The 42,836-nt window shown below is 44.4% G+C and carries 47 protein-coding genes and 1 riboswitch; of the genes, 29 read left to right on the forward strand and 18 right to left on the reverse strand.

Going from position 1 to position 42,836, the window contains the following annotated elements; translation table 11 throughout:
• Positions 1-270: 270 nt before the first annotated feature.
• From BACCOPRO_RS06810 to BACCOPRO_RS06855, 10 genes are all read right to left on the reverse strand, one after another.
• Complete coding sequence (locus BACCOPRO_RS06810; RefSeq protein ID WP_022276673.1) at positions 271-1,209, reverse strand: ribose-phosphate pyrophosphokinase; 939 nt, start codon at positions 1,207-1,209, stop codon at positions 271-273.
• 91 nt (positions 1,210-1,300) lie between these two features.
• Positions 1,301-1,909 (reverse strand): thiamine phosphate synthase, encoded by a 609-nt coding sequence (locus BACCOPRO_RS06815; RefSeq protein ID WP_008142149.1) that lies wholly within the window; start codon positions 1,907-1,909, stop codon positions 1,301-1,303.
• Positions 1,910-1,952: 43 nt separating this feature from the next.
• Positions 1,953-2,645, reverse strand: a complete 693-nt coding sequence (locus tag BACCOPRO_RS06820) for a HesA/MoeB/ThiF family protein (protein ID WP_040311290.1) — start codon at positions 2,643-2,645, stop codon at positions 1,953-1,955.
• A gap of 11 nt (positions 2,646-2,656) precedes the next feature.
• Positions 2,657-3,790 carry a 2-iminoacetate synthase ThiH gene (thiH, locus tag BACCOPRO_RS06825; RefSeq protein WP_008142151.1) on the reverse strand — a complete coding sequence of 378 codons (1,134 nt, stop codon included), beginning with the start codon at positions 3,788-3,790 and terminating at the stop codon, positions 2,657-2,659.
• 13 nt (positions 3,791-3,803) lie between these two features.
• Positions 3,804-5,498, reverse strand: a complete 1,695-nt coding sequence (gene thiC, locus BACCOPRO_RS06830) for a phosphomethylpyrimidine synthase ThiC (RefSeq protein WP_008142152.1) — start codon at positions 5,496-5,498, stop codon at positions 3,804-3,806.
• 39 nt (positions 5,499-5,537) lie between these two features.
• Positions 5,538-6,314, reverse strand: a complete 777-nt coding sequence (locus BACCOPRO_RS06835; RefSeq protein WP_008142153.1) for a thiazole synthase — start codon at positions 6,312-6,314, stop codon at positions 5,538-5,540.
• A gap of 16 nt (positions 6,315-6,330) precedes the next feature.
• Positions 6,331-6,981, reverse strand: a complete 651-nt coding sequence (locus BACCOPRO_RS06840; protein WP_008142154.1) for a thiamine phosphate synthase — start codon at positions 6,979-6,981, stop codon at positions 6,331-6,333.
• Positions 6,971-7,171 (reverse strand): sulfur carrier protein ThiS, encoded by a 201-nt coding sequence (gene thiS, locus BACCOPRO_RS06845; RefSeq protein ID WP_008142155.1) that lies wholly within the window; start codon positions 7,169-7,171, stop codon positions 6,971-6,973. Before thiS ends, BACCOPRO_RS06840 begins: the two co-directional genes overlap by 11 nt.
• Before the next feature lie 68 nt (positions 7,172-7,239).
• A riboswitch (TPP riboswitch) is annotated at positions 7,240-7,335 on the reverse strand.
• Positions 7,336-7,666: 331 nt separating this feature from the next.
• The gene (locus BACCOPRO_RS06850) at positions 7,667-8,341 is read right to left on the reverse strand and encodes a hypothetical protein (RefSeq protein WP_008142157.1); all 675 of its coding nucleotides are present in this window, start codon (positions 8,339-8,341) and stop codon (positions 7,667-7,669) included.
• The gene (locus BACCOPRO_RS06855; RefSeq protein WP_008142158.1) at positions 8,322-9,149 is read right to left on the reverse strand and encodes a metallophosphoesterase family protein; all 828 of its coding nucleotides are present in this window, start codon (positions 9,147-9,149) and stop codon (positions 8,322-8,324) included. The genes BACCOPRO_RS06850 and BACCOPRO_RS06855 overlap by 20 nt, the downstream gene beginning before the upstream one ends.
• 173 nt (positions 9,150-9,322) lie before the next feature.
• Here BACCOPRO_RS06855 and fldA point away from each other — a divergent pair, with 173 nt between their 5' ends.
• The 5 genes from fldA (at position 9,323) to BACCOPRO_RS06880 (ending at position 12,243) form a co-directional block, all read left to right on the forward strand.
• The gene (fldA, locus tag BACCOPRO_RS06860) at positions 9,323-9,829 is read left to right on the forward strand and encodes a flavodoxin FldA (protein WP_008142159.1); all 507 of its coding nucleotides are present in this window, start codon (positions 9,323-9,325) and stop codon (positions 9,827-9,829) included.
• On the forward strand, positions 9,826-10,194 hold the full coding sequence (locus tag BACCOPRO_RS06865) for a DUF2023 family protein (protein WP_008142160.1): 369 nt from the start codon (positions 9,826-9,828) through the stop codon (positions 10,192-10,194). Before fldA ends, BACCOPRO_RS06865 begins: the two co-directional genes overlap by 4 nt.
• A 103-nt stretch (positions 10,195-10,297) precedes the next feature.
• The gene (locus BACCOPRO_RS06870; protein WP_008142161.1) at positions 10,298-10,666 is read left to right on the forward strand and encodes a YbaN family protein; all 369 of its coding nucleotides are present in this window, start codon (positions 10,298-10,300) and stop codon (positions 10,664-10,666) included.
• 1 nt (position 10,667) lies between these two features.
• A complete protein-coding gene (locus BACCOPRO_RS06875) occupies positions 10,668-11,654 on the forward strand; it encodes an aminodeoxychorismate synthase component I (RefSeq protein ID WP_040311291.1) in 987 nt (328 codons plus the stop codon).
• Positions 11,638-12,243 carry an aminotransferase class IV family protein gene (locus BACCOPRO_RS06880; RefSeq protein ID WP_008142163.1) on the forward strand — a complete coding sequence of 202 codons (606 nt, stop codon included), beginning with the start codon at positions 11,638-11,640 and terminating at the stop codon, positions 12,241-12,243. The genes BACCOPRO_RS06875 and BACCOPRO_RS06880 overlap by 17 nt, the downstream gene beginning before the upstream one ends.
• Here the strand turns inward: BACCOPRO_RS06880 and BACCOPRO_RS06885 are convergent.
• Positions 12,218-13,213 carry a pyridoxamine kinase gene (locus BACCOPRO_RS06885; RefSeq protein WP_008142164.1) on the reverse strand — a complete coding sequence of 332 codons (996 nt, stop codon included), beginning with the start codon at positions 13,211-13,213 and terminating at the stop codon, positions 12,218-12,220. The two genes, BACCOPRO_RS06880 and BACCOPRO_RS06885, sit on opposite strands and share 26 nt — an antisense overlap.
• Positions 13,214-13,349: 136 nt before the next feature.
• Here BACCOPRO_RS06885 and BACCOPRO_RS06890 point away from each other — a divergent pair, with 136 nt between their 5' ends.
• The 6 genes from BACCOPRO_RS06890 (at position 13,350) to BACCOPRO_RS06915 (ending at position 20,269) form a co-directional block, all read left to right on the forward strand.
• Complete coding sequence (locus BACCOPRO_RS06890; RefSeq protein WP_040311268.1) at positions 13,350-14,666, forward strand: DEAD/DEAH box helicase; 1,317 nt, start codon at positions 13,350-13,352, stop codon at positions 14,664-14,666.
• A gap of 254 nt (positions 14,667-14,920) precedes the next feature.
• Positions 14,921-15,991: a 3-phosphoserine/phosphohydroxythreonine transaminase gene (serC, locus tag BACCOPRO_RS06895; protein ID WP_008142167.1), complete on the forward strand. Its 1,071-nt coding sequence runs from the start codon at positions 14,921-14,923 to the stop codon at positions 15,989-15,991.
• Between the two features lie 106 nt (positions 15,992-16,097).
• Positions 16,098-17,021 carry an NAD(P)-dependent oxidoreductase gene (locus BACCOPRO_RS06900; protein WP_008142168.1) on the forward strand — a complete coding sequence of 308 codons (924 nt, stop codon included), beginning with the start codon at positions 16,098-16,100 and terminating at the stop codon, positions 17,019-17,021.
• A 212-nt stretch (positions 17,022-17,233) separates the two neighbouring features.
• Positions 17,234-18,481: a DUF1015 domain-containing protein gene (locus tag BACCOPRO_RS06905; protein ID WP_008142169.1), complete on the forward strand. Its 1,248-nt coding sequence runs from the start codon at positions 17,234-17,236 to the stop codon at positions 18,479-18,481.
• 100 nt (positions 18,482-18,581) lie between these two features.
• Complete coding sequence (locus BACCOPRO_RS06910) at positions 18,582-19,181, forward strand: IMPACT family protein (protein ID WP_008142170.1); 600 nt, start codon at positions 18,582-18,584, stop codon at positions 19,179-19,181.
• 77 nt (positions 19,182-19,258) lie between these two features.
• Entirely contained in the window at positions 19,259-20,269 is a 1,011-nt protein-coding gene (locus BACCOPRO_RS06915; protein ID WP_008142171.1) for a porin, read from the forward strand.
• 97 nt (positions 20,270-20,366) lie between these two features.
• Here BACCOPRO_RS06915 and BACCOPRO_RS06920 read toward each other — a convergent pair whose 3' ends face one another.
• Positions 20,367-22,244, reverse strand: a complete 1,878-nt coding sequence (locus tag BACCOPRO_RS06920) for an AAA family ATPase (RefSeq protein WP_008142172.1) — start codon at positions 22,242-22,244, stop codon at positions 20,367-20,369.
• A 400-nt stretch (positions 22,245-22,644) separates the two neighbouring features.
• On the opposite strand from BACCOPRO_RS06920, the gene BACCOPRO_RS06925 reads away from it, so the two are divergent.
• Positions 22,645-23,688, forward strand: a complete 1,044-nt coding sequence (locus BACCOPRO_RS06925; protein ID WP_008142175.1) for an alcohol dehydrogenase — start codon at positions 22,645-22,647, stop codon at positions 23,686-23,688.
• 22 nt (positions 23,689-23,710) lie between these two features.
• On the opposite strand, the gene BACCOPRO_RS06930 is transcribed toward BACCOPRO_RS06925, so the two are convergent.
• Together BACCOPRO_RS06930 and BACCOPRO_RS18205 are read right to left on the reverse strand one after the other, a co-directional pair.
• The gene (locus tag BACCOPRO_RS06930; protein ID WP_008142176.1) at positions 23,711-24,436 is read right to left on the reverse strand and encodes a LytR/AlgR family response regulator transcription factor; all 726 of its coding nucleotides are present in this window, start codon (positions 24,434-24,436) and stop codon (positions 23,711-23,713) included.
• The gene (locus tag BACCOPRO_RS18205; RefSeq protein WP_008142177.1) at positions 24,433-25,494 is read right to left on the reverse strand and encodes a sensor histidine kinase; all 1,062 of its coding nucleotides are present in this window, start codon (positions 25,492-25,494) and stop codon (positions 24,433-24,435) included. The genes BACCOPRO_RS06930 and BACCOPRO_RS18205 overlap by 4 nt, the downstream gene beginning before the upstream one ends.
• Before the next feature lie 403 nt (positions 25,495-25,897).
• On the opposite strand from BACCOPRO_RS18205, the gene BACCOPRO_RS06940 reads away from it, so the two are divergent.
• The gene (locus BACCOPRO_RS06940) at positions 25,898-26,368 is read left to right on the forward strand and encodes a hypothetical protein (RefSeq protein ID WP_008142179.1); all 471 of its coding nucleotides are present in this window, start codon (positions 25,898-25,900) and stop codon (positions 26,366-26,368) included.
• A 130-nt stretch (positions 26,369-26,498) separates the two neighbouring features.
• On the opposite strand, the gene BACCOPRO_RS06945 is transcribed toward BACCOPRO_RS06940, so the two are convergent.
• Positions 26,499-27,389 (reverse strand): LysR substrate-binding domain-containing protein, encoded by an 891-nt coding sequence (locus BACCOPRO_RS06945; RefSeq protein ID WP_008142180.1) that lies wholly within the window; start codon positions 27,387-27,389, stop codon positions 26,499-26,501.
• Positions 27,390-27,501: 112 nt separating this feature from the next.
• Between BACCOPRO_RS06945 and BACCOPRO_RS06950 the strand changes: the two genes are divergently transcribed.
• From BACCOPRO_RS06950 to BACCOPRO_RS06990, 8 genes are all read left to right on the forward strand, one after another.
• Complete coding sequence (locus tag BACCOPRO_RS06950; protein ID WP_040311294.1) at positions 27,502-27,924, forward strand: NADPH-dependent FMN reductase family protein; 423 nt, start codon at positions 27,502-27,504, stop codon at positions 27,922-27,924.
• Between the two features lie 29 nt (positions 27,925-27,953).
• Positions 27,954-29,417 (forward strand): catalase, encoded by a 1,464-nt coding sequence (locus tag BACCOPRO_RS06955; protein ID WP_008142182.1) that lies wholly within the window; start codon positions 27,954-27,956, stop codon positions 29,415-29,417.
• Positions 29,418-29,586: 169 nt separating this feature from the next.
• Complete coding sequence (locus tag BACCOPRO_RS06960; protein WP_008142183.1) at positions 29,587-29,829, forward strand: hypothetical protein; 243 nt, start codon at positions 29,587-29,589, stop codon at positions 29,827-29,829.
• A gap of 750 nt (positions 29,830-30,579) precedes the next feature.
• The gene (locus tag BACCOPRO_RS06965; RefSeq protein ID WP_008142185.1) at positions 30,580-30,756 is read left to right on the forward strand and encodes a hypothetical protein; all 177 of its coding nucleotides are present in this window, start codon (positions 30,580-30,582) and stop codon (positions 30,754-30,756) included.
• A gap of 23 nt (positions 30,757-30,779) precedes the next feature.
• The gene (locus BACCOPRO_RS06970) at positions 30,780-31,091 is read left to right on the forward strand and encodes a hypothetical protein (protein ID WP_008142186.1); all 312 of its coding nucleotides are present in this window, start codon (positions 30,780-30,782) and stop codon (positions 31,089-31,091) included.
• Positions 31,092-31,349, forward strand: coding sequence for a DUF8466 domain-containing protein (locus tag BACCOPRO_RS18495; RefSeq protein ID WP_008142187.1), 258 nt, complete (start codon positions 31,092-31,094; stop codon positions 31,347-31,349).
• An 801-nt stretch (positions 31,350-32,150) separates the two neighbouring features.
• On the forward strand, positions 32,151-32,531 hold the full coding sequence (locus BACCOPRO_RS06985; RefSeq protein ID WP_008142190.1) for a single-stranded DNA-binding protein: 381 nt from the start codon (positions 32,151-32,153) through the stop codon (positions 32,529-32,531).
• Positions 32,532-32,894: 363 nt separating this feature from the next.
• Positions 32,895-33,416, forward strand: coding sequence for a hypothetical protein (locus tag BACCOPRO_RS06990; protein ID WP_040311295.1), 522 nt, complete (start codon positions 32,895-32,897; stop codon positions 33,414-33,416).
• Positions 33,417-33,542: 126 nt separating this feature from the next.
• On the opposite strand, the gene BACCOPRO_RS06995 is transcribed toward BACCOPRO_RS06990, so the two are convergent.
• The gene (locus tag BACCOPRO_RS06995) at positions 33,543-34,169 is read right to left on the reverse strand and encodes a hypothetical protein (RefSeq protein WP_234060993.1); all 627 of its coding nucleotides are present in this window, start codon (positions 34,167-34,169) and stop codon (positions 33,543-33,545) included.
• A 706-nt stretch (positions 34,170-34,875) separates the two neighbouring features.
• Here BACCOPRO_RS06995 and BACCOPRO_RS07000 point away from each other — a divergent pair.
• The 3 genes from BACCOPRO_RS07000 to BACCOPRO_RS07010 all read left to right on the forward strand — a co-directional run bounded on the left by BACCOPRO_RS07000 (position 34,876) and on the right by BACCOPRO_RS07010 (position 36,916).
• Complete coding sequence (locus BACCOPRO_RS07000) at positions 34,876-35,562, forward strand: hypothetical protein (RefSeq protein WP_008142195.1); 687 nt, start codon at positions 34,876-34,878, stop codon at positions 35,560-35,562.
• 734 nt (positions 35,563-36,296) lie between these two features.
• On the forward strand, positions 36,297-36,611 hold the full coding sequence (locus BACCOPRO_RS07005) for a hypothetical protein (protein WP_008142198.1): 315 nt from the start codon (positions 36,297-36,299) through the stop codon (positions 36,609-36,611).
• A gap of 11 nt (positions 36,612-36,622) precedes the next feature.
• Positions 36,623-36,916, forward strand: a complete 294-nt coding sequence (locus tag BACCOPRO_RS07010; RefSeq protein WP_008142199.1) for an LPD11 domain-containing protein — start codon at positions 36,623-36,625, stop codon at positions 36,914-36,916.
• Positions 36,917-37,275: 359 nt separating this feature from the next.
• On the opposite strand, the gene BACCOPRO_RS07015 is transcribed toward BACCOPRO_RS07010, so the two are convergent.
• Together BACCOPRO_RS07015 and BACCOPRO_RS07020 are read right to left on the reverse strand one after the other, a co-directional pair.
• Entirely contained in the window at positions 37,276-37,644 is a 369-nt protein-coding gene (locus BACCOPRO_RS07015) for a hypothetical protein (protein WP_008142200.1), read from the reverse strand.
• A gap of 16 nt (positions 37,645-37,660) precedes the next feature.
• On the reverse strand, positions 37,661-38,320 hold the full coding sequence (locus BACCOPRO_RS07020; RefSeq protein WP_040311269.1) for a ParA family protein: 660 nt from the start codon (positions 38,318-38,320) through the stop codon (positions 37,661-37,663).
• A gap of 672 nt (positions 38,321-38,992) precedes the next feature.
• Here BACCOPRO_RS07020 and BACCOPRO_RS07025 point away from each other — a divergent pair.
• The 5 genes from BACCOPRO_RS07025 to BACCOPRO_RS07045 all read left to right on the forward strand — a co-directional run bounded on the left by BACCOPRO_RS07025 (position 38,993) and on the right by BACCOPRO_RS07045 (position 42,508).
• Positions 38,993-39,475, forward strand: coding sequence for a hypothetical protein (locus BACCOPRO_RS07025; RefSeq protein ID WP_008142203.1), 483 nt, complete (start codon positions 38,993-38,995; stop codon positions 39,473-39,475).
• A 45-nt stretch (positions 39,476-39,520) separates the two neighbouring features.
• Entirely contained in the window at positions 39,521-40,354 is an 834-nt protein-coding gene (locus BACCOPRO_RS07030) for a hypothetical protein (protein WP_008142204.1), read from the forward strand.
• 5 nt (positions 40,355-40,359) lie between these two features.
• Positions 40,360-41,046 carry a 4Fe-4S cluster-binding domain-containing protein gene (locus BACCOPRO_RS07035; RefSeq protein ID WP_040311271.1) on the forward strand — a complete coding sequence of 229 codons (687 nt, stop codon included), beginning with the start codon at positions 40,360-40,362 and terminating at the stop codon, positions 41,044-41,046.
• A gap of 9 nt (positions 41,047-41,055) precedes the next feature.
• Positions 41,056-41,904 (forward strand): hypothetical protein, encoded by an 849-nt coding sequence (locus BACCOPRO_RS07040; protein WP_008142207.1) that lies wholly within the window; start codon positions 41,056-41,058, stop codon positions 41,902-41,904.
• 349 nt (positions 41,905-42,253) lie between these two features.
• Positions 42,254-42,508 (forward strand): LPD11 domain-containing protein, encoded by a 255-nt coding sequence (locus BACCOPRO_RS07045; protein ID WP_008142210.1) that lies wholly within the window; start codon positions 42,254-42,256, stop codon positions 42,506-42,508.
• The last annotated feature ends 328 nt before the right edge of the window (positions 42,509-42,836 follow it).

Genomic DNA, 42,836 nt, shown 5'->3' on the forward strand with positions numbered 1-42,836 from the left:
TGACGGTAAACTTCTCCGGCTGTCATGCCGGGATTTTCGTTGATGGTTGCGGAGACGATTTCCCAGGTAACCGAGGGATTGTCTGCAACTTGTGCGTGTAAAGCCGGAAGGGCCAAAGAAGAATGTGCGTATGAACTGTTCAGGTCCAGCCAAAGTATTTTCATGCAGGCAGAGAAGATGGGGAAGGAAAGTCTATCTATAAAAAAGGCCGTATCAAAGAAAAAAGAGAGTTGACCTCATTCTTTGATACAGCCTTAGTAAAAGTATTTTTTAAATCAAGTATTGTGAGCTGATAGATTCGTTAGTCATCACGCGGCGGATGGTCTCAGCAAACATGTCAGCGATAGACAGCTGTTTAACCTTAGCGCAACGGTTAGAGTAAGGAATACTGTCGGTAAATACCATTTCTTCCAGCTGAGAGTTCTGTACACGTTCAGATGCAGGACCTGACATTACTCCGTGAGAAGCAATGGCACGTACAGAAAGAGCTCCGGCTTCTTTCATGATGTCAGCAGCCTTGGTGATGGTACCGGCTGTATCTACCATATCGTCGATCAGAATTACATTCTTGTCTTTTACGTCACCGATGATCTGCATGGAAGCAACAACATTTGCTTTTTCACGAGTCTTGTGACACAGAACCAAAGGTACATCCAGGTATTTAGCGTATGTGCTGGCACGCTTGGAACCACCTACGTCAGGAGTAGCGATAACCAGATTTTCCAGATTCAGTGACTGGATGTAAGGAACGAAGATACCTGAAGCATACAGGTGGTCAACCGGAATATCGAAGAATCCCTGAATCTGATCTGCGTGGAGATCCATTGTGATCAGACGGTCGATACCAGCTACGCTCAGCAGGTCTGCAACCAGTTTGGCACCGATTGAAACACGCGGTTTGTCTTTGCGGTCCTGACGTGCCCAACCGAAATAAGGAACGACAGCGATAATGCTCTTTGCAGAAGCACGTTTTGCTGCATCGATCATCAGCAACAATTCCATCAGATTGTCTGAGTTGGGGAAAGTTGACTGTACGAGGAATACATGTTGTCCACGGATAGACTCTTCGTAAGATACTGCGAATTCGCCGTCGGCAAAATGTGTGATGTTCATGTTACCCAGCGGGCAACCCAGGCTGTTGCAGATTTTTTCTGCGAGGTATCTCGAATTTGTACCCGAGAATACTTTAAAAGGTGATGTTTCGCTCATTGTGTAATTAGATATATTTCCTTAATAATGATGCAAAGTTACGCCATTTCTTCAAGCCGGACAAGTTTTGTCCTGAAAAAATGTATCTGACTTAGTCGGCCAGCCGCTTTAATTTGCGGAAGTGGGCGATCAGTTCCTGATAATTGTAGTCGTAGGCCGGATCAAATTTGTTCCAGAGAGTTCCCATGATGGCAGCACCTCCGAATCCGAAATCCTTGACGCGAAGTAAATTGTTTTCGTCAATGCCTCCCAATGCAATGACCCGGCGGTCGATAATGCCGTTCTTGACTGCAGACCGGATTTCTTCTGCTGTGTATCCCGACTTATAATCTTGTTTGGAAATACTGTCAAAGATCGGACTCAGGAATACGTAATCGCATCCCGGTTTGTATTGTTTCACTTCCTCCAGTGAATGACAGGAACAGCTGATGTGGCCGGAATAACAGGCAGGAGGTTCCGGATTTCTCCGGTTCAGATGGATTCCTTTCAGGTTATATTCTTTTTTCAGATAGAAATGCCCATGAACGACGATTCGTTTGTGATATTTTTCAGGAATGAGCGTAAGCAGACGTTCCGCATAGACCGGCGCAGTGTCGGGCTTACGCAGATGAAGGATATCAAGCCCTTCATCAAACAGAGTGGTCAGAATCTTGTCTTCTTCCACAAAATACGTGGGAGTCGTTATCAGTATTAATTTCATGTAAACACAAATTAAGCCGCAAAGGTAATAATTTGTTTTAAATTTAAAGCATTATTGTGTATGATTCCATGGTGCGGAGATCAATTTGCCATAGTTTCCCGCTTAATACTTCTCCGTAACCCCCGATGATTTTCATGACTTCGTTGGCTTCCATGCAGCCGATTACTCCCGGAGTAACTCCTAATACTCCTTTGAAAGGGGCAGGCATGGCAAGCATTTCTTCTTCATCGGGATATAAGGTACGGTAGTCAGGGCCTCCCTGGTAGTTGAATACGGATACCTGTCCTTCGAAAGCCAGAATTGCACCATATACATAAGGACGTCCCCAGTGGGCACATGCGTCGTTAATTATGTATCGGGTGGTAAAATTATCACAACCGTCCACGACGATGTCATAGTTGGCAATCAGTGATGCGGCATTCTCCTTCGTGAGCCGTGTGGGATAGGCATTGATCCGAATGTCATGATTCAGGGCCTGCAGACGCTTTTGTGCCTGTAAAGCTTTGGAGAGACCGATTTCGTCTTCTGTATAAAGCACCTGACGCTGCAGGTTGCTTTCGCTTACGACATCATCATCAACCAGTCCGATCGTACCAACACCCGCACCTGCCAGATAGAGGGCGATGGGGGAACCAAGTCCCCCAACGCCGACAATCAGTACACGGGCTTTGCTGAGTTTCTCCTGTCCGGTCTTGCCGATTTCCGGAAGGATTATCTGCCGGTTATAGCGCTCCATGTTTTCTGTCTTCATCCTACGGTCTTGAATAAATCGAAGGAAGCATCCCAATCCTTCCATACAGGTTCACGTCCCAGAGCCTTCAGGGCTTTCTCCACTTCCACAGCCTTGCGTTCATCGCTGACATGGAATTGTTCCAGGGCCTGAGGATAGGTGTAATATCCGCCCGGCTCCGTTTTGCTTTCGGCACTCATGGTGGTTACTCCTAATGTTGCCATGTGATCGCGGATGTTGGCCGGTTCACGGGTTGAATAGGAGATGTCCACGTCGTGATCAAATATTCGCATGGCGAATGTAACCTGAGCCAGTTCCCGGTCGCTCATGATGACATTCGGCTGGAAACCTCCGTTTTCGGAAGGACGCATACGGGGGAAGTTGACGCTATACTTGGTCTTCCAGTAATGTTTCTGGAGGTAACGCAGGTGATAGGCCATCATGGTGATATCCGTCCGCCATTCCTTTTCCAGTCCGATCAGGACACCCATACCGATGGAATGTACGCCGGCCTGTCCCATCCGGTCGAAACCATTGACACGCCATTCGAATTTGGATTTCATGCCCCGCGGATGATAAATGTTGTAATGTGCCTTGTTATAAGTTTCCTGGAAGCAGATTACTCCATTCATTCCATGCTTGATCAGTTCCGCATATTCTTCCGTTTTCAGAGGCATGACTTCAATCTTCAGATTGGAAAAATAAGGTTTGGCCAGATCGAGTGCCCGGGCAATGTAAGGAACCCCCGCCTTGGCCGGATTCTCTCCGGTAACAAGCAACAGGTTCTCAAAAGGAGCCAGTTTCTTGATGGCCTTGTATTCGTTTTCGATTTCCTCTTCTGTCAGAATGGTACGCTTCATGGGATTGCTGATGTGGAAACCGCAATAGACACATGAGTTGGTACATGAGTTGGTGATATAAAGCGGAATGAACATGGAGATAGTCCGTCCGAAACGTTCTTCGGTATATTTGCGACTCAGCCGGGCCATTGTTTCCAGATACGGTTCTGCTGCAGGCGAGATCAGTGCCATGAAGTCGTCTATATCGCAATGTTCTTTAGCCAAGGCGCGGCGTACATCAGCGTCTGTCTTCGACAGGATGCGTTCCGTCGTTTCGTCCCAGGATATTTTTTCTAATTCTTCGCTAAACATGTTTTTCTATTCCTTAGTCTTTTTGTTCTTTTTTCTTTAAGTCGTGTGACAAGCGCATGGCGCAGAAGTTCGGGCCGCACATGGTGCAGTATTCCCCATCGAGATGACGTCCGGCACGGAAATAAGTCTGAGCCCGTTCGGAATCAAGTGAAAGATCAAACTGGTCTTTCCAGCGGAATTCATAGCGTGCCTTGCTCAGGGCATTGTCGCGAACCTGTGCGCCGGGATGTCCTTTGGCCAGGTCGGCAGCATGAGCGGCAATCTTATAAGTCACGACACCTACCCGTACGTCTTCCTTGTCCGGCAGGGCGAGATGTTCTTTCGGAGTAACGTAGCAGAGCATGGCTGTACCGAGCCAGCCGATCTGGGCTGCGCCGATGGCTGAGGTAATGTGATCGTAGCCCGGAGCAATATCCGTTACGAGGGGGCCCAGTGTATAGAACGGTGCATTGTGGCATTTTTCAATCTGGCGTTCCATGTTTTCCTTGATTTTGTGCAAGGGTACATGGCCCGGTCCTTCGATGAAGGCCTGTACATTCTTGGCCCAGGCACGGACAACCAGTTCGCCCATTGTATCAAGTTCGGCAAACTGAGCCTCATCGTTGGCATCCTGGATACATCCCGGACGGAGACCGTCGCCCAATGAAATGGCTACGTCGTATTGGGCAAGGATGTCACAGATGTCGTCGAAATGTTCATACAGGAATGATTCGCGGTCGTGAACCAGGCACCATTTGCTCATGATGGAACCGCCTCGTGACACGATTCCGCACAGGCGCTTGTCGGCCAGATGTACGTTGTGACGGCGGATTCCGGCATGGATCGTAAAATAGTCTACTCCCTGTTCACACTGCTCGATCAGCGTATCGCGATAGATTTCCCAGGTCAGGTCTTCCACCTTGCCGTTTACCTTTTCCAGTGCCTGATAGATAGGAACGGTTCCTACGGGTACCGGACAGTTGCGGACGATCCATTCACGAGTTTCATGGATGTTTTCACCCGTAGAAAGGTCCATGAGAGTATCGCCTCCCCATTTGCAGCTCCAGACAGCCTTTTCCACTTCTTCGTCGATGCTTGAAGTCGTGGCAGAGTTTCCGATATTGGTATTGATCTTGACCAGGAAGTTCCGGCCGATGATCATCGGTTCTGCTTCGGGATGATTGATGTTGGCAGGCAGAACGGCACGGCCTTCTGCAATTTCCTGGCGGACAAATTCCGGAGTGATGTAGGTTTCAATACCCAGTTCGCGGCAGTTCATGTTCTCGCGGATAGCCACATATTCCATTTCCGGCGTGATGATGCCCTGTTTGGCATAGTACATTTGCGTACAGCATTTTCCGGCTTTAGCCCGGTAAGGCAAGGCAATGTGTTCGAAACGCAGATGATCCAGTGAATGGTCGTCGCGGCGCATCCGTCCGTATTCGGAGGTGATTTCCGGAAGCTGTTCTACGTCGCCGCGCTTGACTATCCATTCTTCACGCAGACGGGGCAGACCTTTTTTCAGGTCTACTTCAATATTCGGATCACTGAACGGTCCGCTGGTATCATAGATATACACGTCGGGATTGGGAGTAATGACTTTCTCGCCGTTCTCGAAGGTGGTGCTGGGAACTTGTTTCACTTTGCGCATGGCAACACGGATTTCAGGAAATAAAGTTCCCGGCATATATACTTTTTCAGATCGTGAAAATTTGATTCGTTGGTTCATACGGTTATTCTTTTGCGCTGCATGAAAAGATGCAGCGGATTATTCATTCAGAAAACTTGTCAGAGGAGAGCTGGCTTCTGCTACGAAACTGTCAGCCTGGGTTCCCAGTCCGGCTTCATAAGCCCGGCGTCCGGAGATCACAGCTTCCTTGAAGGCCTGGGCCATAGCTACCGGATCGCCGGCAACGGCAATGGCTGTATTGACCAGACAAGCGGACGCTCCCATTTCCATGGCTTCCGCTGCATGGCTGGGTGCACCGATTCCTGCATCGACTACGACGGGAATGTTTGCCTGTTCGATGATGATGCGCAGGAAGTCACGTGTCTGTAATCCTTTGTTTGTTCCGATAGGAGCACCCAGAGGCATTACGGTTGCAGCTCCGGCTTCTTCCAGGTGTTTGCACAAGGTCGGATCGGCCTGGCAGTAGGGAAGTACCACGAATCCCATCTTAACCAGCTTTTCCGTAGCTTTCAGTGTCTCGACAGAATCGGGGAGCAGATAGCGCGGATCCGGATGGATTTCCAGTTTCAGCCAGTTTGTTCCGAAGGCTTCGCGGGCCATCTGGGCTGCAAAGATTGCTTCCTCGGCATTGCGTACGCCGCTGGTGTTTGGCAGCAGCTGGATATGAGGATGAAGAATATGCTTCAACATGTCATCTTCTTTGTTTTCCAGTTCAATGCGTTTCATGGCAACAGTCACCATTTCTGTATCTGAAGCCAGAATTGCTTTTTCCATCAGATCGTTTGAGTTGAACTTTCCGGTTCCTAAAAACAGGCGTGAATGGAATTCACGTCCGGCGATGATAAGTTTTTCCATTTATGTAAGGTTTTAGTTATTTATACGTTCTGTATTTTCGGATTTCTTCCAGAATGCGGTGAGTTTCTTCTGCGGGAGAGTCTGCACGCAGGATCGTTCCGCTCAGGGCGATGCCTGACACGCCGGTTTGCATGATGGCCGGTATGTCATCGCAGGTAATGCCTCCAATTGCAACGATGGGGAGCTCTATGTGCTCCTGTTTCATGGTTGCAACGATGTTCCGGTACCCGTCGAGTCCTAAAATAGGGCTGAGATTCTTTTTGGTCGTCGTGAAACGGAAAGGGCCGCATCCGATGTAATCGGTACCTGCCTGATGAAGGCGGCGTACATCTTCTATGGTATTTGCCGTGCCGCCGATGATGAACTGTTTGCCCAGAATCTTCCGGGCTTCATCTACGGGCATGTCGTTTTTGCCCAGATGTACCCCGTCGGCTCCGGTCTTGCGCACAATTTCCACATGATCATCAATAATGAATGTAGCTCCATGCTCGCGGCAAAGAGGCAGGATGCGCAAGGCTTCCCGGGTGATCTCTGCTTCGGATGCATCTTTCATGCGCAGCTGGATCCAGCGGCAACCGCCTTTGAGAGCCATGCAGGCCGAATCGAAGTAGGAATAGCGGTCAGTGTAATGAGTGATGAATTGTAATTCCATGACTTTATCCTCCACAGGCTGCTTTAATGATGACCAGACTGTCTCCGTCTTTTACGGTCTGTTCAGCCCATTGGGCGCGGGGAATCATTCGGTTGTTCAAGGCGATGGCTACTCCCTGAGCCGGAAGTTCCAGCTGACGGGCCACATCAGCCAGGGTATTTCCTTGTGTCAGTTCGGTCTCTTTGTTGTTTACCAGTATCTTCATAATTTAATTGCTTTAAAAGTATGAAGTAAATCCAAAGAGTGCTCTAGCAGGGAGAGGGCAGGAAAAATATGCCGATAAGCAACAATCCCTTCGTCGGTGCTAACCGCATCAGGTTCGTAGGGTATGATCTCAGCCCGTCAGGTAGGGCACCCCTTTGTTTTACTTGCTGGCAAAGGTAGTTAAAAGTTTGGAACGTGGGACGGTTTTAGTGCTTTTTTAACGTGAGTTCAACATAAAATCCTGCAGCTGCTCCACCTTCGCAAGGTTCGTTACGTGCTTACCGATGCTTCGGCCGGTGCAGAAGGATGTTATTTCTGTATCGATTTCCAGCTGCAAGTCGATTGATTTTCATTTGGAAGTTGATTGATTGCCTGTTGGAAATCGATCGACTTCGCCTTGTCAGTCAGACAAAATGTCCTCAGTCTGGAGGCGCAGGGTGCGGTGAAACCTCTTTTAAGTTCACAGAACATGATGTCAGTCGGTGGCGGAACATATTTAAGGGTTGTCGCGGAACAGCTGTACTTTGACGCCGAAAGAGAAACGCAGAATGTCTTTCATGCTCAGACTGCTGTTGGTTGCTTTACTGACCAGATACAGTTCGCACGTACTCACTTCGTAGAAGAGAGAGACAGAACGGAGCAAGTCATGTTCCGGACTGAATGCAACTCTCTGTCCGATGAAAATATACGGACGCAGTTTGGTGCTGAATTTGTAGTAACGGTTCGGATAACGTCCGGGTTCTTTCTTCCAGAAATCTTCTCCGGCTATCGTTGTCACATATAAGCCGCAATAGAAAGGTTCTATGGCCCAGTGTCTGTCGAAACTGACACTCCAGGGGATGTAGTTCTGCTTGACGGTAAAGGTCAGTCTGAACTGATCCGCATATTTTCTGGGGAGATATCCGACCAGAAAGTCGGTTTCCCACTGACACCGTTTCCCATAATCCCATCCCACGCCGAAGGCTGTCACGCCCATTCCTCCGGCATATTGCATTTTGGCATGCGTAGGCTTCAGCCTTTCCCATCGTTCATATTTCAGGTGTACACGCTTATCCCATTTCCTTTCCTGCTTCAGCGTCAGACTGTCTGCCGGTGCGGTTGTCTGTGACAAGGTGAAGAGAGGGAGCAGGCAGAAGGCGGATAATCCTGTTTTAATAATTGACCACTTCATACAGGTATTCATTTTCTTTAAGGGTAAAACGGAGGTACGCCCGTTTCTTGGCGCAGGTACATTCATAATATAAAATGCCGTCATCGAAAAAATCATTTACCTGGATACTGTGTCCGTGTCCGTAAACACAGAACTGCAGGCCCGGGAACTGGCGCAGATACAGCTGAAACACTCTGGCCACATTGTTGTTGAACTGTTCGGAATACGGTCCGGCATGCATGGCAACGATTGTTCTGCGTATGTCGGGTGAAAGGTTTTTCAGCAACTTTTCCAGAAAAGAGAAATCCGGAATGGCATCTGAATAATCGAACTCCAGCGCATTGGTATTTAAGCAGATAAAAAGAACGTCTCCGGCGGTAAATGAAAAGTTTTCTTCTCCGAAAATACGGTTGAACACCTCTTTCCCGGTTGCCAGACAGTCGTGGTTGCCCAGCAGACAGACATAAGGAACGGAAAGACCGTTCAGGATGTCCCGCTGCTTCTCGAATTCCAGTTTCATCCCGAAGTCGGACAAATCTCCCGTATGGACAACAAAGTCGATGCCTCCTTTCTCATTCATGTCGGCCACGGCGTCTTCCGTCTCGTCATACCATCGCTGGGTGTCGCTGATGACGGCAAATGAGAATTCCTTTTTCCCATCGAGTGCCGTTTCAATGCGTTGAATATTTCTGGCATTGACCTCTGTTTCACCGTCAATGTCGAGATCGTACGGATGATACTCAATCATGTCGCAGGCCTGCAAGAGTCCGGACAACGGCAAAAGCAGCGCGAACAGGTATCGTATATAAAGAGTTTTGCTGATTTTCATGATGCTTGCATTTTATTTGCAAAGGAAAGGATAAAAAAGAAAACGAATGGTATTCAAAAGTCGGTAAAAATGTTCCAAAAAGTAGGACTTTCTGAAAAATCATTATTTTTAGGTATTTCAGAACTCTCTTTCTTGCTCTTACTTTGCAATGTCAAATCAAGAAAGAATAAGATATGAAAAAGACTGGAATTTTTTATGGATCAACGACTGGCACTACGGAGTCTGTTGCCGGCCGGATCGCCGATGTTTTGGGCATTTCCTCTGCGGATGTCCACGATGTAAGCAAACTGACAGCCGAACTTGTTTCCGGTTATGAAGTTCTTCTGCTCGGAACCTCTACATGGGGAGACGGAGAGTTGCAGGATGACTGGTATGATGGTGTCAAGGTGCTGAAGGGAATGGATTTGTCTGACAAACTGGTCGGCTTGTTCGGATGTGGGGATTCGGAGTCCTATCCGGATACTTTTTGTGACGGAATGGGAATCCTTTATGGAGACCTGAAGAATTCCGGTTGTCGCTGGATAGGTGCCGTTCCTGCACAGGAATATACTTATGCTTCTTCCATCTCCGTGATTGACGGGCTTTTTGTAGGTCTGGCTCTTGATGAGATGAATGAAAGTGATCAGACGGATACCCGCATTGCTTCATGGGCGGAAATACTGAAAGCGGATCTGGTATGATTGCTCCTGATATAAATCCTGTAGAGCTGAAGGTTTTCCTGAACCATATTTATGAACTCAAGAAAGGTGTGCGGCAGATGGTTCTTTATACAACTAACAGGAAGTATGAAGCATTTGCTGTACGCCGCTTGAAAAGTCAGCGTATTCGTTTTGTCATTCAGCCTGTTGATGAGGAACGGATCAATCTGTTTTTCGGCAAACCGGAATGTATCGATGCTATCCGTATGATGGTGAACCGTCCGCTGAATCTGTTGACGCCGGAAGAGGATTTCATCTTGGGAGCCATGTTGGGATATGACATCTGTGCGCAGTGTAAACGGTATTGTGACCGGAAGATACGGCGGAGATGTCTGGCTGAAAGCTGAGATAACAGGGTAAAGCTGCTTTGGGAAAAGGGCAGGGCACGGGCGGCTTCGCATTTGAACGTTGATTTTTGTGCGATCATTTTTTTCATCGTATATTTGCGCCATGAAATGTGTTTTTCTTGTCATAGGTTTCCTTTCAGTCGCTTTGGGCTTTGTCGGGATTTTTGTTCCCGTATTGCCTACCACTCCTTTTCTATTGTTGGCGGCTGCCCTGTTTTTCCGGAGTTCTCCCCGGGCATATGCCTGGTTGATGCAACACCGGTGGCTGGGACCTTATATCCGCAGCTTTCGTGAGGATCGCGCCATCCCGTTGCGGGCAAAGGTACTGGCCTTGTCTTTATTGTGGATTACCTCTGTACATTGCATCGTATTTCTTTTCGACTCCTGGTGGCTCCGGTTGCTGATGGGAGGCATTGCCGTGGGAGTTACTGTTTATCTGCTTTCTTTTAAGACACGTCGCACACATGAATAATATCAGTTTTATTACCCGGGCTGAGGCTGTTTCCCGTATGAATGAATGGGGAAGGCGGCAAGTTCCTTTTTTCTTTCTGACAGATGCTGACGGAGAAAAGTGTCTGGTAGAGCCGCTTGACCGTATTCCGGCGGATGAACTCCGGTTTGCTTTTCCGGGAATGTCTAATGCCGGAGAGTGCGAAACCCCGTATCCGCAGTCATTCTCATGGCTTTCTCATCCGCAGTCGTTCGAAACGTATAGCCGTTCATTTGAAATTGTCTATCGCAATTTGCATGCGGGGAATTCTTTTCTGACGAATCTGACCTGTATGACTCCGGTTGATACCGATCTGACTCTTTTGCAGGTGTTTGAACATGCAAAGGCCCGCTATCGGGTTTGGCTGAAAGACTGTTTTGCCTGTTTCTCTCCGGAAATATTTGTCCGTATTCAGAAGGGATATATCTATTCTTATCCGATGAAAGGTACGTTGGATGCAACCTTGCCGGATGCTGCCGGCCGCTTGCTGGCTGATGAAAAAGAGACGGCAGAACATGCGACGATTGTCGATTTGATCCGGAATGATCTAAGTCAGATTGCTACGGAGGTCTGTGTCCCCCGCTATCGTTATCTGGAAACTTTGCAGACTCATTGCGGACCGCTGCTTCAGATGAGTTCGGAGGTACGGGGACGTTTGCCGGAAAACTATCTGGAGCATCTGGGAACTTTCTTCTTCCGTCTGCTTCCTGCGGGATCGGTTACCGGGGCGCCTAAAAAGAAAACGGTGGACATAATCCATGAAGCGGAAACCGGAGAACGCGGATTCTATACGGGAGTTGCAGGATGGTTTGACGGACAGAATCTGGACAGTGCGGTGCTGATCCGTTTCCTGGAACAGACTCCCGAAGGCAGGCTGGTTTTTAAAAGTGGGGGAGGCATAACCTTTCAGAGTGATGTGAAGAGTGAGTATGAGGAAATGAAAAGAAAAGTTTATGTGCCGATTTATTGAGACCATACGCCTGGAGCATGGAAGAATCCTGCATGCCGGTTATCACAACCGGCGGTTGAACGCAACTCGCCGCGCTTGGTGGGGCGAAATGCCGGATTTGCATGTGGAAGATTATATTGTGCCGGAGTATACGGAGCGGACGCGATGCCGGATTGTTTATGGCCGTGAGATTGAGAGCGTGGAATACTTTGCTTATCAGCCCCGTCAGGTTCGCCGGCTGAGGCTGTTGGCTTGTGATACGATTGAATACCGTTACAAACAGGCAGACCGTTCCTTGCTGGATCAGCTGTATGCTTTACGGGGCGAAGCTGACGATGTGCTGATTGTACGGGAAGGGCTGATTACGGATACTTCCATAGCTAATGTTGCCTTATGGGACGGACGGCGATGGGATACGCCGGCCCGTCCGTTGCTGGCTGGAACCCATCGTCAGAGGTTATTGGATCAGGGAATTATTCAGGAACGGGATATCCGGGTAGCAGATCTGCCTGCATATCGGAAAATATGCCTGTTTAATGCCATGCTCGATTTTGAAGAAGTCGTGACGGATGTCAGCCGGATTCTTATTCCAGCAGTTCATAACTGCTGATCTGAATGGGCATTTTCAGGTTGGGAAGCACTTTTTCCAGCATGATGCCTTCCAGGTTGTTGTATTCGTAGCCAAAGGTCGCACGAATCCCCTGAAGTATAAACTGGGTGGCACGGTCCAGAGCAATCGGCAAACTGTCTCCTTGCATTAAGGCTCCGGTAATGACGCTGGTAAATGTATCGCCTGTGCCCGGATAATGGGCGGGCAGATACGGACAGGTTACTTTCCAGTATCGGTTTCCGTTCCGGTTGTATGCATAGACCGAAGTCATGTGCGGATTGTCGCATACGGGAACGCTGGTGACAATTACGATTTCAGGGCCTGCGTCCGACAATTCCTTGAGATACGTTTTTAGTTCTGCATCCGATAAACTGGTCTGGTGAGGTTTGTCCAGAAGAAGGAACAGTTCTGTCAGGTTAGGAGTAATGATGTCTGCATGACGGATCAGCTGTCGCATTTCCCGTACCATTTCCTCTGTAATGCCTGTATATAAATGACCGTTGTCTCCCAATACGGGATCTGTAACAACCAGGTCTGTCGGACGGCGGAAGCGCTGGATAAAGGACTGTACGATCTGAGCCTGTTGCGCAGAGCCGAGGTAACCGGTATAAAAGGTGTTGAACTTGATATGAAGCTTTTCCCATTTTTCAATGATCTTTTTCATTTCTTCGGTCAGGTCAAGGAAAGAAAACTCCGGATATTGGGTGTGCGTGGAAAGTACGGCGGTTGGAAGGGGACAGACCTGAAAGCCCATTGTAGAAAGAATGGGAATGACTGCTGTCAGGGAAACACGTCCTACTCCGGAAAGGTCGTGCACGGCTACAATCTTTTTTACCTGGTTCTGTAATACGGCTCTATGCTCCGGCTGTTGTACGGCCGGCTTTTTACGGACCGTTTTGCGTGATTTCTCCCAGGCGGCTTTCCGGGCCTCGTACTGTTCGTATTGTCGTTCGATGTAATTATCTGCCATAAGAATCGTTCATATCTTGATATTGCTTGCAAAGTTGGTAAAAATCTAGCCAATATCTAAGGGTTTGACGGAAAACTTTGTGCGGATTGGCTGCTTTTTGTACCTTTGTAACCAAATGACTAATGAAAGATCTCTTATGAATATCCAGACTATCTTAGCCAATCTGAAGATTGAGCAGTTGAATCCCATGCAGCAGGCATCATTGAAAGCCTTTCAGGAAGGATGTGATCTGATTCTCCTTTCACCGACCGGATCCGGTAAGACTTTAGCTTATTTGCTTCCTTTGGTTTCTTCACTGAAGGAAGGAGTGGATGGCGTGCAGGCAGTTGTTTTGGTTCCTTCGCGTGAGCTGGCTTTGCAGATAGAGCAGGTATTCAAGGCCATGGGTACGGGCTGGAATGTTATGAGCTGTTATGGCGGACGTCCGGCGATGGAAGAACATCGTACCATGAAAGGAATACGTCCGTCTGTCATTATCGGTACGCCGGGACGAATGAACGACCATCTGGATAAGCAGAATTTTGACGCGTCGACGGTCCGTCTGCTGGTCATTGATGAGTTTGACAAATGCCTGGAGTTCGGATTCCAGGAAGAGATGGCGGAGGTCATTGGAAAACTTCCTGCTTTACGTCGCCGTTTCCTTCTTTCGGCAACCGATACGGAAGAAATCCCCCGTTTTACGGGATTGAATCAGACGGTCAAACTGGATTTCCTGAATCCGGAAGAACAGGTCTCTGAACGTTTACATATATATAAGGTGTGTTCACCGGCCAAGGATAAACTGGAAACTCTTTATAAGTTGCTTTGCTCGCTGGGCGATGCTTCTACACTTGTTTTCTGTAACCATCGTGAAAGTGTGGATCGGGTGATGAAATATCTGCATTCCCAGAAAGTTTACTGTGAAGCTTTCCACGGAGGAATGGAACAGGATGACCGGGAACGGGCCTTGTATAAATTCCGTAACGGAAGTTGTCATATCCTGATCTCAACGGATCTGGCTGCCCGCGGACTGGATATTCCAGAGATCCGGAATATTGTACACTATCATTTGCCGGTGGGTGAGGATGGATTTATCCACCGCAATGGCCGGACGGCCCGCTGGGAAGCTGAAGGTTCTGCTTATCTGATTCTTCATTCTGAAGAAAAACTGCCTTCCTGGTTACCGGAGATTTCTGAAGAATATGTCTTGCCTGAACAGCTGCCGAAACCGGCTTTGCCCAAGTTTGTGACTCTCTATATAGGAAAAGGGAAAAAGGATAAAATTAACCGGATCGACATTGTTGGTTTCCTTTCTAAAAAAGGAGGCCTGAACCGGGAAGACGTTGGACGGATAGACGTAAAAGACCATTATGCTTTTGCCGCTGTATCTCGTGTAAAAGTGAAACAAATGTTAAAAATGATACAAAATGAAAAGATAAAGGGGGTAAAAGCTTTGATAGAACTGGCAAAATAATAACTTTGTGCTATCTTCTCATTGGCAAAAAAGGGTTTCGGCCTTTTCATACTGCGGCTTCAGACTATCTCTTCAGGCCCCAGCTTATATTCATGTGTCAATTTGTTACTTAAAATGGATGCTCGCTGGCATAAATGAAGAAATATTTTTCTTTTTGCATAAAATTATCACGAAAACTTTTGGAAGTCTAGGAATAATCACTAAATTCGCAAGTGTAAGAACTAACCCAATGTTTAACCAAAACAAACTTCCAAATGAAAAAGCATAATTTTAATGCGGGACCTTCTATCCTGCCTCGTGAGGTAATCGAAAAGACAGCTCAAGCTATACTTGATTATAATGGATCAGGACTTTCGTTGATGGAAATCAGTCACCGCGCTAAAGACTTCCAGCCTGTGGTGGATGAAGCGGTTGCGCTGTTTAAGAAACTTCTGAATATTCCGGAAGGTTATTCGGTCTTGTTCCTGGGCGGAGGTGCAAGCATGGAGTTCTGTATGGTTCCTTATAACTTCCTCGAAAAGAAAGCAGCTTATCTGAATACGGGAACATGGGCCAAGAAAGCACTTAAAGAAGCGAAAGCTTTTGGTGAAGTGGTGGAAGTGGCTTCTTCCGAAAAGGATGGCTTTACTTATATTCCGAAGAACTATGAAGTTCCGGCTGATGTGGACTATTTCCATATAACTACGAACAATACGATCTATGGTACGGAATTGCATGCTGATCCTGATGTAAATGTTCCATTGGTGGGCGATATGTCTTCTGATATTTTCTCCCGTCCGGTAGATGTATCGAAGTATATTTGTATTTATGGAGGTGCACAGAAGAATCTGGCTCCGGCCGGTGTGACTTTCGTCATTGTGAAAGACGATGCGCTGGGTAAAGTTTCCCGTTATATTCCGACCATGTTGAACTACAAGACTCACGTAGAAAAAGGTTCTATGTTCAATACTCCTCCGGTAGTTCCTATTTATGCAGCTCTTCAGACCTTGCGCTGGATTAAAGCACAGGGCGGTGTAGAGGAAATGCAGCGTCGCGCTAAAGTTCGTGCGGAGATGTTGTATGCAGAAATAGACCGTAACAAATTGTTCCGCGGAACAGTTACGAATAAAGGCGACCGTTCACTGATGAATATTTGCTTTGTCATGGCCGATGAATATAAGGATCTGGAAGCAGAATTCCTGAAATTTGCGACAGAGAAAGGCATGGTCGGCATCAAGGGACACCGTTCAGTAGGCGGATTCCGTGCTTCCTGTTACAATGCAATGCCAGTAGAAAGTGTACAGGCACTGATTGACTGCATGCAGGAATTTGAAAAGATGCATTGATCTTAGCGCCTGATAAGGATTTTGACATCCGTTACCGCAGGTAGTAACGGATGTCTTCTAGTTTTGAAATTCATTCTATCTCTTGTAACTATTAATTTATTTTTCTATGAAAGTTTTAGTTGCCACAGAAAAACCGTTTGCCAAGGTAGCGGTTGACGGTATTCGTTCAGAAATAGAAGCAGCCGGTTATGAATTGGCTTTGCTTGAAAAATATACTGAAAAAAGTCAGTTGCTGGATGCGGTAAAAGATGCTGATGCTTTGATTATCCGTAGCGATATTATAGACGAAGAAGTATTGAATGCTGCTGGGCAATTGAAAATCGTGGTGCGTGCAGGTGCCGGATATGATAATGTCAGTCTGGAAGCAGCCACAGCTCATCATGTTTGCGTAATGAATACGCCGGGACAGAATTCAAATGCCGTGGCAGAACTGGCATTTGGTTTCATGGTAATGGCTGTACGTAACTTCTATGACGGAAAGTCAGGTACGGAGTTGAAAGGCAAAAAACTGGGTATTCATGCTTATGGTAATGTCGGACGGAATGTTGCACGTATTGCCAAAGGTTTTGGAATGGATATTTACGCATACGATGCTTATTGTCCGAAAGAAGCCATGGAGGCTGATGGCGTGAAGCCGGTTGATTCTCCGGAAGTTCTATATTCCACTTGTGATATTGTATCTTTGCACATTCCTGCTACCGCTGAAACAAAGAACTCCATTAATTATGATTTGGTGAATCTGATGCCGAAGAATGGTTTGCTGGTCAATACAGCCCGAAAAGAAGTCATTAATGAAGCAGATCTGCTTCGTCTGATGAACGACCGTGCTGATTTGAAATATATAACTGATATTATGCCGGTTCATCATGATGAATTTGCAGATCATTTCCCGGGACGTTATTTTTCTACTCCCAAGAAGATGGGTGCTCAGACAGCTGAAGCCAATATCAATGCAGGTATTGCTGCCGCCCGTCAGATTGTAGGATTCCTGAAAGATGGATGTGAAAAATACCGTGTAAATAAGAAATAAGTACTTCATAAATGTTGCCATGAGAATGAATGAAAATGAGAAGCGCATTCTGCTTCCTTTGGCCGTGGGCAATACGCTGTTATTGATCTCTTCTCTTTGTAAATCGCAATTGGGCGAGTTTGGAGATGGCCTATTATGCGGGATGACATTGATGTGTTATATCTATGCATTTATTCACATGGTAGTTTTTTTCAGAAATAATTTGAAACATTATGGCAATCGTTAAACCCTTTAAAGGTATACGTCCTCCCAAAGATTTGGTTGAACAGGTCGCTTCGCGTCCTTATGATGTGTTGAATTCAGCTGAGGCTCGTGCAGAAGCGGCTGGTAATGAAAAGTCGCTTTATCACATCATCAAGCCGGAAATTGATTTCCCGGAAGGAACAGATGAACATGATCCGCGGGTGTATGGCAAGGCTGCCGAGAATTTCCTGAAGTTTCAGGAGAAAGGATGGCTGGTACAGGACAAGAAAGAATGTTATTATATTTATGCCCAATCCATGAATGGCAAAACACAGTATGGTTTGGTCGTTGGTGCTTATGTTCCTGATTACATGAATGGAGTAATCAAGAAACATGAACTGACCCGTCGTGACAAGGAAGAAGACCGCATGAAGCATGTGCGCGTAAACAATGCCAATATCGAGCCGGTATTCTTTGCTTATCCGGATAATGATGTGCTGGATGCAGTTGTTGCGAAATATACGTCTCGCCAGCCGGAATATGATTTCATTGCACCGGGAGATGGCTTCGGTCATACATTCTGGGTAATTGATGAGGATGCCGATATTGCAGCCATTACGAAAGCATTCGAACAGATGCCTGCCTTGTATATTGCCGACGGACATCATCGCAGTGCTGCGGCAGCATTGGTCGGGGTGGAGAAGGCCAGACAGAATCCTAATCATAAAGGGGATGAGGAATACAACTATTTCATGGCTGTTTGTTTCCCTGCCAGTCAGCTGACAATCATTGATTATAACCGGGTGGTGAAAGATTTGAACGGTCTGACTCCGGCTCAGTTCCTGGATGCGCTGCGAAAACATTTTGACGTGGAAGAAAAAGGCACGGAAATCTATAAACCGGCTGCTTTGCATAATTTCTCTCTTTATCTTGACGGAAAATGGTATAGCCTGACAGCCAAACCGGGAACGTATGATGATCATGATCCGATTGGAGTACTTGATGTAACAATCTCTTCCAATCTGATTCTAGATGAGATTCTGGGCATAAAAGACCTGCGTTCTGACAAACGGATTGACTTCGTAGGCGGTATTCGTGGTCTTGGTGAATTGAAGAAACGGGTTGACAGCGGTGAGATGAAGATGGCGCTGGCCCTTTATCCAGTATCCATGAAGCAATTGATGGATATTGCTGATACAGGAAATATCATGCCGCCCAAAACAACCTGGTTTGAACCGAAATTGCGTTCTGGATTAGTGATTCATAGGTTAGATTGATTGTTTCAAGAAAACAAAATGCGGATTCTTGCCTGAGCCGTCAGACGACTTTGTGTAAGATCCGCATTTCTTGTTGGGGGATTTTCATTACCTTTGCGCTATGGAAGATACTTATAGAACAATCGAGGAAATGGCCGAGTCAGTTTATACTGAAAAGCGCAGCAAATTTATTGCCATTGCGCTTCCGGTGCGTACACTGACCGATGTGAAGAATTATCTGGAAGAATATCAGAAGAAATACTATGATGCCCGTCATGTATGCTATGCATATATGCTGGGACCAGCCCGTAAGGATTTTCGGGCCAATGATAATGGAGAGCCTTCAGGAACAGCAGGAAAACCGATTCTGGGGCAGATCAATTCCAATGAGTTAACCGACATTCTGGTTATCGTGGTACGGTATTTTGGGGGAATCAAACTGGGAACAAGCGGATTGATCGTAGCATATCGTACTGCTGCGGCACAAGCACTGGCCGAAGCCCGTGTAATCGAAAAAACAGTAGATGAGCAGGTGACCGTGGCTTTTGAATATCCGTTTATGAATGATGTGATGAGGATCGTTAAGGAAGAATCGCCTGAGATTGTAGAACAGTCATACGATATGGATTGTCTGATGACCTTGCGGATCCGGAAATCGCAGATGGACAAGCTCCGTTCACGTCTTGAAAAGGTAGAAACGGCCAGGTTTGTGGAGGTGTAACAGTTTTGTAATACATTTGACATGCCTGTTTTATCTGACTCAGATACCTTTGCCGCCAGAATAAAAAGACATAATCAATGAGAAAAATTGCATCTGTGCTGCTGGCGGCATTAACCATAGCCTCTGCAAGCGCCCAAGACTGGAAACAGTATCTGCCGGAAGTCCATGGAACGGTTCGGGGAAAATATGAGTATCAGACTTCCACTGATGAACAGCGTTTTCAAGTTCGTAACGCCCGAGTCAGTTTGGACGGAAAAGTACATTCCTTGGTAAGCTATAAAGCTGAAATTGACCTTTCTGATGAAGGACAAATCAAGATGTTGGATGCCTTTGCGCGTGTAACTCCTTTGGAAGATTTCAAAATCACTGTCGGACAGATGCGTGTTCCTTTCACTATTGATGCACATCGTTCTCCACATCAGCAATATTTTGCCAACCGTTCGTTTATTGCCAAGCAGGTAGGTAATGTCCGTGATGTCGGTGCAACCGTAGGCTATTCCATGGATGAAGGTTTTCCTTTTATCCTTGAGGGAGGACTGTTCAGCGGTTCGGGACTGACGGCCCAGAAAGAATGGCACCGTGTTCTGTGCTATTCGGCCAAGTTGCAGCTGATGCCGTGGAAAGATTATAATCTGACGCTGAGTACGCAGCGTATCCGTCCGGAAAATGTAAACATTTATATGTACGATATCGGTACTTATTATAAATGGAATAACTGGCATTTTGAGGTTGAAGGATTGTATAAACGCTATGCACATGATTCTTTCCAGGATGTATGGGCTGTAGATGCTTTTGTCAATTACGACTGGTTTATTCAGAAGAAGAAATTCCCGTTCAAGAAGATTTCCTTCCTGGCTCGTTTCGACTATATGGGCGATCACAGTGACGGTACGCTTAATGAGGACGGTCAGATGTATATCACCGATTATGAACGCAAGCGTGTTACCGGTGGTCTGACTTTCAGCTTCGGTAAACCGTTCCAGGCAGATTTACGCTTAAACTATGAAAAGTATTTCTACGATAACCAGGCATTGGTCAAAGCTTCAGAGCAGGATAAGCTGGTGGTAGAAATGATGGTTCGCTTCTAAAGAATCACACACAAAAAAGGCTTCGGCGTTTTGATGTGAACGTTTCGACGTTTGTGTCAAAACGCCGAAACGTTTTTTTAAAATCCCGAGGGCTTTTTTATGCTCTGAATCCGATACGTGCAGAAGCTTTCAGTTTCAGAGGATAACATTCCTGGAAGCGTTGGGCGGCAGAGGTAATGTCACAAGCTTCGATGGTGCAGAACAACTTCCGGCTGGAGATATCGGGGTGGGGAAGCGACATAATTCTCCGGGCCATACTCTTGAGAATTCCCTGGTTGATCAGGTTGTGTATCCAGCGTCCGTTTCCGAAATACTCATCACGTTGGGCAGAAGCCTCTCTGACCAGCAGTTCCAGTTGCCGGTCAGCTTCCGGTGTGAGAATGAAGTTCCGCTGCTGCAGTGAGCGGTGAGCCATTTCCAACAGTTCTTCAGCTGTGTAATCATCGAAGTAGAACCGGAGAGGAAAACGGTCTTTCAGTCCCGGATTACTTTGAAGCAGGATGTGCATTTTGTCTTCATAGCCTGCCAGAATAATGATCATGTCCGGATTGGGTTCGGAAAGAACCGTTAACAGAGCCTGAATGACTTCCTTGCCATAGTCCTTTGAATAGGTATCCTTTTCGATCAGGGTGTAGGCTTCATCTATAAACAGAACTCCGCCGCGGGCCTTGTCAATGACTTCTTTCATCTTTTTTTCCGTTTGGCCGATATATTCCCCGACAAGGTCGGTACGTGATACTTCCACGGTGTGTCCGCTGGAGAGGACTCCAATGTAATGATACATTTTCCCTGCCAGCCGGGCCACTGTTGTCTTGCCTGTTCCGGGGTTCCCCAGAAAGAGCATGTGATGACGGTTTTCTGTGCCTGAATCCAGGGAAAGATCTTTACGCCTTTGCAGAAAGCAGGCCATCATCCGGGCCTCTGCCATATCTTCCTTTACGCGATGGAGCCCGACCATCTCCTGTAATTCCAGCTCGGCGGCACAAGGGGCATTGAAATTCCGGCTCTGCGAAGGAGGATTGGTGGGATCATCGAAAGGCAGAGGGGTATCAAAAGGAAGCGACTCAGAACTGTCGGGCTCAGATTCCGGAGGAAGGATGTGAAAGGTGGTTTCATTTGTAAAAAGGCTTTCGAAGGCCTGGCATTCCTGAAACAGGCTGCTGATATATTCACATTTCCCATGGAAGATGTATACGGGATCTTGAGGGGCCCTGTTTCTGATCAGGTCTGCCGCTCGGGTGAGGATAATGGTTTTCTGTGAATTGATCTCCAGATCACCTATCTCTATAATGATGACTTTTTTCCGGGCCGTTTTCTGTTTCAGCTGTTTCCAGGTAATGTCTCCGGTCATCAGCTCCTTGAGGGAAAGACTGAAACGGTCGTCTACGTTTGAACCGGTGAAATAGTTTGACAGTATAAAGAAGGTGAAAGCTTTGGCCAGAAGTGTCCGACTGCTGTCTACAAGCAAACAAGGGAGAGTCTGAGCAGGATCAGTATATATACGGAAGCGTCTGATAAGTTCCTGAACGGGAAGCGTCTTGAATTTCCCTTCATACAGTTTAGGCCACCAGGCGGTGTTGCACAACTGTTCTGCGAAAAATTTCTGATCCGGATGCAAACGTATGTTCTCCAGTCTGGTTCTGTTCCATTTCTCGTACTTGTTTTCTGGGGAAAGAGTAGCATACCATTGTGGATATCCATTCCGGAAGATAAAAACATGATACAGACTTTCGTCCCAAAAACTGTCGGAAACCAGTTGGAAACGTATTTTCAGAGGAGTTTTCCGGGAAGAAAATTTCCGTGAGTTACTTCCTGTCAACTGGTAATCGGCCGAGTAAATGCGTACGTCCAGTTCGTTTGTATCTGTAAGAGGCTCGTCAGAAATTATTTCAACAACCAGCTGGTTGCAGGCATATTCAGGACCGGTGAGGCTTTCATCGAATGAGCGCATGGTTCGTAAAACAAGATTTTTCATAAGCAACAAATGAATTAATGAATGAATAATTGAAAAGATAAAATTGACCGCCGCGGGAAGCAGTATATCCGCGGTCGTGCAAAAGAAACCCCTCCTTCCCCGTTGAAGAAGAGGTTAAGAACTCGTACGTCAAAGAGCACAACAATCCCTGCCACTCCCGTCAGTGGCTTTGATCGATGGAAATACGTTTGGTTGCCAAACCCCTTTGTCAAGGAGCCAGCAGGACGTAACCGATCATTTGTTGTTCAACTTTGACTTTCATTTGTTGTTTATTTTTAAGGAAAGCTTCCGCCTGTAGAAAAATAGGGAAGCAGATATATGGACAAAATTAGAAAATGTTTTCGAGTCTGACAATGGTTCTGTCATATTTTTCTTATCTTTACCTGAAAAACAGAAAGTCATGTTAGCTTATACATATATAGAAAAAGGCCGGTTCTTGATGTTGGAGAAGCCTGTTCCGGAGTTAAAGGATCCGTGTGATGCCCTGGTACGTGTCACGCTCGGAAGTATCTGTACCAGTGATCTGCATATCAAGCATGGAAGTGTTCCCCGTGCTGTTCCGGGCATTACGGTGGGGCATGAGATGGTAGGCATTGTTGAGCAGGTAGGTTCCGGAGTTACTACGGTTAAGCCTGGCGATCGGGTAACGGTGAATGTGGAAACATTCTGTGGCGAGTGCTTTTTCTGTCAGAAAGGATATGTAAATAATTGTGAGGATCCGGATGGAGGATGGGCTTTGGGCTGTCGCATTGACGGAGGACAGGCCGAGTATGTACGTGTGCCCCATGCAGATCAGGGATTGAACCGGATTCCGGATGGAGTGACCGATGAACAGGCTTTGTTTGTAGGGGATATTCTGGCTACCGGATTTTGGGCAGCGCGTATCTCGGAGATTACCCCGGACGATACAGTCCTTATTATAGGAGCAGGCCCGACTGGAATTTGTACGTTGCTTTGCGCAATGCTGAAACATCCGCGCCGCATTATTGTGTGCGAAAAATCGGAACAGCGGGCTCGTTTTGTGCGTGCGCATTATCCGGATGTAGAAGTGACAGATCCGGACAACTGTCTGTCTTTCGTAAAATCACACAGTGAGCATGGAGGAGCTGATGTGGTCATTGAAGTTGCAGGGGCTGATGATACTTTCCGGCTGGCCTGGGAGGCAGCCCGTCCGAATGCGACTGTCACCGTTGTTGCCCTGTACGATCGTCCGCAGGTTCTTCCGCTTCCCGATATGTATGGCAAGAATCTGACCTTCAAGACAGGTGGTGTAGACGGATGTGACTGTGCGGAGATTCTCCGTCTGATTGCAGAAGGAAAGATTGATACTACGCCGCTGATTACCCATCGTTTTCCGCTTGACCGGATAGAAGAAGCCTATCATATTTTTGAGAACCGTCTGGACGGGGTGATCAAAATAGCCATTACGGAACGTAGCCGTTAGTCAGCATTTCTTACCGGCCGTTTCAGAGCAGTCCTGTGTGCTGGATGTAGGCCATGAACTGTTCTTTGTAATTCTCTCCGATGGGTATATATGTATCTTTCCCGAAGAGAATCCGGAAGCGGGAAACTTCGGTAATTTGATGCAGATTGACAATGTAGGAACGGTGTACACGCATGAAATGAGGGGGAAGCAGGGTTGAGAATTTCTGCAGGCTGTTCAACGTGATGACCGGTTTGTTCCGGTCTTCCAGGTATATGCAGATATACTCACTCATGCTTTCAATGTAAATAATCTTATCTATATTGATGCGTATCATCTTGTACTCACTTTTTACGAAAAGTGTGCGCTCCTTCTCATCCCAGTCAGTTTGTGTCTGTGATGTGTTGTGGGCCATGCTATACATTTTCCTGGCCTTTTCAGCAGCTTTCAGGCAGTCTCCCAGATCGAATGGTTTCATCAGGTAATCAACGGCATTCAGCCGGAATCCCTCAATGGCATATTCGGAGTAGGCTGTTGTGAAGATAATCATCGGTGCCTGAGGGAGTGAACGTACGAATTCGATTCCATTCAGGTCGGGCATATTGATATCCACAAAAAGCAGATCGATGGTGTGGCTGGCCAGTACTTTACTGGCCTGATGTGCATCCTGGCAGGAAGCTATCAGTTTCAGGAATGGGATGCGTGAGATATAGCCGGCCAGTTGGGCCAGAGCCAGTGGCTCATCGTCAACAATCAGACAGTTCATCATGACAGGAAAGGAATAATAAGTAAAACTTCAAAACAATTTTCGCTCTCATTGGTGGTGAATGTATAGTTGTTTCCATACAACAGATGAAGCCTTTTCTTGATATTGTCTATACCGATTCCATGATAGGCATCTTTGTGGGCATGTGTATGTTTGCTGTTCTTGCAATTAAAGATGACACCCTCGTCTGCCAGTTCGATGCGTACTTCAATAAACGAAGGCTCCTGATAGCTCACGCCATGCTTGAAAGCGTTTTCCAACAGGGATATGAAAAGCAGGGGAGGTATCTGTACGCAGGGAACAACGACGGGAAACTCTGTGCGTATGTTCAGATTGTCGATATACCGGAGCTTCATCAAGGCTATGTAATTCTCCAGGAACTGTATTTCGTGTTCCAGTGAAATCTGGTTCTTGTTTGCCTCGTAAAGAACGTATCTCATCAGCTTGGAAAGTTCAATAATGGTTTTCTTGGCCTGTTCTGTATTGAGATCCACCAAAGCATATATATTGTTGAGAGTATTCATAAAGAAGTGCGGGTTGAGCTGATACTTCAGGTATTGCAGCTCTGACTCCAGCCGCTGGCGTTCCAGATCTTTCAGCATTTCATCATCGCGCAGAGATTTCAGAAAAAGCCGGATGGAAAGATTAAATCCAACCAGCAGGACCGCAATCGCAATGTGAATGGTCTGGAACGGAGGACGGATAGGAGGGCGTCCGTTCTCTGAATCCGGCATTAACGGAAGCTGGGGGAGCGGCAGCCACGATTCAGCAGGTTCAAAAGTTCTTTCTTTTTGTCCTTGGAGGGGTGGTTGTGGATGCAGGGCTTCCAGCCATCCTGGCATATACAGGAAAAGGATGCCGATTGTAAAGATCACGGCAAGCATGTATCTGACATAGTATTTTTTCAGAAACAGTTGCGGGATAAGCAGGAAGTTATGGATAAGAAACAGTACAAAGAAAGGCAATACCAGCATTCCTGTTTCAAGAATGACGTTTTTCAGTTCTCCGGCTTGCAGCGTATGATCGTCGTCTAACAGCAGGTTGATGGGTGGAATGCACAAAATGAGCAGTCACATGGAAAGATAGATAACTTGTTCCAGCAGTTGTTGTTTTTGCAGATATTTCATTATAGTCTATTTTTGTTCGCTACAAATTTAGGCTCATAATGAGGTGGCTGCAATAAAAATCGGCGAACGGAATGATTTTACAGACAAACCTGTACTATTTAATATTTTTTCTTTTTCTATTTTGGCCCTTGTCTCCTCTTCGGGAGTTGGCTGATTTCATTTGATGAAATCAGCAGCCCCTTCTATATTTGTCCTCCGGAAAAGAGATGAATGTTTGTTGTGTATAATAAGAACGCAGCTGTACCCGGAGTCCTGGCTATGGATTGCCGGATTCCGGAACAGTTTTCTTTTCCTGTGAGTAGAATGATTTAGTATAAACAATCTGAAAATAGTCTGAATGGGAAAAACAGTTTGGATGGGAATCGGGATGATTACTGCAAGTTTGCTGGCTTGCCAGAATGAGGAGTTGGAATATTATCCCATTGAGAAAAAACATTTGGGTGAGGCCTATACGGAATATGTGGACAACAATGTGCAGTCGGAAAGTTCGGGTGATTATATCGTTCTGAATTTTTACCCGGAAGAGATAACCGATTTATCGTATGTTACCTATAATGAGTCCTCGTGTTCGTTTCATATTTATCGGGGCAGTACCAATAAGTATGTAATATCCTGGGACTACGATACGGATGGAAGTTATGTAGAGGTTCAATATATGCAGAATGGTTTCTGGTATACCATCAATGACCAGCAACATTCCGGAGAGTATACCTTGTTGGCGAATGATGGTATGGGAGTCCGCATGCGGATTCAGAGTGGAGGAGTTACAGTTCATCGCTTCAATATCCGTGAAGCTGGTGAAGAATAATGGCATTATTTTGTTTCATTATAAGTTTCTTTGTAGTTTCGGCAGACTGTCCGCGTTCCGATGTCGTTCGGAGGTTATGCGGGCAGCTGCCTTTACAAAGAGTAAGCGGCCTGAGTGGCCGAAAAGAAGTTTAGAGAGGATTTCTCTGGGTAATTTTTAAAAGATATTCGGAAAAGACCAGCGCAGATTTCTTGCGATAGCTTCCTTGGGGCCAGAACAGGCATCCTTGTGAGGAGAGGCTGTCAGCACAAAGAATGGGAATTTGTTTCAGATTGGCTTCACCCCGGACGGCGGCCTGTGTCAATATCGTAGCCCATTGTCCTCCCGATAATGTATGAATAATGGTGTGTACATCATCCATTTCAATTCCGATAGTAGGTTTAAGCTGGTTTTGCCGGAACAGTTCATCTACTTTTTTTCTTGTGGCAAATCCTTTTTCCGGCAAGATCAGAGGAGTCTGTGCCAGCCGTTTTAAGGTAATTGACGATAAGTTAGCCATGGCGTGTGACTGATGCACGATAAAACAAAGCCTTGATGAAAATAGCGGCAAGGTTTCAAACTGTGCAGCGTGATTGTCCGGTTTGAAAGAAAGTACAAAGTCCAGATCGTTTTCCTCCAGTCTTTTCAGAAGCTCTTCAGAAGTCGCAAATCTGATTTCAACTTTAATCTTAGGATATATTTTAGTAAACTGATTCAGTGCTGCAATCAGCAATGGGCTCATGCTGTAAGTCACTCCGATATGGAGACTGCCCGTTTCTATTCCCTTCAGATCGCGGATGATCTGTTTGCCATTTTCGGCATCCTGTATTGCCTTATGCGCATAAGGTAAAAATGCGACTCCTGCTTCCGTGGGAATAACTCGTTTTCCGACACGGTCAAAAAGTAATACATCCAATTCATTTTCCAGCTGCTTGATTTGTTGTGACAGTGTGCTTTGAGATATATGTAGCGCCCGGGCTGCTTCCGAAAAGTTTTGCAATTCGCAAGCCTGTTTGAAGTATTTCAGTTGTCTTAATTCCATTTTTAATCGTTTTTCTCTATTGTTCTTATCGAAAAAATGATTTTTGCAAATATAGATGAATATTTTGTTTCAGCCTATATTTGCTCCAAACCAGATGAAAATTAAATGTTTAATGAAAGCTACAGTACTATATTACAGTCGTCGAGGAAAGACGGCCGGTTATGCTCGTGAAATAGCGATGTATTTATGGTCCAAGGGGCTGGATGTCAGTTTGAGCTTCTTGACAGACTATGATCCGGAGAAACTGTCAGGGACAGATTTCCTGTTTACCGGATGCTGGACTTGTGGATGGTTTGTAATCGGGCAGCATCCACATCGTCGCTGGAAGGAGTTCAGCCGAAAACTTTCGGGAGTAATACCAGCCGACCGGACTCTTCTTTTCACAACATATAAGTTTCGTACCGGTTCTCTTTTTGGACAGATGAAAAAGACTTTGCATATTCCCCGTTCTGTCCGGGTTCCATGTCTGAGCTCCAAAACAGGATTTCTGACAAAGGAAAATAAAGAATTGCTGGATCAGTTTATTCATTCATAATCTATTCATAACCCTTAAAAACAACATTTATGGAAAGTAAGAAATTAACGAGTGCTTCAGGTGCTCCTGTTGCAGACAATCACAATGTTGCTACTGCCGGCCGGAGAGGTCCGATGCTTCTGCAGGACGTATGGTTTCTTGAAAAGTTAGCTCATTTTGACCGTGAGGTAATTCCTGAACGCCGGATGCATGCCAAGGGTTCCGGTGCTTTTGGAAAATTTACGGTAACTCACGATATTACTTCTTATACGAAGGCAGCCTTGTTTTCTCAGATAGGAAAAGAGACAGAGGTTTTTGTCCGTTTTTCCACAGTGGCCGGTGAACGTGGTGCGGCAGATGCGGAACGTGATATCCGTGGCTTTGCAATTAAATTCTATACGGAGGAAGGAAACTGGGATCTGGTCGGTAATAATACTCCTGTCTTCTTTTTGCGGGATCCCTTGAAATTTCCTGATTTGAATCATGCCGTGAAGCGCGATCCGAGAACCAATATGCGCAGTCCGCGCAACAACTGGGATTTCTGGACTTTGCTTCCTGAAGCTCTTCATCAGGTAACGATTACCATGAGCGACCGGGGAATTCCGGCGTCCTACCGGCACATGCATGGATATGGAAGCCATACTTTCTCTTTCATCAATGCGGAAGGCAAACGCACCTGGGTGAAATTCCATCTGCATACAAAGCAGGGTATTAAGAATCTGACGGATCAGGAGGCAGAAGCAATCATTGCCAAGGACCGTGAAAGTCATCAGCGGGATTTGTATGAGAATATTGAGCAGGGAAATTTCCCTCAGTGGACCATGTATGTACAGTTGATGACGGAGGAACAGGCTGCCGAATGTCCTTTTAATCCGTTTGATCTGACTAAGGTCTGGTCACAAAAGCAATATCCTCTTATTGAAGTGGGCGTATTGGAACTGAACCGTAATCCGGAAAACTATTTTGCCGATGTAGAACAGGCAGCCTTTAATCCGGCCAATGTGGTTCCGGGTATCAGTTTCTCTCCGGACCGTATGCTTCAGGGACGCCTTTTCTCTTATGGTGATGCACAACGTTATCGTCTGGGCGTAAATCATTATCAGATTCCGGTAAACCGCAGCCGTTGTCCTTTCCTGAATATGTATCATCGGGATGGCCAGATGCGTGTGGACGGAAATCATGGTTCTACTTTGGGCTATGAGCCGAACAGCTATGGTGAATGGCAACATCAGCTGGAATATAAAGAACCTCCTTTGGAGTTGGACGGAGCTGCATATCAGTGGGATTTCAGAGAAGACGATTCTGATTACTATTCTCAACCGGGCGATCTGTTCCGTCTGATGACGCCGGCCCAGCAGCAGGTGTTGTTTGAAAATACGGCACGGGCGATGGGAGATATTCCGGAAGAAATCAAGATCCGTCATATCCGGAATTGTACAAAGGCTGATGAAAATTATGGTAAGGGCGTGGCTAAAGCTCTTGGAATGGATTGGGAACGTTTAGACTTACGCTGATTGGAAATGTGAATGGTCTGAAAGCTGAGTGGCTTTCGGGCCATTTATTTTGTGTCCCATATTTTTACTCCTTAGAACTCCCTGCTCGTTTTTTGCTGTGAAAAATAAAACGTCTGAAGTTCTGAGTTACTTTTATAAATGGTGATATATTTAGAGAAAATGTATACATTTGTATTCATTTGTAAATAAGGACAATTCATTTATCAAATTTATTACCAATGGGAACAAAAAAGAAAATTCTATTCTTGCTTTTTTAGGGCTGGTTGCTGAAGTGGATGCCCAGTTGCGGCTTTCACAATTGGATTTAAGCCGTGCAACACAAACCTATGGCACACTGGTTACCGGCAGATCGGTTACCGGGGAAGAAGCGTTTGTCGCTGCAGAAAATATAAATATGTTTGTATTTAGTTGATAATTAATATATTATATATTGTATTTCTTTTGATGGGGACAAAATGGGGACGGAAATGTGGCAAGAAAAATAGTAAGAAAAGAAGAAGCGAGCTGAAAAATTGCATTGCCAATTAAAATTGTTGTTTTGATCTTCTTGTTTGTTGGACAAAGATAATAATGTATTTTAGGTATTCTATATTTATAATGGGAAATATTAATTCTTTTAGAAATGATATTTTGCTGTCCAAAAAATAAATAGTTAATTGCTTGATATTTAATTGGTATTGTTCTAATTTATTCCTTGTTTTTTATCTATGATGTTTTGTCCCTCATTTTTTTACTTCTATGTAACCTTTCCTCATGTTATTAACAACTATTTGGTGAATCATATTTTAGATGCTTTGGATAGTTTAGTTTGGTTTTTTGTATATTTAATCAAGTTCTAATCTAAACTTAATGATTTTTTTTTGGCCAGCAGAGCCTTTATACTAAACCAAGTATGATTACCGTTTCATTAAGTTTTTGTAAATCGACATTCGGGCTTTATGAATAAAATTGTGGTGCAAAGGTATTTGTTGTGACATTATTGCATCGCAAGTTCAGGTCTTTTTGATTCGTGAACAAATCTCCACACTCCATTGGGGGTAGTATTTGTTCACGAAAACTTGCATGAATAGTCAAAACACCTTTCAAGCACCCGAATTTTAATTAACCCCGAAGTAGTTGATACTACAAAAGGGAAACAATAACAATCAATAACTAGAAAATTATGTTTGAATACGAAGAACAGACTGAAATCATTGGTGCAAGATGCACTCTACACGAAGCGTACAAAGGTTATACAGAGGGAACAATTGTGGGCGATTTTGGGCTCAGAGTCGTTGTCCAGCTTGACAACGGTAAGGAGATTGTTGAATACCGTGATGAAGTAACGATTTACGATTGATGACTGATTAAATATATTATGATATGGATAATTTTAGATTCTATCAAGATTGTAAAGTTACGTGCTGGGAGCGCGATTACTTTACTGTTGAAGCGGAAAACTATGAAGAAGCAGTAGCTATCGTACGTTCCTGGAAATGTGAAGATGTAACCAATATAATAGATTCACGCCTTCATTTGGAGAGAAACGAAGTTCTTCGTGATACTTCCGAACGTATATTTCCTAATGAGAATGGCGGTTGTCCCACTATGGAGATATATAATGTTGATGGCTTGGCAGTTATAAATGACGCTCCGGATTTGGAGCAAAATCTTGAACATAAATCAATAGTTTAAATGAATGTGATAATAGAACATATATTTTGCCAGTATAGCGATGAAGCTACGGCATTATATTTAAGGATTATTAATGTGATACTTATGTCTTCCAATGAAGCGGAACTTCGTGCGAGTATGGAAAAATTGAAGCATACATCTAAACTTGACGAATATTTCATATATGGATTTGGCAAGCATCATATTTGGGTATGTTTGCGTAAACCAAGTGATAGAAATAAGATCTTTGAGCATCGGGTCCTGATGGCCCAGTTCTGAATTGGTTTGTTTGGTCTGGAGGAGTATGAATCCAATTGCCAGACCAACTCTCCCAAGAAGACATCCAGGCAAATCCTTTTTTAATACTTCCATTCCTTTTCTACTTTTAGTGTGGTTGCACTTTGCACTTTTGCATTTTGGACTGTTTTAACAATCCTATTCCTCTTGTACTCTTATTTCTTTTGGTTGTGTCCCCTTTTTATTTCAATTTTGTAGTTGTGGTTAGGCTGTGACTTTGTAAGGAGTATGCATGTCCTGTTTCCTTTCTCCCCTCTGATCATTTCTTTATGTCACAGTTGATTTTGTGTCCACCAATTGCGTTCCGTCGCTGCCCTTCTGTCCATATTCCAATTATGGGCTTCTATCCACTGTAGCATTTTCCGCTTGTCTGATCCTTTGGGTGTTCTTCTTTGTTTCTTGTGCTCATATACTATATGGCCGTATGCTTGCTGCCATGCCATCCTTTCCGTCTGCCGCTTATCGGTCTTATGTCTCTTGCAGGTGGTTTTGGATTTTGTACCATTCATTCCCTTACCTGTCTTCGTTGTCTAGACTCGATTTTTCATTATTGCTTTTGGGCGAAGTAGTCATCATTTTCCGATGCAAAGATAGTGTGCAGCCGGGAGCGGCCTATGGCCTCTGCCAATGGCGTGTTTGCACAAATCTTCCTTTATCAAGCCCAGGTTTGTCGTAAAGCCAAAATAAAGAGTATTTGCGCTCCATCCTTGGCCTGTCCCTAAATCAGCACCTACTTTTTGATGCAACGTAAAATTGATGTTTAACTTCTAAAAGCAATTAATCATGAAAAAGATCGAGAACAACTTCATCGTAACAGGTTATGTAGGAAAGGATGCAGAAATCCGTCAGTTTACCACCGCAAGTGTCGCCCGCTTTTCCATAGCGGTCAGCCGTCAGGAAAAGTCTGGCGATGACAGCAGCTATGTGTCGGCCTTTATGAATATCGAGGCCTGGAGAAAGAACGAGAACACCTCTTCTTTTGAGCATCTTACCAAGGGAACACTGCTCACAGTTGAGGGCTATTTTAAGCCTGAGGAATGGACAGACAAGGATGGCGTCAAGAGAAATCGCATTATAATGGTGGCCACTAAGTTCTATCCAGCTGTTGACAAGGAAGAAGAAGCTCCTACGGAAGCTCCAAAAGGGAAAAAAGGCAGGAAATAATATCCTGCCTCCCACAGGGAAGCGGCCTTCGGGTCGCTTTTTTTAACTTGATTTGTTTCTTCCTTTTTATCTGTTGTTCCTACTAGAAGTCAGACCGTCACCCATTGAATTTCTACGTGCGAATTTAAGGAGTAAGTGAACCGTCAAGGCGCTTCTTCATTTGTATTAAGAAACATCAACTTATTTTTTCGCTGACATTTCTTAACGCAAATGATACAGTAATATACTTTTTCGCTTCCTCCTTGCTTGTTCACTTCTTTTTCTCCTTTCTCTTGGCACGTAAATTCAATCTCCTGCCGGTCAAGATTAGACCTCAAAAGCAGGGAAATGAACAACAATCTTAAACTTTTAAATTATTGTAAGATGAAACAGATGTTTATTTGGTCAAGCGAAAGAGAATTTGACGAGCAGGCTAAAACAGAAATGCAGCAATGGAAACGTGATTTATTAGGCGATGATTCCTATGTCCTTACCGATGAGGATATAGCAGATGAACTACAGCGAGAGCTTGAAGACGAACGCTGTAATCTCAACAAATCAGTTGAAGGTGTTATTGTTGTATTTGGTGACCTCGGACTTTGGTATGGACGGCGACAAGGTTATCAGATTTTAGGAAATAATATCGCCAATATCCTGTATAGTCAGTGTGAGATTGCGGAATGGTACGGAGACGGTTATAATATCAGAGGACGCATGTCGCACCATGATGGCACGAACTATACTCTTTATCGCATCGCTAAGGACGAAGACGATGCAGAACGGATTGCAGAAATGATTTATAACAACGAGATTGACGAAGCAGGCTTCAGACGCAGAACACGTTCACTTTACCCACATGTGGCAAAAGTGTACGGATGGAAGATAAGAGGGCGCAAGAAAGTTTGATCACAGTAGACGAATGAACGTCGCCACTATATTTTGAATATATATTGCGGCGTTCGTTGGGTTTTACGGATAACTCCGTATGTACCTTTTTAGCCAACATCCCTTAGAAATGGTTCTTTTACATAGTCATTGTTTTTGTTTATTTTCTTCTTTTTCTATGATTTTGCATACCTTATCTACCTCTTTTAGTGAAGGCATAATCTCAGGGTCTATCCATGTAAGAAAATCACTGATTATCGTATACATACCCTTCACATAAGAAAAATCACATTTTCTGTTTACAAAACATATCGGCTCATTATGATTGATGCGGTTACGCAGTTCACGAACTTGTACTATAATATCGTTAATCTCCTTGCGACCGAATCCGGGAGGCAGTTTCTTGAAAATCCGGCAGGGTACACCAGCCAAAAGCGCATAGTGGTGTGTTTCATAAAAGCTATTCCAGAAGCCCAGGGTCTGTTCAGCTATTACTCTCCCAGTCGTAACCCTGACACCCCTATCGGCAATTTTCTTTTCTGCTTTCAGAACCTCTTTCAATATATAGTCATTGGTAACTTTTTTCTTTGTCCGCTTGTTCGTATATGTCAGAGACGGAGCAATCATGAATCCGGTTTTCTGGTTGATAATCCAGTTACCATCGGAAAAATGGTGTGCCAGCGCATAATGCAGTTGGTTACGTAATATAACTTCAAATGAAGACAGTAACGGATGAAACGCTTGTGCTATCTTCATGTTGGCAAAATAGAGCATGACTGCCTTGTTTTTGTTGCGGTTGGTCGCCCTATAATATTTGGCGACCCTCGAATTGGAATATAATCTGACTACTTTTTTATATTTCATTTTGCATATTCAAATAAAAGTCGTATCTTTGTATCGTAATGCTTGGTAAAGCCTCTGTTGTCAAAACACGTAACCAAGTTAAGGATATACCCGTTCATCAAGAACGGGTTTTTTCATTTGTGGCCATCCTTTTGTTTTCTGCAACAAAAATACAAAAAGGAAGGCTGTTAAAAAATACTTCAAGCCATTTTTAATATCATAAGAGCATAAAATCTCTTTTAGGAGGCAATAAACATTTACAGTAGATGTTGTTTTGATATAAGTGTTGGCTTATGTTAAACAGTAGCATCCGTAGTAAATGTTGGTGGTACTCCTTTTATAACTCCTATAGTACAAGAACAACCAGTTTTGATATTTATAGTTCCTCTTCCTCGATGTGTGTCCTTTCCGAACTCTGGTTATTTTCTCTGCAAAGTTCGATTGCCTTCTCTTCGTCCTGTCAAGGTTTGCTTTTAGCGTGTTGCTGAAAAATCTTCCTTTCCACTTCGCTGAAAGTGTATTTTTCGCATCATCCTTGACCGGACTGCTTGCCAATCTTTGGGCAGAAAAATAATCAGCCTTCGGTCCAGAATGCGACCAGAGGGCAGAAAAAGCAAAATGTAAAGATTGGTAAACTATGGTACAACAAATTTTAGATGACTTGCGGACGTATTTCGAGGCAAAGACCACGATAACACCAGAAGAGCAGGCTCTCCTGCAGCGGTTGAAAGATGATTTCTTTCCTATTACCTCCGTCAGCAGGGAGGATTTGCAGACCTACGGCTTCGATACGCGTTCCGTTACAGATGCTCAGATGCGTAGATTGGCTCAAAAAATGGCAAATGATTACTGCGAGCAGCTTTTTTGGTCAAGCATGGAAATTATCGCCGAAGGGTTGGAGTTTCCGCGTTACCCCGAATGTCCGGTTTGCGCCAGCCGGCATGTTTGTCTCGATGGGCAGAAAGGTACTTTTCGTTGTGAAGGTTGCGGGCAGGAGTGGCATGAACATTTGTATGTTCTGGTTGAGTTTCCTGACGACACGTCTTTCTTCGAAGAAGAATATATCGGTTATCCTTCGTTTGGTAGCAGTGACAATGGTGCACGTTATGTTTCCGAATACGATTATATTGCCCATTTTAAGAAACAACCGGAGTCGAACAGATATTTCAAACCGCTTGGCTGGCCGGAATCACAACTATACCTTTTTCAAGACGAATCTAACGATGATCTCTATAGTTTGAACGAGCCAATTCAAGATGAGAGCGGTATCGAGGATTTTGGGGAGAATGCGGTATGGGTTCCACTCTGCAACCTCAAGCAATGATTACTCGGAACAGATTCAGAAAGGTGTCGTATGAACGGGAAGAGGGCGGAGAATCCGTCCTCTCTCTTTATGTCGTGTACCTTTGGTTGGCTTGTTTCACCATGTATAACATCTTGTTTGCATTTCACTTGTTGACGCAGTATTTCCCAAATGTTTTGGCAGTGAGCTGGCGATAAACGACGGTATCTCACCGAGAAGCCGTTACTTATCGGCGAGATACCGGTAGTCACGTTGTTCAGAAACCACTCTTACCGGTTCACGAAGTGATGCCGTAGTCTCCGCAGATTGATGTAGAAGCAGGCTTTGCTGTAGTGTACTTATCGACTTGCAATGATCGTTCCTACATTTTTATCCTATAGTATCACATAGGGACTTCATGTCATTTCTTACCCTCTTTTACTCGTTTCGTACCATACAGTACCATATATAGATGAATCCCTTTTTAGCTTCCATCGTCCTTTTTTATCGTTCCCCGGTATCAGTATTCTTTTCCGTCAGACTTTCTTGTCCGTTATCGCATCGGTTTTATCGGTGCAAATATGGGCTGCCGCGCCTGATTCCGTCGTTTTGAAGTGCATTTCTTGCAAATTCTTCCTTCTGCGAAGTGTAATTGACAAGAAAAAACGTCGGAAAGGGCTTCATCGTCAGCCCCGGAAAGCACCATAAAACCCGAAGCGGATTCCGTTACAAGGAAGCCGACCAGAGGGAAATGAAACAACTTAAAAAATATAGTTATGACATTCAAAGAATTTATGCAAGAGAACGGTTATGAGTTGCAGACAACATTTTGGGAAGACTTTTCAATAGCTGATAGGTTTGGTTTGACAGCTATCCAAGACACATTCAACCGTGCTTTTGAAGAGTGGAAAGAGCATTACAAGTATCTAACAGAGTTGATATTGGTACTTAATCATAAGATATGGCAATATCATGATACATACCCTGAGTTTGCAGCACTGTATAATAGCCTATGGGAAAAGGCAGACTTATATGCTGTTGAAAACCTTAAAGGGGAGGCGTTGGACTATTTTTATGAAGTAACAGATTAATTTACAAGAATATGAGTACGTGTACAATACCTACAGAGGAAAACGGTCGGGTGACACTTGCTGATGTTGTCAATCGTGACAAGCGATTCCGATATATGCTATTATCCCGTCTGCAGTCAGATTGTGATTATTATCTTCATTATGGGGAGCGGCATCCCAAAGGGTTGTGGGCTGGCGACGAAGCTCTTCAGATTGAGTTTATGACCAAGCTATACGAGAGTTTTAAAGCCGATGAAAAGCCGGAGTGGCTGACAATGGAACAGATTCGACGCTATGCGGCTGAGATGTTGGGAACAGGTTCATAATGCTTTGGACAGCTGCATACGTGCAACCGTCATTTTCTATCAATGCTGCAGAGGACAAATATAGTTTAGCAGCATTGATTTTTCAATGTTGTACAGTTTTAACGCAGGTTTTTATCGTGCCTAGAAGTCTCTTATTCCATTTATATTATTTCATCTGTCGTCCCTGAAGTTGCTTTTCCCATAGCCTCTTAGCAGGGCTTTTACTATCTTGGCAAATATCCATACTGCTGCTACTACTATTATAACTTCCATGGTTTAATTATTTAATTATACATTTATATTATTATATAATTAAATATTTATATAACTATGTAATTACATAAATATTCTCATTGTCTTATATGCTGTTAATAAGTAGATTATAGGTTCTCAAACTTTGTCTTATTCTCTTCGATGTATGTCATGATTATAGCTGAAGCAAGTGTCCTGATAGGAATGTTGCGGTTAGAGTTAATACGTATTTTCTCTAGTTCCTTTTTTACCTCTTTAGGCAGCCATACTGCTACTCCTTGTTCGCCAAAACCAGTGTACTTTGCTAGATTCTCCTCGAAGAATTTTTTGCTGCTTTTTCTGGTTTTAGGCTTCTTTTCTGCCTTTGTTGTTTCTTCCGTTTTAGGCTTTTCTTTTTTGTCTTTCGGCGCCTCCGGCTGGGTTATTCCGCGTACTATTTGGTCAAGCCCTATGCTTGCCAATGGGTTATCTATCGCAGGTCTTTCGTTCTTTTTCATATCATTTGAGTTTTATTTAAATTATTTCCATGATTTTTCTGAATGCAGGTTCTACAATGTCAAGCTGTGTCTTTTCCAAAGGATACAATGTCGTATATCGCTTCACGGCTACACTCTGCTTTACCATCGGCATTACGGCACCTACCAGTCCGAGCAACTCGATGGTTTGCGCTCTCTGTCTCAATTCTTCTGACTTGCGCTCCGATGTAATGATACGATTGGGAATAAATACAAGATTGGCTTTTGATACACTCTTCAATGCTTTGATGAATATTCCGGTTGCATCTACAGTATCTGGGTCAAATGAAATCGGGATTATAGCTGCGTCTGCATTCTTGTAGATGTACTCAAGATTGCGGTCGTTCAGGTTTCCTGGACAGTCGATAAGGACGATGCCCGGAACTTTTTTAAGTTGTTCCATCGCCTTTTTCAGATGCTTGCTGTCTGCGGTGTCAAGCAAATCTACGTTCCATGGAGCCTTTGCATCTGCAGCCACGTCCTGCTCTCTTTGGCGATGACGATAGAGTGAGGCCTGGAGGTCTGCGTCTATCGTGATTACAGGCACTCCGTTTTCTGCAAGATAGCTTGCGAAAAGTGCGCAGAGTGTGGTTTTGCCTACACCTCCTTTTATATTGCTGAAGATTACAATTTTTATTTTCCATACTTCTCCTTTTATATAGTTTCTATCTTCCGCAAAGATAGTAAAAACTCTTTAAATTCAAAATATTCTATTATATAATTATATAATTGTCTTTTTATTTTATTATATAATTGTATAATATATTTAGCTTATAAACAACATGTATATAATTTGTTACATGTTATATACGTGTTACTTTTTGTTTATCTTAACAACGTAATGTAGTGATATAATTATATAAATATATAATTCATTAAAAATATAATTATACATTTGCATAAATATATAATAATGTAATTTCCTGGCATCGTTGCTGATTTTAAGTGACAGAGACACGGAAAACGGATATTGGCATAAATTTCATGTTGATTATACCGCAATAGGGTAATATTTTTGTTTTAGTCCCTTTCTACTTCCTTCAGAACCCTTTTAATTTCTTTTTGTCTTTATTGCATTTTGCCCTATTATTGCCCGTTGGGTGATGTCATTTTATCTGCAAAGTTAGCTTGCACCTGAATTTTGGCCAAGTGATGCTTCGCTTTTCATTTGAAAAATCTTCCTCCTCTGGAGAGTATTTTTCAAGAAACACTTGTCTTCATTCTATTGCAATCTTTTAGGCAGAAAAATAGACAAATCCCTCCGGGCAGAATAAGCTGGAATATAAGGGAACAAACAATTTGATTATTAATTTCTTAAATAATTATTGTTATGAGTGTTTTGAAACAAACAGAAAAAATTCGTTCTATTGTCGTGTCGGTATTGTGCCGTAAAAATCGCAGGTTTCAGTCCGAGCCGGTGTTTGCCATGGAGCGTTGTATAGAAAAGGAAAATAATCTTACCCGTGTTTTACTCACCGAAATTTTCACCAACGGCCTTTGTTTAGTAACATATCCTTGCTACAACGAGGAACAGCGAAACCTTTCCGATATTTGCCTTGACAGTTTGCTTCGCTTGCTGTACTTGGTTGAGCCAGAGTTTGACTTTGTAAGTTGTCTTGACGAATACTCAGTATATGCTTATCCCGTTAGCCGTTTTAGCCGTGATGTGTCTGACGAGGATATTATTTCCGATTACGTGAATAACTTCAATGATGAAGATCCGGTAAGGAAATATACCATTGAAGAGTTTTTGTCCTATATCAACGACGAGTGCTTTGATGATCTTGGCTATTGGGTTCGTTTGCTCAGGTAGTTTTGGTAGTTAAATATTTTGTATAATATATTAATCAGATGCTTTATGAATTTAGAGAATATTAGTAAGCAACAGCTTTTTCGGGAGATTACAGAACTTATGCAGCCGTTGTATTTCCCTGTACCTTATGAAGAAAATAATATCCAGGAATTAGCCCAACAAGAATATAAGTTGTTTTGTAAGGTAATATCCGCAAGATATGGCTTCGACAATGACAAGTATATCCTTGCCCATAATGGGCATTCACTGTTTGACATTGTACACGATGATGTCATTTGTGAGTTGCGTTCCCGTATGCGTAGAGATTCCTATCTGCTTCAGAGCGAAACCATTCGGTGGCATCTTGTTGCATTGGTTCGTCAGGCCGTTGTCAGAGCTGGAGGATGTCTTGGCACTTGTTATAAGAATGTGGGTATCCACCATATGGAATATAGTTCCGCAGATATGTATGAGGATGTTCCTGCAGTAGTCTTTCAGAGCGGTATGGTATGTACAGCCGGAGGGTATGAGAGTGCCATGTTGTACGATATTTATCTTGCATCGGACGACATACTGATGTGTACTCTTGATGACAAATACAGCAGCGAGTATGATATTCCATTCGACACTCTTTTACTCGAAAGTATGTTGGATATAGTGCATTGGTTACGTTTCCATTCATTCCTGCCTGATACTGACGAACCGGAGTGGGTATGCGAGGAGTGCGGTTCATCTGAGGTGGAAACTCTGGCATGGGTTAATCCCAACGAGGACAATTCGTTTGTCGATTTTTTGGGTACAGATGACAGAGGTAACAACTGGTGTCATCATTGTGAGGAGCATACTGGTCTTGCGCTGTTTGCAGATTATGGTAGTAACCAATCATCTTTAGGAGATTAATATTTATGGATAGTGTTTATATCAGGAATTTCAGCATCGAAGTGACACGCCGTTGCAATATGGCGTGTTCACATTGTATGCGTGGCAATGCTATGACACTCGACATCAGCCATGCCTATATTCGGAATATGTTAAGCCGTGTTTGTGCGGTTCACAACATCAATATTACAGGTGGTGAGCAGTCTCTCAATGTCAAGGCTATGCGATACCTTCTTTCTCACCTCAAACATCGAGAAATCCATGTTGACCGTTTCTATATTGTCACCAATGGCTCTTTGTCCTCTATTTCTCATGAGTTTATAGAAACTTGTTGTGCTCTGTATGATTACCAGACAGAGAAGGTCGAAGATACAGGCAGGTGTATGCTCGAATTGAGCGATGACCGTTTTCACGACAGTACAGGTCGTGAAAAGATCGTATTCCGTTTGTCAGAGCTTCCTTTTTTCGGTATGCGTGGCCAGTCGGAACACATGTTCCTTTTCAAGGAAGGAAGATGCACAGTCGGTTTTGACAATCCGGTTTATCCCATTTACATGGACGAGGATGGAGTCGTTCACGGCGATGTTTATCTCAATGCAAAAGGCATGGTCTGCAGTAATGGAGACATGAGTTACCAGCGACAGGAGTCTAATTCCCTTTGCACTTCCTCTCGCTTTTATAGTTATCTGAAGTCAACAGTCGGTAAGTATTGAATTTAAGTTATGAAGACAGTTAATAGTTTGTCAGGAGGAAAAACTTCCTCTTACATCGCCGTGCATTATCCGGCAGATATCGAAGTCTTTGCGCTTTGTTGCATTGATTGTCACAATGCCGGAGCCACCATCGACAAGCGTATGAAGCAGATGGTCAATGACAGGTTGCAGAAGTATTGTTCACATTATCCCGAATTTGTGGCCACTTCCGAAGATCCGAAAGTTCTCAAGGTCATTTTCGATCTTGAACAGCGTATAGGTCGTGAGATAATTTGGTTACGCGGTATGGGTTGGGAGGAAATGATACGCCGTAAGCGTGCTATTCCCAATCGGACCAAACGCTTTTGTACGACAGTCTTGAAGATGCAGCCCATCTTCGAATTTCTTTATTCATACCACGAGCTGCCCGTTCGTATGAGGATAGGCTATCGTTACGACGAGCAGGAACGTGCGTTGCGTTTTACCGAGAATTTCAAGTTCGCTTATATGGCGGAATGGCAGGAGCGGTCATGCCGCTGGATTAACCGCTGGCAGGATATTCATTGGCGGGTGGGTGAGTTCCCTCTCATAGAAGACCGTATCACCCACTATGACATCAAGCGTTACTGGCAGGACAAGGGAATTGACTTTCCCGAAGATTCCAACTGTCTCAACTGCTTTTGGAAAGCGCCGGCACAACTGCGCAAGAATTTCGATACATGTCCTCCCGTCATGTGGTGGTCAGCTATACAGGAGGATCTTCAAGGCAACACCTTCAAGGACAAGATGAGCCTTTCATCCATATCCAGGCTGCCGCTTCAGCTCGACTTCTTTTATGGTACAGGTTCAGGCTGTCAAGCAGGTTTCTGTACAGATTGATCCTATATTCCTTATTGGACCTGTCGGCTGCTTGTCGGCGGGTCTTTTCCCGTTTATATATTGTAGTCCCGGATATCCCTATTATACTCGTTGCCGGTTAGTATCATCAATGCCAAACCTGTTTATTTTCTCTGCAAAGTTCGATTGCCTTCTCTTAGTCCTGTCAAGGCCTGCTTTCAGCGTGTTGCTGAAAAATCTTCCTTTCCGCCCTGCCGAAAGCGTATTTTTCGCACCATCCTTGGCCGGACTGCTTGTCAATCTTCGGGCATAAAAAATCAACCTTTTGGCAAAAAGATGTACGACCAAAGGGAAATAAATAATTTAATGTTCAATTTAATCGGATAATACAATGGGAATAGAAGAAATTTTACAGCGTGATTCAAAATACAAATATATGTTGCTTGGTCGTATGCAGTCAGATTGCGAGTACTATCTTGGCTTCGGTAATAGGAATCAGTCCCGTCTATGGGCTGGCAACGAAGAAAAGCAGATAGAATACATGAAACAGCTTTATAACAGTTTCGATGAAGATGAGAAACCGCAATGGCTGTCCATGAGCCAGATTCTGGATTACGCCAGACAGATGATACCTTCTGCTGAATAAATCTATATACTGGCCATAATCAAATCCCGCAGGCATTGAGTTTTGCTTAATGCCTTGCGGTTATATCCTGTTTCCCTCTTTTAGTCAGCATATCCATTTTATATTTCCATGCCTCCACTTATATCTGTTGTTCCAACATTCATTGTTCACATCGGGAGTAGCCATTCATTTCACTGCAAAGTTCTATTGATGCCAGCCATATCTTTACAAGGCTTCCTTCCTCCTTCCAGTTATGTCAGAAATCTTCCTTTTTCCTGAAAAAGAGTATTTCAGCCATAAACCTTGCAGATATTGGCATCAATACATTAAGCAGTAAAATTGAATTAAT

The sequence above is a fragment of the Phocaeicola coprophilus DSM 18228 = JCM 13818 genome (genome assembly GCF_000157915.1).
Classification (GTDB): Bacteria; Bacteroidota; Bacteroidia; order Bacteroidales; family Bacteroidaceae; genus Phocaeicola; species Phocaeicola coprophilus.

What these genes read in the sequence shown, in the direction of transcription:
- BACCOPRO_RS07030 (WP_008142204.1), top strand. Translation starts at nt 39,521, where the DNA reads ATGAATTTAGAGAATATTAGTAAGCAACAGCTTTTTCGGGAGATTACA.
- BACCOPRO_RS07025 (WP_008142203.1), top strand. Translation starts at nt 38,993, where the DNA reads ATGAGTGTTTTGAAACAAACAGAAAAAATTCGTTCTATTGTCGTGTCG.
- BACCOPRO_RS06820 (WP_040311290.1), bottom strand. Translation starts at nt 2,645, where the DNA reads ATGGAGCGCTATAACCGGCAGATAATCCTTCCGGAAATCGGCAAGACC.
- thiS (WP_008142155.1), bottom strand. Translation starts at nt 7,171, where the DNA reads ATGAAGATACTGGTAAACAACAAAGAGACCGAACTGACACAAGGAAAT.
- BACCOPRO_RS06890 (WP_040311268.1), top strand. Translation starts at nt 13,350, where the DNA reads ATGAATATCCAGACTATCTTAGCCAATCTGAAGATTGAGCAGTTGAAT.
- BACCOPRO_RS06965 (WP_008142185.1), top strand. Translation starts at nt 30,580, where the DNA reads ATGTTTGAATACGAAGAACAGACTGAAATCATTGGTGCAAGATGCACT.
- BACCOPRO_RS06970 (WP_008142186.1), top strand. Translation starts at nt 30,780, where the DNA reads ATGGATAATTTTAGATTCTATCAAGATTGTAAAGTTACGTGCTGGGAG.
- BACCOPRO_RS07010 (WP_008142199.1), top strand. Translation starts at nt 36,623, where the DNA reads ATGAGTACGTGTACAATACCTACAGAGGAAAACGGTCGGGTGACACTT.
- BACCOPRO_RS06900 (WP_008142168.1), top strand. Translation starts at nt 16,098, where the DNA reads ATGAAAGTTTTAGTTGCCACAGAAAAACCGTTTGCCAAGGTAGCGGTT.
- thiC (WP_008142152.1), bottom strand. Translation starts at nt 5,498, where the DNA reads ATGAACCAACGAATCAAATTTTCACGATCTGAAAAAGTATATATGCCG.
- BACCOPRO_RS06920 (WP_008142172.1), bottom strand. Translation starts at nt 22,244, where the DNA reads ATGAAAAATCTTGTTTTACGAACCATGCGCTCATTCGATGAAAGCCTC.
- BACCOPRO_RS06910 (WP_008142170.1), top strand. Translation starts at nt 18,582, where the DNA reads ATGGAAGATACTTATAGAACAATCGAGGAAATGGCCGAGTCAGTTTAT.
- BACCOPRO_RS06945 (WP_008142180.1), bottom strand. Translation starts at nt 27,389, where the DNA reads ATGGAATTAAGACAACTGAAATACTTCAAACAGGCTTGCGAATTGCAA.
- BACCOPRO_RS06835 (WP_008142153.1), bottom strand. Translation starts at nt 6,314, where the DNA reads ATGGAAAAACTTATCATCGCCGGACGTGAATTCCATTCACGCCTGTTT.
- BACCOPRO_RS06905 (WP_008142169.1), top strand. Translation starts at nt 17,234, where the DNA reads ATGGCAATCGTTAAACCCTTTAAAGGTATACGTCCTCCCAAAGATTTG.
- BACCOPRO_RS06810 (WP_022276673.1), bottom strand. Translation starts at nt 1,209, where the DNA reads ATGAGCGAAACATCACCTTTTAAAGTATTCTCGGGTACAAATTCGAGA.
- BACCOPRO_RS07015 (WP_008142200.1), bottom strand. Translation starts at nt 37,644, where the DNA reads ATGAAAAAGAACGAAAGACCTGCGATAGATAACCCATTGGCAAGCATA.
- fldA (WP_008142159.1), top strand. Translation starts at nt 9,323, where the DNA reads ATGAAAAAGACTGGAATTTTTTATGGATCAACGACTGGCACTACGGAG.
- BACCOPRO_RS07045 (WP_008142210.1), top strand. Translation starts at nt 42,254, where the DNA reads ATGGGAATAGAAGAAATTTTACAGCGTGATTCAAAATACAAATATATG.
- BACCOPRO_RS06915 (WP_008142171.1), top strand. Translation starts at nt 19,259, where the DNA reads ATGAGAAAAATTGCATCTGTGCTGCTGGCGGCATTAACCATAGCCTCT.
- BACCOPRO_RS07005 (WP_008142198.1), top strand. Translation starts at nt 36,297, where the DNA reads ATGACATTCAAAGAATTTATGCAAGAGAACGGTTATGAGTTGCAGACA.
- BACCOPRO_RS06940 (WP_008142179.1), top strand. Translation starts at nt 25,898, where the DNA reads ATGGGAAAAACAGTTTGGATGGGAATCGGGATGATTACTGCAAGTTTG.
- BACCOPRO_RS07040 (WP_008142207.1), top strand. Translation starts at nt 41,056, where the DNA reads ATGAAGACAGTTAATAGTTTGTCAGGAGGAAAAACTTCCTCTTACATC.
- BACCOPRO_RS18495 (WP_008142187.1), top strand. Translation starts at nt 31,092, where the DNA reads ATGAATGTGATAATAGAACATATATTTTGCCAGTATAGCGATGAAGCT.
- BACCOPRO_RS06950 (WP_040311294.1), top strand. Translation starts at nt 27,502, where the DNA reads ATGAAAGCTACAGTACTATATTACAGTCGTCGAGGAAAGACGGCCGGT.
- BACCOPRO_RS06985 (WP_008142190.1), top strand. Translation starts at nt 32,151, where the DNA reads ATGAAAAAGATCGAGAACAACTTCATCGTAACAGGTTATGTAGGAAAG.
- BACCOPRO_RS06995 (WP_234060993.1), bottom strand. Translation starts at nt 34,169, where the DNA reads ATGCTCTATTTTGCCAACATGAAGATAGCACAAGCGTTTCATCCGTTA.
- BACCOPRO_RS06815 (WP_008142149.1), bottom strand. Translation starts at nt 1,909, where the DNA reads ATGAAATTAATACTGATAACGACTCCCACGTATTTTGTGGAAGAAGAC.
- serC (WP_008142167.1), top strand. Translation starts at nt 14,921, where the DNA reads ATGAAAAAGCATAATTTTAATGCGGGACCTTCTATCCTGCCTCGTGAG.
- BACCOPRO_RS06850 (WP_008142157.1), bottom strand. Translation starts at nt 8,341, where the DNA reads ATGAAGTGGTCAATTATTAAAACAGGATTATCCGCCTTCTGCCTGCTC.
- BACCOPRO_RS06990 (WP_040311295.1), top strand. Translation starts at nt 32,895, where the DNA reads ATGAAACAGATGTTTATTTGGTCAAGCGAAAGAGAATTTGACGAGCAG.
- BACCOPRO_RS07035 (WP_040311271.1), top strand. Translation starts at nt 40,360, where the DNA reads ATGGATAGTGTTTATATCAGGAATTTCAGCATCGAAGTGACACGCCGT.
- BACCOPRO_RS06880 (WP_008142163.1), top strand. Translation starts at nt 11,638, where the DNA reads ATGTGCCGATTTATTGAGACCATACGCCTGGAGCATGGAAGAATCCTG.
- BACCOPRO_RS06870 (WP_008142161.1), top strand. Translation starts at nt 10,298, where the DNA reads ATGAAATGTGTTTTTCTTGTCATAGGTTTCCTTTCAGTCGCTTTGGGC.
- BACCOPRO_RS07000 (WP_008142195.1), top strand. Translation starts at nt 34,876, where the DNA reads ATGGTACAACAAATTTTAGATGACTTGCGGACGTATTTCGAGGCAAAG.
- BACCOPRO_RS06855 (WP_008142158.1), bottom strand. Translation starts at nt 9,149, where the DNA reads ATGAAAATCAGCAAAACTCTTTATATACGATACCTGTTCGCGCTGCTT.
- BACCOPRO_RS06955 (WP_008142182.1), top strand. Translation starts at nt 27,954, where the DNA reads ATGGAAAGTAAGAAATTAACGAGTGCTTCAGGTGCTCCTGTTGCAGAC.
- BACCOPRO_RS06865 (WP_008142160.1), top strand. Translation starts at nt 9,826, where the DNA reads ATGATTGCTCCTGATATAAATCCTGTAGAGCTGAAGGTTTTCCTGAAC.
- BACCOPRO_RS06925 (WP_008142175.1), top strand. Translation starts at nt 22,645, where the DNA reads ATGTTAGCTTATACATATATAGAAAAAGGCCGGTTCTTGATGTTGGAG.
- BACCOPRO_RS06930 (WP_008142176.1), bottom strand. Translation starts at nt 24,436, where the DNA reads ATGATGAACTGTCTGATTGTTGACGATGAGCCACTGGCTCTGGCCCAA.
- BACCOPRO_RS06885 (WP_008142164.1), bottom strand. Translation starts at nt 13,213, where the DNA reads ATGGCAGATAATTACATCGAACGACAATACGAACAGTACGAGGCCCGG.
- thiH (WP_008142151.1), bottom strand. Translation starts at nt 3,790, where the DNA reads ATGTTTAGCGAAGAATTAGAAAAAATATCCTGGGACGAAACGACGGAA.